This window comes from Pseudomonas sp. Irchel s3f7 (genome assembly GCF_900187615.1).
Taxonomy (GTDB): domain Bacteria; phylum Pseudomonadota; class Gammaproteobacteria; order Pseudomonadales; family Pseudomonadaceae; genus Aquipseudomonas.
On sequence record NZ_FYDO01000039.1, the window covers coordinates 1 to 54,268 of the forward strand.

The following is a 54,268-nucleotide window of genomic DNA, read 5'->3' on the forward strand; positions in this document are numbered from 1 at the left end:
GGGCTGGAGCACAATCTACGTCACAGGCATAAAGCCTAAGGAGCTGCACGGCTTCCAGAACCCTCCCTCGATGATCAGTCGAGAACTATCGCTCCTGATGGAGCGATAGTCGAGATACAAGGAGCTGCCGAAGGCTGCGATCTTTTGATTTTTTTTTAAAAGCGAAGATCAAAAGATCGCAGCCTTCGGCAGCTCCTACGCTGGCGCCAACCCAAAAAACGCCTGAATCAAACGCAAATCCCGGCGCCGCTCCATGCACCCCATCATGTGCCGGTTCACCAGCCCCTCGCCAATGATCGGCACCGCGGTCACCCGTGGATCGTGGCTGACCTCCACTGATGACACCACCCCTACCCCCAGTTCGGCGGCCACGGCCTCGGTCACCGCTTCGCGGCTGTCCAGTTCCAGCAACACCCGTGGATTGACCTTGGCCTGGGCGCACGCCTCATCGAAGGTGCGCCGGGTAATCGAACTCGGTTCACGCAACACCATGATCACCTGATCCAGTTCCTTGAGCTGCACGCCTTTGGGCTTCTGCGCCCAAGGATGCGTGTGCGGCACCAGCGCGCAAATCCGCGATTCGCTCAGCGCTTGCAAGTGCAAGCCCTTGCGCGGCTCGACTTCGGTCAGCACCGCCACGTCGGCATGCTCGGACAACAACGCTGCCAGGGTTTCCTGGGCATTGCCCAAGCGCAGGTTCACGGTGATCCCCGGATAACGTGCCCGCAGGCTTGCGAGCATTGGCATGACCATGTGCGGACCGTCCGCCGCCACTTCCAGGCGTCCGGTCAGTAATTGTCGGTTGGCCTCCAGCATCACTTGAGCTTCTTCAGCCAGGCCAAACATCGCCCGGGTGATCGCCGCGAGCTTGGTGCCCTCCTCCGTCAGCTCCACCCGTCGGGCGGTGCGGCGCAACAAGGTGATTTGGTAGTGCTCTTCCAAAGCCTTGATGTGCCCGGTGACTGCCGGCTGACTGATGAACAACCGTGCGGCCGCCCGGGTAAAGCTGCCTTCCCGGGCCACGGCATCAAAGGCGCGGAGCTGGAACAGGTTCATGGATAACCCTCACTGATGGCTGGCATAACAATAAACAATTTGATTGATAAGTCGGCAAATTGCAATTTAAGCCCCGTAGCTTCATCCCATCGAATGCGAGGACACGAGAATGAGTATTGCCGCCCCCATCCTGCTCACCCCCGGCCCGTTGACCACGTCGGCCCGCACCCGTCAGGCAATGATGGTTGACTGGGGTTCATGGGATGACCGTTTCAATCAACTGACCGCCAGCCTGTGCGAGCAACTGCTGGCGATCATCAACGGCGCCGCCACCCACCACTGCGTGCCTTTGCAAGGCAGCGGCACTTTCGCGGTCGAAGCGGCAATCGGCACGCTGGTGCCTCGCGACGGCAAGGTGTTGGTGCTGATCAACGGCGCCTACGGCAAACGCCTGGCAAAAATCTGCGAAGTGCTCGGCCGCACTTTCAGCACCTTTGAAACCGCTGAAGACGAACCGACCACCGCCGCCGACGTCGACCGTCTGCTGCGCGCCGATGCCGACATCACTCACGTGGCGCTGATTCACTGCGAAACCAGCACCGGCATCCTCAATCCGCTGCCGGAAATCGCCGAGGTCATTGCACAACACGGCAAACGCCTGATCATCGACGCGATGAGTTCCTTCGGCGCCCTGCCGGTGGACGCGCAACACATCCCGTTCGACGCGCTGATCGCTGCATCAGGCAAATGCCTGGAAGGCGTGCCGGGCATGGGCTTCGTCTTCGCCCGCAAAGAATCCCTGGCCAGCGCCGCCGGTAACTCGCATTCACTGGCGATGGACCTTTACGACCAGCACACCTACATGGCCAAGACCGGCCAATGGCGCTTCACTCCGCCGACCCACGTGGTCGCCGCGCTGCACGAAGCCCTGCTGCAATACAACGAAGAAGGCGGCTTGCCGGCCCGGCATAAGCGCTACGTTGCCAACTGCCAGGCATTGATGGAAGAGATGGGCAAACTGGGCCTGCGCAGTTTCCTGCCGGCCGCTATCCAGGCGCCGATCATCGCCACCTTCCACGCCCCGAAAGATCCGCGCTACGCGTTCAAGGATTTCTACGAACGGGTCAAGGCCAAGGGTTACATCCTCTACCCCGGCAAACTGACCCAGGTCGAAACCTTCCGCGTCGGCTGCATCGGCTACGTCCAACCGGCCGAGATGCGCGAAGCCGTGGCCGCGATTGCTGAAGTGTTGCGCGAGATGGAAGTGTTAGAGATCTAACCCACACCACATTCCCCCTGTAGGAGCGAGCCTGCTCACGATAGCGGACTGTCAGCCAACACATCCGTTGAATGTCAGGCACTCATCGCCAGCAGGCTGGCTCCCACAGTAAAAGCAGCCCCCATTAGTCAGTTGCCAAAGGATTTCCAGACATGAACTACACCAACCCAACCAAGCTGCAAGCCGCCATCCTCGACTGGGCCGGTACCGTCGTCGACTTCGGTTCCTTCGCGCCAACCCAGATTTTCGTCGAAGCCTTCGCCGAGTTCGACGTCCAGGTGTCCATCGAAGAAGCGCGTGGCCCGATGGGCATGGGCAAGTGGGATCACATCCGCACCCTCTGCGATCAGCCCGAAGTTGCCGAGCGTTATCGCAAGGTGTTCGGCCGCACGCCGACCGACGATGACGTCACCGCCATCTACCAGCGTTTCATGCCGCTGCAGATTGAAAAAATCGCCGAGCACTCGGCGCTGATCCCAGGGGCATTGGACACCATCGCCAACTTGCGCCAACAAGGGATCAAGATCGGCTCCTGCTCCGGCTACCCGAAGCAGGTCATGGACAAAGTGGTCGAACTGGCCGCCACCAACGGCTACGTTGCCGACCACGTGGTCGCCACCGACGAAGTGCCGAACGGCCGTCCATGGCCGGCCCAGGCGCTGGCCAACGTCATCGCCCTGGGTATCGACGATGTCGCCGCTTGCGTGAAGATCGACGACACCGTGCCAGGCATTCTTGAAGGCCGTCGTGCCGGCATGTGGACCGTGGCACTGATCTGCTCGGGCAACGCGTTGGGTCTGGACTACGAAGGTTATCGCGCCTTGGCCAGTGACAAACTGGACAGCGAACGCAAGCGCATCCACGCCATGTTCGAAGGCTCGCGCCCGCACTACATGATCGACACCATCACCGATTTGCCGGAAGTGATCGCTGACATCAACAAGCGTCTGGCCAATGGCGAGGTGCCGCAGTCGAGTTGATCACAACAAAACACCGCTCCTACAGGGGGCGGTGCGTTTTTCCTGTCTATTAGCTGAATCAGAGCATCCCGCGACCAATAGCCTCAGGCAAACCCAGTGAAACGGGCTTAGAGTTAAAGCACACCGTCGAACAAGAACGGTGGCTTTAAACCGGACCTCTGAGGAACACTGTATGCCATGGAAAAACTCCGCCTCGCGCTACAGCACCGTATCGATTGCGCTGCATTGGTTGATGCTGGTCCTGTTGGTGCTGGTTTACGCCTGTATCGAGCTTCGAGGGATTTTTCCCAAGGGCAGTGGCGGCCGCACGCTGATCGTCGAATCACACTTCATGCTCGGCCTGACCGTATTCGTTCTGGTCTGGCTGCGATTGTTCGCGCGCAGCCTCGGCCCGGCCCCGCAAATCTTTCCGGCCTCACCGCGCTGGCAAACGGTGCTGGCCAGGCTGATGCATTGGGCGCTGTATGTTTTCATGATCGCCATGCCGATTCTCGGATGGCTGATCACCAGCGCCAAAGGCAATCAGGTGATGTTCTACGGTTTCGACCTGCCGTTGCTGGTGGCCGAAGACAAGGCGTTCGCCAAACAACTGGAAGGCTGGCATGTGCTCGGTGGCACCATTGGCTACTGGCTGATCGGCCTGCATGCTGTTGCCGGGCTGTATCACCATTATGTGGTGGGCGATAACACGTTGTTGCGGATGATGCCAAAACGGGTGAACCGCGATACCTGAGACCACCTGTAAAACTGTAGGAGCGAGCCTGCTCGCGATGGCGCCCTATCATTCAACAGATGTATTGAATGACCTGACCTCATCGCGAGCAGGCTCGCTCCCACACTGGTTGGCGATGCCCTTCAGATCGGTGAATCAAACCCGCGACGCCCCTGCAAGCCGCCCGTGTGGATAAAGACAAGTCGTGTGCCCCTGGCAAACTGTCCTGCTTCGACTTGCTGCTCCAGCGCCAGCAAAGCCTTGCCGGTATACAAAGGCTCCAGTGGAATGCCGCTGACCTGCTCGGTCTGTTCGATGAAGTCGAGCAGCATTGGATCGACCTTCGCAAAGCCGCCGCGACTGGCATCGAACAGTTCATACACGGGGTCCACCGCCCCCGCTTGCTCCATGATCAATTCGACCTGCTGCGCCACGCCATGGTCATCAGGCACCGCCAACGCGCCGTAAACCGGATGTTCCCCCGCCTCAGCCAGCACCAGACCGGCCAGTGTGGTGCCAGTGCCGCAGGCCAGCCACCAGCCGTCGTAGTCGCTCCAGCCCAAACCCTCCAGTTGCGCGCAAACCGTTTCCTTCAACTGCATGCAACCCCGAGCACCGGGCAAACCACCGCCCCCTTCAGGCACCGCATGCAACGTCGGATATCGGGTTTGCCACGGCTGCCAGAAACCCGGTTCATTCCGGGCGCGATATCCGCCATAACCCAACCAGTGCAACTGCATGCCAAATGCCTGCAAATCCCCCACCGTAGGGGTTTGCTGTGGATGGCCGCGCAACAGCCCGACGGTGGAAAAACCGAATCGTTTGCCCGCCGCCGCCAGCGCATGAAGGTGATTGGAATGGGCGCCACCGAGGCTGATGATGCCCTCGGCGCCCGCGACTTCTGCCGCCCTGAGGTGTTCGATCAGCTTGAACCACTTGTTGCCACTGATCAGCGGATCGATTTGATCCAGGCGCAGGATCGCGACTTCGATGCCGGCGCGGGCCAGCCAGTCGAGGTGAAGGGGTTCGAGGGGAGCGTGAGGAAGCCAGTTGTCTGGAGAAGAAAGCATGATGCCGGATCTTTGGAAAGATCCGGCATCTTAGCAGCACCTTGGTGGGTGGTCTGAATGTGTGTTACAGCTCGGCCGCCAACCGCGAACCCTGATTGATCGCCCGCTTCGCATCCAGCTCCGCCGCGACATCCGCGCCGCCGATCAGGTGCACGTTCTGCCCCGCCGCCACCAGCCCGTCATGCAGCTCGCGCAATGGATCCTGCCCGGCACAGATCACGATGTTGTCCACTGGCAGCACTTGCGGCTCGCCGGTTTCACCAATGCGGATGTGCAGGCCCTCGTCGTCGATCTTCAAGTACTCAACGCTGTTGAGCATTTGTACCTGCTTGTTCTTCAGACCGGTGCGGTGAATCCAGCCAGTGGTCTTGCCCAGACCATCGCCAACCTTGGATTTCTTGCGTTGCAGCAGGAACACTTCGCGGGCCGGCGCGTGAGGCGCAGCCTTGATACCGGCAACCCCACCGCGAGCTTCCAGGTGCGTATCGATGCCCCATTCTTTCCAGAACGCAGCACGATCCTGACTGGTCGCTACGCCTTCATGGACGAGGAATTCCGAGACGTCAAAACCGATACCACCGGCGCCAATCACCGCGACACGTTTGCCGACCGGTTTGCGCGCAAGGATCACGTCCAGGTAACTCAGCACCTTGGCGTTGTCCACGCCCGGAATCGCCGGCAAGCGCGGCGCGATGCCGGTGGCCAGGATGATCTCGTCGTAACCGCCTTCGACCAGTACAGCGACGTCGACACGGGTGTTCAGGCACACCTCGACGTTGGTGGTCTGCAACTTGCGGTTGAAGTAGCGAATGGTTTCGTAAAACTCTTCCTTGCCTGGCACGCGCTTGGCGATATTGAACTGACCACCGATTTCGCTGGCCGAGTCGAACAGCGTCACCTGGTGACCACGTTCTGCGGCCACGGTCGCGGCGGACAAACCGGCAGGGCCGGCACCGACCACGGCAATTTTCTTCAACTGCTGCACCGGCAGATAGTTGAGTTCGGTTTCATGGCAGGCACGCGGGTTGACCAGGCAACTGGTCAGCTTGCCGCCAAAGGTGTGATCGAGGCAGGCCTGATTGCAACCGATGCAGGTGTTGATTTCATCGGCGCGCCCTTCGGCGGCCTTGTTGACGAAATCCGGATCGGCCAGGAACGGCCGCGCCATGGACACCATGTCGGCATCGCCTTCCGCCAGGATCTGCTCGGCCACTTCCGGGGTGTTGATACGGTTGGTGGTAATCAGCGGAATATTGACCGAACCACGCAGCTTGGCCGTGACCTTGCTGAAGGCCGCGCGCGGAACTTTGGTGGCGATGGTTGGAATCCGCGCTTCGTGCCAGCCGATACCGGTGTTGATGATGGTCGCGCCAGCCTGTTCGATGGCCTTGGCCAACAGCACGATTTCTTCCCAGGAGCTGCCGCCCTCGACCAGATCGAGCATCGACAGGCGGAAAATGATGATGAAGTTCGGGCCTACCGCTTCACGCACACGACGCACGATTTCCACCGGCAGGCGCATACGATTTTCGTAGCTGCCGCCCCAGCGGTCGGTGCGGTGGTTGGTGTGAGCGGCGAGGAACTGGTTAATGAAATAACCTTCGGAGCCCATGATTTCCACGCCGTCGTACTCGGCGGTTTGCGCCAGTACCGAGCAGGTGACGAAATCGCTGATCTGCTTCTCGATGCCTTCCTCGTCCAGCTCTTTGGGCTTGAACGGGTTGATCGGTGCCTGGATCGCACTGGGCGCCACCTGTTTCGGGCTGTAGGCATAACGACCGGCATGGAGGATCTGCATGCAGATCTTGCCGCCCGCATCATGGACGGCACGGGTGACGATGCGGTGCTTGAGCGCTTCCTCTTCGGTAGTCAGCTTGGCTGCACCGGAGTACACGCCCCCCTCTTCGTTCGGGCCGATTCCGCCAGTCACCATCAGGCCGACGCCGCCAAGGGCCCGCTCGGCGAAGTACGCGGCCATGCGCTCGAAGCCACCCGGTTTCTCTTCAAGGCCGGTGTGCATTGAACCCATCAAGGTGCGGTTGCGCAAGGTGGTAAAACCCAGGTCCAGCGGAGCCAGCAGGTGCGGGTAATGAGCGGCGGTCATCGGTAACTCCACTTCGAGCGATCACGGAAATATGCAGGAGCTCTACGGCCCCCATCTGACATGTCCGACAGACTAAGAGCCGCTTCGCTCTCACTCAATGACCTAAACTCACAAGTTAATGATCGAAATGCGCAGCAACACCCTCAGGCTCACCCTCCGGGTGTCAATCCTCATGCAGGATCACTCGGGCGATTCAATTGACGGCACAGAGCCAAAGGAATCTGGCAGCAATTCCAAAGCAGAACTGCGCGAGTTGTAGCACAGTACAAAAACACCCGTACCCGGCTTCTCCTCAGGATCTCCCCTATGTTCAACCCCACAGCGTTGCCAAAAAGATCCCCCCTTGCCCGGCTCGCCCTGGCCATCTCCCTGAGCGCACTCGGCCTGCCTTTTTGGGCGAGCAATGCCCAGGCCCATGGCGGCCATGCCGAAATGGTGCCACTGCAAGCAGGGCTTGAGGAGTTTGGCGCCACGGTGAAGTGGGACGACTATGCCAACCTGTTCACCATCGCCAAGGACGGGGTCTACCTCAAGGTCAAGCCGAACAGCAAAGTGGCCATGCTCAACGGCAAGCGCATGGAGCTGACGGTACCGGTGGTGTTCAAGGACAAGACGGCCTTCATGTCCAAGGACTTCATCAATCAGGTGTTCCAGTCCGGCCTGGACACGACCTTTGTCGTCGAGACCCGCCCCAACCCGCTCAATCCTCTGAGCGCAGCCGAAATCACGGCGGCGGTGGACATCGTCAAGCAATCGGAAAACTACAAACCCGGTTTCCGCTTCACCGAAATCTCGGTCAAGACGCCGCCGAAGGATCAGGTGTGGAATTTCGTCTACACCGGGCAAAACGTCACGCAGCCGCGCCAGGCCAATATTGTGGTGCTGGACGGCAAGCATGTGATCGAAGCGTTGGTGGATCTGGACAGCAAACAGCTCAAGTCCTGGAAGCCGATCGAAGGCGCCCACGGTATGGTGCTGCTCGACGATTTCGTCGCGGTGCAAACGGCCGTGGAAAACAGCCCCGAATACGCGCAGGCCCTGGCCAAGCGCGGCATCAACGACGTGAAGAAAGTCGTGGCCACACCGCTGACCGTCGGCTATTTCGATGGCAAGGACGGCCTGGCGCAGGACAAGCGATTACTGAAAATCGTCAGCTACCTCAATGTCGATGACGGCAACTACTGGGCGCACCCGATCGAAGGCCTGGTGGCGATTGTTGATCTGGAACAGAAGAAGCTGATCAAGATCGAAGACGATGCGCTCATTCCGGTGCCGATGAAACCGACGCCGTATGACGGCCGCGGACGCAAGGGCGTGACGGTCAAGCCGCTGGAAATCACCGAGCCCGAAGGCAAGAACTACACCATCACCGGCAACAGCATTCACTGGCAGAACTGGGATTTCCACGTCCGCCTCGATTCGCGGGTCGGCCCGATCCTGTCCACCGTCACTTATGACGACAAGGGCAAGAAGCGCAAAATCATGTACGAAGGCTCGCTGGGCGGCATGATCGTGCCTTACGGCGACCCGGATGTCGGCTGGTACTTCAAGGCGTACCTCGACTCCGGCGACTACGGCATGGGCACGCTGACCTCGCCGATTGCCCGTGGCAAAGACGCCCCGGAAAACGCCGTGCTGCTGGACGCCACCATCGCCGACTACACTGGCGCCCCAACCTCGATCCCGCGCGCCATGGCGGTGTTCGAGCGCTACGCCGGCCCGGAATACAAGCACCAGGAAATGGGCCAACCCAACCTCAGTACCGAACGCCGTGAACTGGTAGTGCGCTGGATCAGCACCGTCGGCAACTACGACTACATCTTCGACTGGGTCTTCCAGCAGAACGGCACCATCGGCATCGATGCCGGCGCCACCGGCATCGAAGCGGTCAAGGGCGTGAAGTCCAAGACCATGCACGAAGACACCGCCAAGGAAGACACGCGCTACGGCACCTTGCTGGACCACAACATCGTCGGCACCACGCACCAGCACATCTATAACTTCCGCCTCGATATGGACGTGGACGGCGAGCAGAACTCACTGGTGGAAGTGAACCCGGTGGTGCTGCCCAACGACCGTGGCGGCCCGCGCACCAGCACCATGCAGACCGACACCAAAGTGGTCACCACCGAACAGCAAGCGGCGCAGAAATTCGACCCGTCGACCGTGCGCCTGCTGAGCAACCCCGGCAAGGAAAACAAGGTCGGCAACACCGTTTCCTATCAACTGATTCCGTATGCCGGCGGTACGCATCCGGTGGCCAAGGGCGCCAACTTCGGCAAGGACGAGTGGCTCTACCATCGCCTGAATTTCATGGACAAGCAGTTGTGGGTGACGCAGTACAACCCGGAGGAAAAGTACCCGGAAGGCAAGTACCCGAACCGCTCGGACAAAGACTCGGGGCTGGGGCAGTTCACTCAGGATAACCAGTCCATCGAGAACACCGACGACGTGGTCTGGCTGACCACCGGCACCACCCACATCGCCCGGGCCGAGGAATGGCCGATCATGCCGACGGAGTGGGTGCATGTGCTGTTGAAGCCGTGGAACTTCTTCGATGAAACGCCGACCTTGAACCTCAACGCACCGAAGTAGACACGCAGTAACCCCTGTAGGAGCTGGCTTGCCAGCGATGGCGTCCGAAAGTTCGACGTACGACTCAAGACCGCCATCGCCGGCAAGCCGGCTCCTACAGGATCAGGTGGTGTTCATGCACAACAATCACGCGTGCTGCTTGCGATACTCCCCCGGCGCAATGCCGAAGCGCGTTTTGAACGCCGTCGAAAAATAGCTCGAATCAGAAAAACCCCACGAATAACCCAGCACCGACAACTTCTGCTCCTTGCCCGAACGCCGCAGGGATTCGGCGCACAAATCCAGGCGACGGTTCTTGATGTAACGCGCCACCACCAACCCCTTCTTGGCAAACATCCGGTACAGGCCACGGGTCGACATGCCGACTTCCCGTGCCAGCCATTCCGGGCACAGTTCTTCGGAGCGAATGTTCGCGTCGATAAAGCTCAAGGTCTTGCGGAAAATGCGCTCATGCGGATCGGTGCAGTCGTCGCTCTGGCTGATCGCCGGGCGCAACAGACTGACAATCGCCTCCAGCGTCGCTTCACTTTCCTCCCGGGTCAGGTGTTGTTGACGGCTGGCATCCAGGATCAACCGGTGTGACAACATCGCGATGGGGGATGACGCGGCGATCCGGTGACCGCATTTGATCTGATTGAAGCGCAGGGTTTGCTCGACCACTTGATGCGGCAGGATCAACGACAGCTGCCGGGAATTTTCGCCGTAGGTGAAATCGCTGGGCCGTGCGGCATCGATCAGCGTGATGTCGCCGGGTGACAGCAACACCTTGTCGTCGCCCTGGGCCATGCCCGCCGAACCTTCGAGCTGGAACACCGCGAAGTACTTGCCGCCCTCACCCGCCGCGACCTCTTGGGGCGTTCGAAACAGGCGGGCCTGGCATACGTCGACAAAACTGAGCTTGAGCGCATCGCTCTGGTATTCACGGATACGACCGGCAAACTCGTTGCCCAGGGGTTGTGCGTTGAAGGCGCCACAGATCTGGTTGATCTGATGGATCCACAGGTCGAACCCATCATGGCGCTGTGCAGTTGTAGAAATCATGTCAGGCCTCACGCAGGCTTATTTTTATTGTCTACGTCAATCCACACGACATCGGGATGCTTCAAGTCTCCTGAACCGCACCACTCCCGGAACAATGACGTGTTACTTCAGTCCGCCGAAACGTCGATAGAAGCTTTCACCGACATCCGGCAACGGGCCGTCGGCCGTTTCCAGTGCGCTGTTGAGCCACTCTTCGGCCTTGGCGTAAATCAAACGATAAATGTTGCGGCACAACTGTCGGGCGGCGCGGCCTTCCCAATCGCCGGGCAACAACTCGTCCGGCAGTTGCGGGTCGCGCAGCAGCAGCTTGCGGTATTCGTGAATCAGCAGGATCCGCGCCAGGAAGCAATCGGCCGGTTGCAGGTTTTCCTGCTCGCGAAGTGCTTGCCACAGTGGGCGGAACAGCTGGATGAACTCGCTGTAATGGGTCGCCAGCTCTTCGATGTTCCAGCTCTCGCGCACTTGCAGGCGTAGCGCCTTGGAGGCCAACACGTCCTGGGCGGTGGTTTCGAAAACGATGGTGTCTTCCTGGGCGCCGAGGTCGAGCAGCGTCGCGTTGACGTCGGAACGGTCGCTACGCGGACAGGCCAGCACCATCGGCGAAATCGCGCCGAAGCCTTGCCATTCCAATTCTTCGCGCACTTGCTTGCGCTTGTCCTGGGTCAGTTGCGACAACATCACCAGACACCACGAGCCATCCCATGCCGGCATCGTGGTGCTGTAGACCCGCTTGAAGGCCTTGTCGAAACGGCGGCGTCCGGCACCGGTCAGGCTGTAGTAGCTACGACGACCGACTTTTTCGGCGGTCAGCCAGCCTTCCTTGGTCAGGCGGAAAATCGAAGTGCGGATCAGCCGTTCGTTGATGCCGATCGGTTCGAGCAACTGAATCAGACTGCCCAGCCAGACAGTGCCGCCATGGGGTTCGATGGCATCCCCGTACAACGTGATGATCAAGGAGCTGGCGCGGATCGGCGTCTGCTCCTGGAAGCGGGTAATCAGATGGTTCAAGGGCGTCAGGGACGACATGGGCGTTCCGTGCAAAAAAAGAAAAGGAATATACCGAAAGCTATGGGGTTAAGCCCAATCCCTTGTGGGAGCCAGCCTGCTGGCGATGGTGTGTCAGTCGACACCAAGGTAGCTGACACCGCTTCGCCAGCAAGCCGGCTCCTACAGGGGGTCGGTGTTCATGCGTTGCTGCCTTTTGGGCGTAACCCGCTGTCACTAATACGCGGGCGATCCGGCTCCGGTTCGCTCAGCGGTTCGCAGACCTGCATCTGCGTCAGGCAACGCTGGGCCAGTTGCTGATACTCCCGGGTGCCGGCCATCTTCCAGGCCACTTCCTGATCGCTGAGGGTGCGCTTGACGCTGGCCGGGGCGCCCATGACCAGCGACTGCTCCGGGCATTCGAACCCGGCCTTGACGAACGCTGCCGCCGAAACGAATGAACGCGGCCCGATGCGGGCGTTGTCCATCACCACCGCATTCATGCCCACCAGCGCGTCGGCACCGATCCGGCAACCGTGCAACACCGCGCCGTGGCCGATGTGGCCGTTGCGTTCGACCACCGTGTCGCTGTCGGGGAAACCGTGCATCACGCAGGTGTCCTGCAAGTTGGCGCCCTCTTCCAGCACGATTCGCCCGAAGTCCCCGCGCAGGCTGGCCAGCGGACCGACATAGCAATGCGGGCCGATGATCACGTCACCGATCAATACGGCGGACGGGTGCACATAAGCGCTCGGATCAACCACCGGAGTCAGGCCATCAAGGCTGTAGCAGGTCATGGAGACTTCCTTCACAAAGCGATGCGAATAATGACTCATTTTGTATCACATCACTTTTAACAGCACAAAGACTAAAAACCGTATCACTTGAAATACACCTTTCCGACGAATGCCATGACGTCTCTAAAATCGCCACAAAACCCAATGTTTTCTGGAATATTCCTGCTGCCAGCATCCCTTTACAAGGAAGATGAAAAACCAAAAACCACACCATTAGGACACATTAAATCTATTTTCGTATTGCATTTACGTATCACGTTATAGCTATACTTGGGCAAAACCGGCCCCCGCGGCCGATCCAATAACAAGCCGGCACCACGCCGAGCGTGCACCGCGAGAGCATCCGCCATGCCTCTGACCCTTGCCGTCGAATTGATCGAGCCTGGCGTCCGCCTGATTACCCTGCAGCGCCCGCAAGCCCTGAACGCCTTGACCACCGAGTTGCTGGGCGAACTGGCCGCTGAACTGAATATCGCGCAAGCCGACCCCGACACCCGCGCTGTGGTCCTCACCGGCAGTCGCAAGGCCTTCGCCGCCGGCGCCGACATCAAGGAAATGGCCGAACGCAACCTGGTCGGCATCCTCGACGACCCGCGCCAGGTTTCGTGGCAAACCATTACCTGCTTTAGCAAACCGCTGATCGCCGCCGTCAACGGCTTCGCCCTCGGCGGTGGCTGCGAACTGGCGATGCACGCCGACATCATCATTGCCGGTGAAGACGCCCGCTTCGGCCAGCCGGAAATCAATCTCGGGATCATGCCCGGCGCCGGTGGCACGCAACGCCTGCTGCGCGCCGTTGGCAAATCCATGGCCATGCAAATGGTGCTGACCGGCGAGGCGATCGACGCCCGCCAGGCCCAGCGCGCCGGCCTGGTCAGCGAAGTCACCCAGCCGGAATTCACCGTCGAACGCGCCCTGCACATCGCCCGCAACATTGCGGCCAAGGCACCGCTGGCCGTGCGCCTGGCCAAGGAAGCGCTGCTCAAGGCCATGGACACCGACCTGGCCAGCGGCCTGCGTTTCGAACGCCATGCCTTCACCGTGCTGGCGGGCACCCGTGACCGCGACGAAGGCATCGCTGCCTTTCAGGAAAAGCGCACGCCGACCTTCACCGGCCAGTAATCCCAGAACTCGAACGACCGCCAAGAGAGCGCCAAGACCATGAATTTCGAACACATCCTGTTTTCCATCGACGCCGGCGTCGCGCTGCTCAGCCTCAATCGGCCGGACCAGCTCAACAGCTTCAACACCCAGATGCATGGCGAAGTGAAGGAAGCACTCAAGCAAGTTCGGCAAAACCCGGACGTGCGCGTGCTGCTGCTGACAGGCGAAGGCCGCGGTTTCTGCGCCGGGCAGGACCTGAGCGACCGCAATGTCGCGCCAGGCAGCGCTGTGCCGGACCTGGGCGAGTCCATCGAAAAGTTCTACAACCCGCTAATCCGCCAGTTGCGCGACCTGCCTATGCCGGTGATTTGCGCGGTCAACGGCGTCGCCGCTGGCGCCGGCGCCAACATTCCGCTGGCTTGCGACCTGGTGCTGGCGGCGCGTTCGGCGAGTTTCATTCAGGCATTTTGCAAGATCGGCCTGATCCCTGACTCCGGTGGCACCTGGACCCTGCCGCGCCTTGTCGGCATGGCCCGCGCCAAGGCTTTGACCCTGCTGGGTAATCGCCTGAGCGCCGAACAAGCCGAGCAATGGGGCTTGATCTACCAGTGCGTGGACGACGCCGATTTACGCGACGAAGCGCTGAAACTGGCCCGCCATCTGGCGACCCAACCGACCTACGGCCTGGCACTGATCAAACGCAGCCTCAACGCCAGCATGAGCAACAGTTTCGACGAACAGCTGGAACTGGAAAAAGACCTGCAACGCCTGGCCGGGCGCAGCGAGGACTACCGCGAAGGCGTCGGCGCATTCATGGAAAAACGCACCCCAAGCTTCAAGGGACGCTGAGTCATGACCGCACTGAACACCAACGCACGCATCGCCGTGATCGGCGCCGGGGCCATGGGTGCCGGTATCGCCCAGGTCGCGGCCCAGGCCGGCCATCCGGTATTACTGCTGGACAATCGTCCCGGCGCTGCCGCTCAAGCGATTGAAGGTATCGATCGGCAACTGGGCAAGCGAGTCGAGAACGGCAAGCTGTCCGCCGAGTCGCGTAGCGCGACGATTGCCCGCCTGCAAGCGGCAGAAACCATCGAAACCCTGGCTGACTGCGATCTGATCATCGAAGCCATCGTCGAGAACCTTGAGGTCAAACGCGCCCTGTTCCGTCAACTCGAAGGTATTTGCGGCGAGCACTGCATCCTCGCGAGCAACACTTCGTCGCTGTCGATCACCAGCATCGCCGCGCAACTCGAACATCCAAATCGCCTGCTCGGCCTGCACTTTTTCAACCCGGCACCGGTCATGGCGCTGGTGGAAATCGTCTCCGGCCTGGCCAGCGATCCGAAACTCGCCGAATGCCTGTACGACACCGCCAAGGCCTGGGGCAAAAAACCGGTGCACACCCGCTCGACGCCGGGGTTTATCGTCAATCGCGTGGCCCGGCCGTTCTATGCCGAAAGCCTGCGCCTGTTGCAGGAAGGCGCCGCCGATTGCCCGACACTGGATGCCCTGATGCGCGAAGCCGGCGGCTTTGCCATGGGCGCGTTCGAGCTGACCGATCTGATCGGCCACGACGTCAACTACGCCGTGACCTGTTCGGTGTTCGACGCCTATTACCAGGACACCCGCTTCCTGCCGTCGCTGATCCAGAAAGAACTGGTGGACGGCGGACGCCTGGGACGCAAGAGCGGTCAGGGTTTCTACAGTTATGCCGAGGGTGCGGTGCGCCCACAGCCTGCCGAAATAAGCAGTGACGCGGCAATCCAGACCTGCGTGATCGAAGGTCATCTGGGCATCGCCCGGGGCCTGATTCCACGCATGCAGGAACACGGCATCGAAATCATCCAGCGCGACGGCCAAGGATTGCTGCGCGTCGGCGATGCCGTACTGGCCCTGAGCGACGGGCGCATGGCCTGTCAGCGCGCCCAGGAAGATGGATTGCGCAATCTGATTCTGCTGGATCTGGCGTCAGATTATGGACAAGCCAAACGCATCGCTATCAGCTACTCGGCCGGGATCGATCCGGTCGCGCTCGAACAAGGCGTTGCCCTGCTGCAACGGGCCGGCCTCAAGGTCAGCCTGCTCAGCGACAGCCCGGCACTCGCCGTCTTGCGCACCGTGGCGATGCTCGCCAACGAAGCGGCCGACGCCCTGCTGCAAGGCGTGGCCTCGGCCGCCGACATCGATCTGGCCATGCGCGCCGGGGTCAATTATCCGCAAGGGCCGCTGGCCTGGGCCGATGCCATTGGCCTGTCGCACATTCTTCAAACGCTGGAAAACCTGCAAGCCAGTTATGGCGAAGAACGCTACCGGCCGTCGCTGCTGCTGCGCCGTCGCGTCGCCGAAGGGAGAAACCTCCATGACTAATCATGAAGCCATGACGTTGGCCAGCGAATGCGCCCAGGCTTTGCTCCAGCGTGACGCCGCCAGCCTGGGAATGGGCATGCGCCTGCTCTCGGCCGGCCCCGGTTGCTCCCGGGTCGGCATGACCGTGCGGGCCGACATGGTCCAGGGCCACGGCACGTGCCACGGCGGCTATCTGTTCGCGCTCGCCGACTCGGCGTTCGCCTTTGCCTGCAACAGCTACAACGAAGCCACCGTGGCCATCGGTTGCAGCATCGACTACATCGCCCCGGCGCGCCTGGGCGACACGCTGAACGCCGACTGCATCGAGCAGAGCCGTTCCGGTCGCACCGGCAACTATGACGTGCGCATCGAAAACCAGCAGGGTCAGTTGATCGCCCTGTTCCACGGCAAATCCTACAAAGTGCGCGGCCCGGTGCTGGCGCAGGAGACTCCCAATGAATGACGCCCTGATCATCGACGCAGTCCGCACCCCGATTGGCCGTTACGCCGGCGTCCTCAGCGGTGTGCGCGCCGACGACCTCGGCGCCGTACCCTTGCGCGAACTGCTGCGCCGTCACCCGCAAGTCGACTGGACCTCGGTCGACGACGTGATCTACGGCTGCGCCAACCAGGCTGGCGAAGACAACCGCAACGTCGCACGCATGTCGGCGCTGCTGGCCGGGTTGCCGGTCAGCGTGCCGGGCACCACCCTCAATCGCCTGTGCGGTTCCGGGCTGGATGCCATCGGCACCGCCGCCCGCGCCATTCGCAGCGGCGAAACCGGCTTGATGCTGGTGGGCGGCGTGGAATCCATGTCCCGCGCACCGCTGGTGATGGGCAAGGCCGAGCAGGCGTTTTCCCGGTCAGCCGAGATCTTCGACACCACCATCGGCTGGCGCTTCGTCAATCCGCTGATGAAAAAGGCCTACGGCATCGACTCCATGCCAGAAACGGCAGAGAACGTCGCCGAACAGTTCAACATCTCCCGCGCCGATCAGGACGCCTTCGCCCTGCGCAGCCAGCAACGCGCCGCTGCCGCACAGGCCAACGGGCGTCTGGCCAAGGAAATCGTCGCGGTGGAAATTCCGCAGCGTAAAGGTCCGGCCAAAGTGGTCGAGCACGACGAACACCCCCGTGGCGACACCACGCTTGAGCAGCTGGCGAAACTCGGTACGCCGTTCCGCGAAGGCGGCAGCATTACCGCTGGCAATGCCTCCGGGGTTAACGACGGCGCTTGCGCATTGCTGCTGGCCAGCCCGGAAGTCGCCAAGCGTCACGGCCTGACCGCACGGGGCCGCGTTGTCGCGATGGCCACCGCCGGCGTTGAACCACGGATCATGGGCATCGGTCCTGTCCCGGCCACGCGCAAAGTGCTGGAAGTGGCCAACCTGAGCCTGGCCGACATGGACGTGATCGAGCTCAACGAAGCCTTCGCCGCACAAGGTCTGGCGGTGCTGCGTGAACTGGGCCTGAGCGACACCGATCCACGGGTCAACCCCAACGGCGGCGCCATCGCCCTGGGTCATCCGTTAGGCATGAGCGGCGCACGCTTGGTCACCACCGCCCTGCACGAACTGGAAGAACGCAATGGCCGTTACGCCCTGTGCACCATGTGCATCGGTGTCGGCCAGGGGATTGCGCTGATCATTGAGCGTCTATCCCACTAAAGAATCGCGATTCCCAAGGAGCCGAGAGGTATCCTTGGGGCATGCACTCAAAGCCCTTGCGCAAAAGGGCTGGAACACAAAAACAATTCGAGTGAACACATGAACATGCCAATAGCCCAAGCCGTGCTGAATCCTGTGCTGGACCCGCTGGAAACCGCCAGCATCGACGAGCTGCGCCAGCATCAGCTGGAGCGTCTGCGCTGGAGCCTGAACCACGCCTACAACAACGTGCCGCTGTACCGTCAGCGTTTCGATGCGCTGGGCGTGCACCCCGATGACATCAAGTCCCTCGACGACCTGGCGAAATTCCCTTTCACCACCAAGGCCGACCTGCGCGACAACTATCCCTACGGCATGTTTGCCGTGCCAATGAACGACATCGTGCGCCTGCACGCATCCAGCGGCACCACCGGCAAACCGACCGTGGTCGGCTACACCCAGAACGACATCGACACCTGGGCCAACGTGGTGGCGCGTTCGATCCGCGCCGCCGGTGGCCACCGTGGCGACAAGGTGCACATTTCCTACGGCTACGGCCTGTTCACCGGCGGCCTCGGCGCGCACTACGGCGCTGAACGCCTGGGTTGCACGGTGATTCCGATGTCCGGCGGCCAGACCGAAAAACAAGTACAGCTGATCAAGGATTTCCAGCCGGACATCATCATGGTCACGCCGTCCTACATGCTCAACATCGCCGATGAAATCGAGCGCCAGGGCATCGACCCGCACAAACTGGCCCTGCGCCTGGGTATCTTCGGCGCCGAGCCGTGGACCGCCGAACTGCGCAGCGCCATCGAGAACCGCCTGGGCATTACGGCGCTGGATATTTACGGCCTCTCGGAAATCATGGGGCCGGGTGTCGCCATGGAATGCGCCGAAACCAAGGACGGCCCGACCATCTGGGAAGACCACTTCTACCCGGAAATCATTGACCCGGTCACCGGCGAAGTGCTGCCGGACGGACAGATGGGCGAACTGGTGTTCACCTCATTGAGCAAAGAAGCCCTGCCGATGATCCGCTACCGCACCCGCGACCTGACGCGCCTGCTGCCGGGCACCGCACGGCCGATGCGGCGCATCGACAAGATCACCGGGCGCAGCGATGACATGCTGATCATTCGTGGCGTTAACGTGTTTCCGACGCAGATCGAGGAACAGGTTCTCAAAGTTAAACAACTTGCCGAATGCTATGAGATCCATCTGTATCGCAATGGCAACCTGGACAGCGTGGATGTGCATGTCGAGCTCAAGGCTGAGCACCAGCATCTGACCGAGGAACAGCAGAAGGCTGTTTGCGGGGAGCTGAGCAAGCACATCAAGACGTACATCGGGATCAGCTCGCGGATTGTTTTGCAGCCGTTTCATTCGATCAAACGGTCGGAGGGCAAGGCTTGCCACGTGTTGGATAAACGTCCTAAAGCATGACTGCTGCACCCTTTATGGCCCCGCTTATTGCGGGGTTTTTTTTGGGTTTCGTGTGTATATCCGTTTCTTCGGTAACGGCCGCCAATGGTTCCGCTCTTACAGCGGGTCACTTGGAAAAGCCCCAAGTAACCAAGGGCTCTTGCCCCTGACATTCGGTGCCTCGCCGTGGCTCGGCATGCCCTCGCTCCGGTCCTGCTCCGTGGGCCCGCCGCCATCGGCCATCCATGGCCGGGGGCGGCTAACCCGGCATCCATGCCGGGTTACCCACTGCGCAGAACCTCCACTCGGCCTCACGAGGGGGCGTACACCGCAAAAGCGCCCGAGGCGGCCTACCGGCCGGCCTGGTTCTGATGCGTACGCGCCCCCCTGTAGGAGCTGTCGAGTGCAACGAGGCTGCGATCTTTTGACTCTGTTTTTTTACAGGCAGGATCAAAAGATCGCAGCCTTCGGCAGCTCCTACGGAGTGATACATCCGCGAGTTCAGGTCGGCTGTTGGGCCGCCATCGCTGGCAAGCCAGCTCCTACAGTTGATCGGCGTACCTCCACACTCCTCACCACTCATCAGGCCGAGCGTTAGCTCGCCTGCAGCTTTTGATCTCGGGAAAGTGATACATCCGCGAATTCAGGCCGGCTGTAAGGCCGCCATCGCTGGCAAGCCAGCTCCTACAGTTGATCGGCGTACACCCACGCTCTTCACCACTCACCAGGCCGAGCGTTAGCTCGCCTTCCGCTTTTGATCTCGGGAAAGTGATACATCCGCGAATTCAGGTCGGCTGTTGGGCCGCCATCGCTGGCAAGCCAGCTCCTACAGTTGATTGGCGTACACCACGCTTCTCACCACTCATCAGGCCGAGCGTTAGCTCGCCTTTCGCTTTTGATCCACCCGCCCCCTCGGGAGGCTGAGTGGAGGTGTTCATCCGGGGATTGGCGCGCAGCGCCGTTCGACGCAGTCGAACTCATTGCATGTAGGTCGTAGCGAAGCAGACCGGAGGGCAATGCCCCCGGATGAATGCCGGAGCGAAGGAAAGCCGAGCCTCAGCGAGGGGCCGTACGTAAGGGGCGAGACCTTTTGGTTACTTTTGGCTGGGCCGGCACTCCGGGCGTTTGCCAAAAGTGACCCGCTGTAAGAGCGGAACCATAAGTCGCCATTACCGCAGCAACGGATATGTACACCCCCCCAAAAAAGCGACCCCCCATCCAAAGCGATACAAAAAACAAATACGACACGTCATTTTGTGTTTGATATTAATTTCCGTATCGCTTATAAAGTTCTCCATGCCTCAGAACAGATTCAAGGCGGGAGAACAAAAATGTACGCACAGCTCGTAGAAACAGGCGTCAAGCGCATCAAGGACCTCTCGGAAATGTCCGAAGAGGAACGCGCCTTCCAGGAAAAAATCGATTCAGAAATCAAGATCGAAGCCAAGAACTGGATGCCAGATGCTTACCGCCAGACTTTGATCCGGCAGATTTCCCAGCACGCCCACTCCGAAATCGTCGGCATGCTGCCCGAAGGCAACTGGGTCACCCGCGCGCCAAGCCTCAAACGCAAACTGCAACTGATGGCCAAGATCCAGGACGAAGCCGGCCACGGCCTGTACCTGTACAGCGCCATGGAAACCCTCGGTGCCGACCGCGATGAAGAGATCGCCAAGCTGCACAGCGGCAAGGCCAAGTATTCGAGCATCTTCAATTACCCGACGCTGAACTGGGCCGACATGGGCGCGGTGGGCTGGCTGGTGGATGGCGCGGCGATCGTCAACCAGGTGGTGCTGCAGCGTACGTCCTACGGCCCCTACTCCCGGGCCATGGTGCGCATCTGCAAGGAAGAGAGCTTCCACCAGCGCCAGGGCTACGAAATCCTCCTGACCATGATGCGCCACGGTACCCAGGCGCAAAAAGACATGGTCCAGGACGCGATCAACCGCCTGTGGTGGCCGTCTCTGATGATGTTCGGCCCAAGCGACGAACACTCGCCGAACAGCGCGCAATCCATGGCCTGGAAGATCAAGCGCCAGAGCAACGACGAACTGCGCCAGCGCTTCATCGACCAGACCATTCCGCAGCTGGAGTTGCTGGGCTGCACCTGCCCAGACCCGGACCTTAAGTGGAACGCCGAAACCGGCCACTACGACTTCGGCGACATCCAGTGGAGCGAGTTCTACGAAGTGCTCAAGGGCAACGGCCCGTGCAACCAGGAACGCGTCACCACCCGCCGCAAGGCGATTGAAGACGGTGCCTGGGTTCGCGAAGCCGCCGTCGCCCACGCCCGCAAAAAACAAAACAAGAACGCCGCCTGAGTCGGCCACCTGATGTGGAGTAACTGAAATGTCCGAGTGGACCCTCTTCGAAGTTTTCGTGCGCAGCAAGCACGGCCTCAACCACAAGCACGTCGGTAGCGTGCATGCCGCCGACACCACCATGGCCATCGAGAACGCGCGCGAGCTGTACACCCGTCGCAGCGAAGGCGTGAGCCTGTGGGTGGTGCCTTCGGCGCTGATCACCGCCTCGTCGCCGGATGAAAAAGACCCGCTGTTCGATCCGTCGGACGACAAGGTTTACCGCCATGCCAGCTTTTACGAGCTGCCGGCCGAAGTCGGGCACATGTGAGGTCGACCATGGACAACAAGACTGATCTGATCGAATACCTGTTGCGCCTCGGCGACAGCGCCCTGATCCAGGGCCAGCGCCTGTGCCAATGGTGCGGCAAGGCCCCGGCACTGGAAGAAGAGCTGGCGCTGATGAACGTCGGCCTCGACCTGGTGGGCCAGGCGCGCAACTGGCTGGAATACGCCGCTGAACTGCTGGACGACGGCCGTAATGCCGATGACCTCGCATTCCGCCGCGACGAACGCGCTTATCGCAACCTGCTGCTGGTGGAACAACCCAACGGCGACTTCGCGGTGACCATGCTCAAGCAGTTCCTCTACGACGCCTGGCACTTGCCGGTGGTGCAAGGTCTGAGCCAGTCCAGCGACGAACGCATCGCCGGGATCGCCGCCAAAGCCGTCAAGGAAGTGACCTATCACCTGCGCCGCTCCGGCGAATGGATCGAGCGCATGGGTGACGGCACCGAGGAAAGCCACAAGCGCATGCTCGCGGCAATCCCCGAAGTCTGGCGCTTCACCATCGAACTCATCGCCGCCGATGACAGTGAACAACGCTTGAACGCAGCCGGCATTACCCCGGACATCGCCAGCGTGGCTGCCCAATGGCAAGCCAAGGTCGAGCAGATTTTCACCAGCGCCACCCTGCCCGTGCCTGCCGCGCCGAGCTATTTCTACCTGAATGCTCGTACCGGCCTGCACACCGAACACCTGGGCATTCTGCTGGCTGAAATGCAGTTCCTGCCACGAGCGTATCCCGATGCAACCTGGTGATTTGATCGCCAGCGACCTCGGCGCCCGGCCGGCTCAACCGACCGACCTGGCGGCTGCGTGGGCGATTCTGTCTGAGATCATGGACCCGGAAGTGCCGGTGGTCAGCGTGGTTGACCTGGGCATCGTCCGCGACCTCGACTGGCAGGCCGGTCACCTTCACGTGGTGGTCACGCCGACCTACTCCGGTTGCCCGGCCACCGAAGTGATCGAGAGCGACATCCGCGAAGCGCTGGAACTCGCCGGATTCAAGGCGCCGCAACTGGAACGCAAATTGACCCCGGCCTGGACCACCGACTGGATCAGCGACAGCGGTCGCGAACGTCTGCGCGCCTACGGCATCGCACCGCCCGAGGGCAGCACCAGCAAGCGCAGCCTGCTCGGTGAAAGCCCGCAGGTTGTGTGCCCGCAGTGCGGCAGCGCCCACACCGAGGTGCTCAGCGAGTTTGGTTCCACCGCGTGCAAGGCGTTGTATCGCTGCGTCGATTGCCGGGAACCGTTCGACTATTTCAAGTGCATCTGAGCGGCGAATCGGCCGTCCCAGCTGGAGAATAACAATGAGCAAATTTCACAGCCTGACCATCAAGGACGTGCGCGCCGAGACCCGTGACGCGGTGTCCATCGCCTTCGAGATTCCGCAGGAATTGCAAGACAGCTTTCACTACACCCAAGGCCAGCACCTGGTGATGCGCACCCAACTGGACGGCGAAGAAGTTCGTCGATCCTATTCGATCTGCACCGGGGTCAACGACGGTGAGTTGCGTGTCGCCATCAAGCGTGTGGCGGGTGGGCGCTTCTCGGCGTTTGCCAACGAACAACTGAAAGCCGGACACACCCTGGAAGTGATGCCACCGGCCGGGCACTTCTGCGTTGAACTCGACCCGGCGCGCCATGGCAATTACCTGGCCGTGGCGGCAGGTAGCGGGATCACGCCGATCCTGTCGATCATCAAGACCACCCTGGAAACCGAGCCCCACAGCCGCGTCACGCTGCTATACGGCAACCGCTCCAGCTCCGGCGCGTTGTTTCGCGAGCAACTGGAAGATCTGAAAAACCGTTACCTGCAACGCCTGAACCTGATCTTCGTGTTCAGCCGCGAGCAGCAGGACGTCGACCTGTACAACGGCCGGATCAACGCCGACAAGTGCGAGCAACTGTTCAGCCGCTGGCTCGACGTCAAGGCCCTCGACGCCGCGTTCATCTGCGGCCCGCAGGAAATGACCGAGACCGTGCGCGACAGCCTCAAGGCCAAGGGCATGCAACCCGAGCGCATCCACTTCGAACTGTTCGCCGCCGCCGGCAGCGAGCAAAAACGCGAAGCCCGTGAGGCGGCGCGCCAAGTGGATTCAGCGGTGAGCCAGATCACCGTGATCAGCGACGGCCGCGCCCTGGCCTTCGACCTCCCGCGCAACAGCATGAGCATCCTCGACGCGGGTAACGAGCAAGGTGCGGAACTGCCCTACTCGTGCAAGGCCGGCGTGTGCTCGACCTGCAAGTGCAAGGTCATCGAAGGCGAAGTGGAAATGGACAGCAACCACGCCCTGGAAGACTACGAAGTGGCCGCCGGCTATGTGCTGTCGTGCCAGGCCTTCCCGATCAGCGACAAAGTGGTACTGGATTTCGATCAGCTCTGAAAAGCAACACCTCCCTGTAGGAGCCGGCTTGCTGGCGATAAGGCCAATGATTTCACCGGTGATTTCACCGGCCTTATCGCCAGCAAGCCGGCTCCTACAGGGGGAAAACCGTGGTCACCCCAAAAAAAACAAAAAAAGGACGCTACCCATGAGCCCGCAAGAAGTAGAACTCATCCGCCAGCACCCGGATTTCATCCAGCTGGTTCGCCGTAAACAGAAGCTGTACTGGTCGCTGAGCCTGGCCATGCTGGTGATTTACTACGGCTTCGTGCTGCTGGTGGCTTTCTCCCCTTCTACCCTCGGCCAATCCCTGAACGGCGGCGTGACCACCGTGGGCATGCTGGTGGGTGTCGTCATTGTCGGGCTGGCCTTTGCGCTGACCGGGTTCTATGTCTATCGCGCCAACAACGTGATCGATCCGCTGAATGAAAAACTCAAGCAGGAGTGCGCCCGATGAGCCGCCTTATCGCGTTGTTCCTGCTGCCGCTGGCGGCTGTCACGGATGTTGCGCTGGCCGCCGACGGCGCCGCCCGCCCACTGAACTGGAACGCCATCGGCATGTTCCTGGTGTTCGTGCTGTTCACCCTTGGCGTGACACGCTGGGCGGCACTTCGCACCCGCTCCACCAGCGATTTTTATACCGCTGGCGGCGGCATGACCGGTTTCCAGAACGGTCTGGCGATTGCCGGCGACATGATCTCGGCGGCCTCGTTCCTCGGCATCTCCGCGATGATGTTCCTCAATGGCTACGACGGCTTGCTCTACGCACTGGGCGTTTTGGCTGGCTGGCCGATCATCCTGTTCCTGATTGCCGAGCGCCTGCGCAACCTGGGCAAGTACACCTTTGCCGACGTGGTTTCCTATCGACTGGAACAGACCCCGGTGCGCCTGACCTCTGCCTTCGGCACCCTGACCGTGGCCCTGATGTACCTGGTGGCGCAGATGGTCGGCGCCGGCAAGCTGATCGAATTGCTGTTCGGCATCGACTACCTCTACGCCGTGATGCTGGTCGGCGTATTGATGGTGTTCTACGTGACCTTCGGCGGCATGCTCGCCACCACCTGGGTGCAGATCATCAAGGCGGTGATGCTGCTGTTCGGCACCACCTTCATGGCATTCATGGTGCTCAAGCACTTCGGCTTCAGCACTGAAGCGATGTTTGCCGGCGCAACCGCCGTGCACGCCAAGGGCAACGCGATCATGGCCCCCGGCGGCTTGCTGTCCAATCCGATCGATGCGATTTCTTTGGGCTTGGGAATGATGTTCGGCACCGCCGGCCTGCCGCACATCCTGATGCGTTTCTTCACCGTCAGCGATGCCAAGGAAGCGCGTAAAAGCGTGTTCTACGCCACCGGTTTTATCGGCTACTTCTACTTGCTGCTGATCATCGTCGGCTTCGGCGCCATCGTCATGGTCGGCACCGATCCGGCGTTCCGTGACGCCAACGGCGCGATCATCGGCGGCGGCAACATGATCGCCGTGCACCTGGCCCAGGCGGTAGGCGGCAACCTGTTCCTTGGTTTCATCTCGGCGGTCGCTTTCGCCACCATTCTGGCGGTGGTGGCCGGGCTGGCACTGTCCGGCGCCTCGGCGGTGTCCCACGACCTGTATGCCTGCGTGATGCGTAAAGGAAAGGCCACCGAGCAACAGGAAATCCGCGTTTCGCGCATCGCCACCCTGTGCATCGGTGTGCTGGCGATCATCCTTGGCCTGCTGTTCGAATCGCAGAACATTGCCTTCCTCTCGGGCCTGGTGCTGGCCATCGCCGCGTCGGTGAATTTCCCGGTGCTGTTCCTTTCGATGTACTGGAAAGGCCTGACCACCCGTGGCGCCGTCACCGGCAGCCTGGCGGGCCTGGTGTCGGCGATTGTGTTGCTGGTGCTGAGCCCGGCGGTGTGGGTCAACGTGCTGCATCACGACAAGGCGCTGTTCCCTTACTCCAACCCAGCGCTGTTTTCCATGAGCCTGGCGTTCTTCAGTGCATGGCTGTTTTCCGTCACCGATACCTCGCCCCGTGCAGCCCTTGAGCGCGGTCGTTATCTGGCGCAGTTCATCCGTTCGATGACTGGCATTGGTGCCTCTGGCGCCAGCAAACACTGAATAACGACCGATGAGTTGGTAGGGAATAAAAATAATGAAACCCGCACGTACTGCACCTTTTGAATCACTGTTTTCGCTGGCCGCCGCATTGAGCCTGCCCATGATCGCGCCCTGCGCCATGGCCGACTTCATCGGCGACAGCAAGGCCCGCATTGATATGCGCAATCACTACATCAATCGCGATTTCCGTCAGGACAACGCGCCGCAATCCAAGGCCGAAGAATGGGCCCAGGGATTCACTGCGCGCATCGAGTCCGGGTTCACCGACGGTACTTTCGGTGTCGGTCTCGACGCACTGGGCGAACTGGGGCTCAAGCTCGACTCCAGTCCTGATCGCCGTGGCACCGGGCTGCTGCCGTTCGGCCCGCAGAGCCATGAGCCCGACGACGAGTACAGCGAACTGGGGCTGACCGGCAAACTGCGCGTATCCAAAAGCGTATTGAAACTCGGCACCCTGCAACCCTTGCTGCCGGTCGCGACCTATAACGACACACGCCTTTTGAGCTCGACCTTCGAGGGCGGCTTGTTGACGAGTCAGGACATCAATGGCCTGACCCTGAACGCCGGACGTCTGACCAAGGCCAACCTGCGGGATTCTTCCAGCAACGATGACATCGGCTACGGCGCCGCCAGCAGTGATCACTTCGATTTCGGCGGAGGCAGCTACGCATTCAGCCCGCAACTGAACGTGAGCTACTACTACGGCAAGCTTGAACAGATCTATCGCCAGCAATTCGTCGGGCTGGTGCATATGCAACCTTTGGGCAGCGGCTTCAACCTGCGCAGCGACATACGCTACTTCGACAGTCGCGGCGATGGCGCCGAAAAGGCCGGACGCATCGACAACCGCAACTTCAACAGCATGTTCACCGTGTCCCACGGCGCCCACAAGGTCAGCGCGACCTACCAGCAATTGTCCGGCGACAGCGCCTTCCCGTTTCTCAACGGTGGCGATCCGTACGTGGTCAACCTGGTGACCTACAACACCTACACCCGCGCCGAAGAGGACTCCTGGCAACTGCGTTACGACTATGACTTCGCGGCGCAAGGCATTCCCGGCCTGACCTTCATGACCCGCTACACCGACGGCAGCCATGTCAAGGCGGGCAGGGTCGACAACGGCAGCGAATGGGAGCGCGACACCGACATCAGTTATGTCATCCAGAGCGGCCCGTTCAAGGACGTCAGCTTGCGCTGGCGCAACGTGACCTTCCGTTCCGGTAATGGCTTGACGACCGACATCGATGAGAACCGCTTGATCGTCGGTTACACCCTGGCGCTTTGGTAATTCCGAAACAGTGCGGCTGCGGCCGCACTTACACTTTTCACAATCAGGAGCAATCGTGATGTCTCACGCCCCTACCCCGCATGCCCCTACCCTGCAGAGTTTCATCGCTGGTCGCTGGATCGGCCAACAGGGCGCGCAAGTGCTGCGCAGTGCCATCGACGGCCATGAAATCGCCCGTACCCACGAAGAGCGCCCGGATTTCGCCGAAGCCATCGAGCATGGCCGCCGCCAAGGCATCAGCGGCTTGATGGCGCTGGACTTCCAGCAGCGCGCCCAGCGTCTCAAGGCCCTGGCCCTGTACCTGAGCGAGCGCAAGGAACAGCTCTACGCGATTTCCCACCACAGCGGCGCAACCCGGGCCGACAGCTGGATCGACATCGAAGGCGGTAACAGCACGTTGTTCACCTACGCCAGCCTCGGTTCCCGTGAACTGCCGTCGGGCAACGTCGTCCACGAAGGCCCGGCGATGCAGTTGAGCAAACTGGGCACCTTCGCCGGTACGCACATTCTGGTGCCACGCGGCGGCCTGGCCGTGCACATCAACGCGTTCAACTTCCCGATCTGGGGCATGCTGGAAAAATTCGCCCCGAGCTTCCTTGCCGGCATGCCGTGCATCGTCAAACCGGCCAGCGCCACCAGTTACCTGACTGAAGCCGTGGTCCGCCTGATGGACGAATCCGGCCTGTTGCCGGCGGGCAGCCTGCAATTGATCATCGGTGGCACCGGCGACCTGCTCGACCGTCTGCAAGGCCAGGACGTGGTGACTTTCACCGGTTCCGCCGACACCGCGGCCAAGCTGCGGGTCAACCCGAACCTGATCCGCAATTCGGTACCGTTCAACGCCGAAGCCGACTCGCTGAACTGCGCAATCCTCGCTCCGGACGTGACCCCGGATGACGAAGAGTTCGAGCTGTTCATCAAGGAAGTCGCCCGGGAAATGACCACCAAGGCCGGGCAGAAATGCACCGCCATCCGCCGCGCCATCGTCCCGGCCAAGCACATCGACGCCGTGGCTACCCGCCTGCGCGCTCGTCTGGCCAAAGTCGTGGTCGGCGACCCGTCGGTGGAAGGCGTGCGCATGGGCGCACTGGCTTCCCACGATCAGCAGAAAGACGTGAGCGAACGTCTGGAAGCGCTGTTGCAGAGCAGCGACATGCTGTTCGGTGCCCGCGACGGTTTCGAACCGCGCGGTGAAAATGTCGACAAAGGCGCGTTCTTCGCCCCGACCCTGTTGCAGGCCCGTGACCCACACGCCGAAGGCGGCGCCCACGATATCGAAGCGTTCGGCCCGGTTAGCACCCTGATGGCCTACGACGATCTGGACGAAGCACTGGCCCTGGCCGCACGCGGCAGAGGCAGCCTGGTGGCGAGTTTGATCACCAAAGACCCGAAAATCGCCGCCAAAGCCATCCCGGTAGCGGCCGCATTGCATGGTCGTCTGTTGGTGCTGGATCGCGAGTCCGCTGGCGAATCCACCGGCCACGGCTCGCCGCTGCCACAACTCAAGCATGGCGGCCCGGGACGTGCTGGCGGTGGTGAAGAACTCGGCGGCCTGCGAGCAGTGAAGCACTACCTGCAACGTGCAGCGGTGCAAGGCTCGCCAACCATGCTGGCAGCAGTCACCGGCGAATTCGTCCGTGGCGCGAAAGTCATCGAGACTGAAGTCCATCCGTTCCGCCGCCACTTCCAGGACCTGCAGATCGGCGAGTCGCTGCTGACCCACCGTCGCACCGTCACCGAAGCGGACCTGGTGAACTTCGGCTGCCTGTCGGGCGACCACTTCTATATGCACTTCGACGATATCGCGGCCAAGGAATCGCAATTCGGCAAGCGCATCGCCCACGGTTACTTCGTGCTCTCGGCGGCAGCCGGTCTGTTCGTCTCCCCTGGCGTCGGCCCGGTACTGGCCAACTACGGCCTGGACACTTTGCGCTTCATCAACCCGGTGGGCATCGGCGACACCATCCAGGCGCGCCTGACCTGCAAGCGCAAGATCGACCAGGGCAAGACTAGCCCGCAAGGCATCCCGCAAGGGGTGGTGGCGTGGGACGTGGAAGTCACCAACCAGTTGGGAGAGCTGGTGGCCAGCTATGACATCCTGACGCTGGTGGTGAAGCGCGAGGACTAAACCCGCCTCAGAGATCGTTCCCACGCCGTGGGAACGATCCTTCAACGTTGAACGGCGATCAAACGCGTAAAACAAGCAACGCCGGATGATCGCGGCACGCGCTGAGCACCATGTAATCTGGCGCCAGGCACCCAATCCTGATGAAAAACCATTTGAACACGAACCCGCACATTGCCCGGTGGTCATAACAGGTGATGGCATCGCGATGGATCAGCGGCCCTGGGCCTCATTCAAGCGCGAAGCTGCATTTCACACACTGTAGGGTGCGCCGGATAACGTTCAGCGAACTCGGTCCCTGTCTGAGGCAGGTGCTGATCGCTGCCTTGCATCCAATGCTCCCTCTTCGGAGTACGGAAATGACTCAATCAATGCGGTACTTTCTGTCGTTCTTCCTCGCGGTTGCAACACTGGCATCGGCAAGTCTGCTGAACACTGCAGCAGCGGCCAGTGCCGAGGACCTGAATGCCGACGCTCGCCAAGCGTTGCAACTGCTCTACAAGAGCAATCCAACTGCCGAAACCCTCTCACGCCAGGCCAAAGCCATACTGGTCTTCCCGAAAATCATCAAAGCAGGACTCGTGTTCGGTGGCAGCTATGGCGAAGGCGTGCTGATGAAGGGCACTAAAGTAGAGAACTATTACAACTCGGTCAGCGGGTCGTGGGGGCTGCAGGCCGGCGCCCAGTCGTATGGCTATGCGGTGTTTCTGATGACCGACAAGGCATTGAAATACATCACCGAAACCAAAGGCTGGGAAATCGGTGTAGGCCCCACCGTTGTCGTGGTGGATGAAGGGGTTGCGAAAAACCTGTCCAGCTCGACGATCAAAGACGACGCTTATGCCTTCATCTTCGACCAACAAGGGTTGATGGCCGGGATCAGTATCGAGGGTACGAAGATTTCCCTTATCAAGCGCTGACTTCTTTGAGATCGATTCCTGTCAGAGGGTATTGGCAGGAATCGACCTCTTCTGCGCACATTTCGCCCTCCCGTTGCCTCCCGTAAACACCCGTGAATCTTTGCGCCAACCGCTCAAATCAGTGCGGCAATGCATCATTGGCAAAAATTGTTTGTTTACGCCCTTCAAAAAACCGCATTGAAGCTAAGCTCAAGGGCTCGCAGGGTTGGTTTTTGCCTGCCTGACATTGATCCACTCACTTCAAGCCTGCCTGACCACATAGGGGGTGCAATGCGCATTCCAGTCCTTTACACGTTGTCAGCTGTACTGTTTTTGAGCGGATCCACCTGCCTGGCGCAGTCAACGACCGCACCCGCCAACGTCGTCAGCCCGGCACCCGCCGCGGCGTTGGCCAAAACCCCGGTGTTTACCCAGGAACAGTTGGATCAGATGCTGGCACCCATTGCGCTTTACCCGGACCCGTTGCTGGCCCAGGTACTGATGGCAACCACCTACCCCGGCGAGATCACGGAGGCGGTAGCCTGGTCGAAGGCTCATCCGGACGCCAAGGGCGACGATGCGGTCAAACAAGTGGCGAGCCAGCCCTGGGATCCGAGCGTGCAGGCCCTGGTCGCTTTCCCTCAGGTTCTGGCAACGCTGGGGCAAGATCCCGTCTGGGTACAACGCCTGGGGGATGCCTTCCTGGCACAGCCCGACGATGTCATGCAGGGCGTGCAACGCTTGCGTCATCAGGCGCAGGCGGCAGGCAACCTGCAGAGCAATCAATATCAGAACGTGACCATCCAGAATAGTCCCGCACCGGCGCCGGCCCCCGCACAGGAAGCCCCTGCTCCAGCCCCCGCCAGCAGCTCTACCATCATCATTCAGCCCGCCGATCCGCAGGTGGTGTACGTGCCCACCTATAACCCGACAACCACGTACGGCACCTGGGCTTACCCGGCGTCACCTCCCGCGTACTATCCACCGCCACCTGCGTATTACCCAGGTCAGGCTTTGATGGCCGGGCTGGCATTCGGGACCGGTGTGGCTATCGTTGGGGCGTTGTGGGGCGAATGTGACTGGGACGATAACGACGTCGACATCGACGTCGACCGTTACAACAACATCAATGCCAACAATCGAATCAACAACGGTAACTGGGAACACAACCCGGTTCACCGCAACGGCGTGCCTTATCGCGACGGCAAGAGCCGGGAACAGTACGGTCGCCAACTCAACGGTGCGAATCAGCGTGAAGCCTACCGAGGCGACAACGCCCAACGTGCCCAGGCTCGTGAAAACGCCCGCAGTTCCATGGACCGGGCCGGTATCGAAAGACCGCCCACCAGCAACCTCGAAGCCCGTGACCAAGCACGCAGAGCCCAAGCCGGAACCTCGGACAGAAATCGGGCACAAGCAGGAGCAGACCGGCCTAGAACGGCTGACAGAAGCCAGGGCACGGCCAGAAATACTCGGGATAATCAGCAACAGAGAAATCAGTCCTCTCAGTTGAATCAGCGTAGAGACGGTCAAGCGCAAACGCGGCAAGCCAGCCAAAAGCGGCCCAAAGCCAGTACCGGTAGTGCCCGCAACAATGCGTTCGCCGGCGCCCGCTCACCGTCGAGGACTCAAGCTCAGGCCAACCGTGGCCGGGCCAGCCAGGCCTCTGCCCAACGTCCCCAAGCCTCGCGATCGGCCGGTCAGCAGGTCAGTCGGCCGTCCAATCCACCATCGCGTCAAAGGGGGGGCCGCCGTTGAAAAATCATCCTCAAGTGAAACGACTCATGGGCTCGCTCCCTCAGGTGCTTGCGCTGACGGCCGGCTTGCTGTGGTCGTGTATCGCATCGGCACAGCAGGTATTTCCAACGCCAGAAAAGGCTGTCGAAGCGTTCGTCGAAGCATTGGGCACGGAGCACGCCGACCAGGCACGCCTGACAGAGTTGCTGGGCAGCGAATGGCACAGCTTCATCCCGCGCGAAGGCGTACAGCGCAAAGACGTGGATGCATTTTTGCAGCATTACCGCGAGCAACACCGGATTGAAAAAACCGGTGATCGAAAGGCTGTTCTGGACGTCGGTGCAGACCACTGGACAATGCCTATTCCGTTGGTCGAAGACGCCAATGGCTGGCGCTTCGACACGAAGGCCGGCAGTGCCGAAATCCGTGCACGTCGAATTGGCCGCAACGAGCTTAACGCGGTGCAATCGGTGCTGGCCTATCACGATGCCCAGATGGACTACGCGGCAGTGGACCGTGACGGTGACGGCGCCCTCGAATACGCACAGAAAATCTTCAGCACCGAAGGCAAGCACGACGGACTCTACTGGGCAGACGACGGCAGCGGCCAGATCAGCCCGCTCGGGCCTTCGTTCGGCAGAGCCATTGCCGACGAAGAATGGCGCGGCTACCGCTTTCGCATCCTTAAAGGCCAGGGCCCTTCGGCGCCCGGTGGCGCCTATAACTATCTCATCGGCGACAAGATGAGCCGAGGTTTTGCGCTGATCGCCTGGCCAGCGAAATACAACGACACCGGAGTGATGAGCTTCATGATCAGTCATGAAGGTCAGGTGTTCGAGAAGGACCTGGGGCCCGATGGAGAAAAAATCGGGCAAGCGATGAAGCGCTTCGATCCGGATGCCAGTTGGAAGGAAGTGGATGTAGACAAGGATCAATAACCGTTACCTAACGGAGATTAAGCCAGTTCGGGACACTCGAACTCATCGCGACACAGCTCGCATAACGCTTGCAGGCCAGGACGCTGGGGGATTCCGGCGGTACCGAAACCTGCACGGTCACCACCAGGGAAAACAGGACAAACAAGGGGACGACATAGGCAAGAAGACTTTTTATTTTCATTGTCAGTGCTCTCATGACCTTTGAATCCGACCTGCTCCACTGCCATGCCTTGCAGGGTGGCAGTGCCGCCGCGCGCGGCGCCTTCGAGGACAAATGCTTATCGCGGGAAGGCGCCTTGTTGCTCTGTCAACGCTCGTCGACCGTAATGAACTCGCGACGCTCGGCCATGAATGCCGGCACGTCGTCCTCATTGGTGAAGAACTGCTCGTACCACTCGCGCAGCTGGTAAACCGGGCCGTCGGTTTCTGCCAGCACCGGCTTGTCGATACGGATCTTGTGCTTCCAGATCACCACGTCCTGATAGAACGAGTCGCGGTTGCCCTGGACATAGGCCTTGGCCACTTCCTGGTTTTGTTCTTCAGTCCAGCCTGGTACGCGCTTGACCATGCAACCAAAGCGCAGGTCGAAGCTGTTCGGCGTCACCGGTACGTGGCTGTTAAGCAAAATCGCGTGGATGCGCACGTCGCCGAACATCGAGCTGATGTGCGTGAAGTGCGTGGCCGGGCCGTAGTAAGCCGATGGCGCGATCAGGTCACCGCCCAGGCGTTCGGAATCGCCATGGAAAATCTGATGGCCGATATGCCCTTCGAACACATTGGCGAAATACTTCGTCGGCGTCCCGTGCACCGGCCCGAAGTGCTGGGCATCTACCAGGTTATCAACCAACTCCCGTGGGTTGGTTTCGATGTGCATGGTGTCGATGTTCCAGTCATGAACCCAATCCGGATCATCCATCTCAGGCATATGTGGAATGATCACGCCCTCTTTTGGCGGGCGGCCTTCGGGGTTGTTCCAGACGAACAGCAGGTTGTTTTCCTCGCAGGTCAACCAGCTGCGGGTCTTGGCCTTGGGTGGAATGCGTTTGCAGTAAGGAATCTCTACGCACTTACCGCCAGTGTCGTACTTCCAATGGTGGAACGGGCAGACCAGCTTGTCGTTTTCGATGGTGCCCTGGGACAGGTCCGCGCCCATGTGCGGGCAATAGGCATCCAGAATACTGATCGTGCCCTGGCTGTCGGCAAAGGCCACCAGGCGGGTGCCGAAGACTTCCAGGGTATGGGGTTTGCCATCGCGGTAATCGCTGGCATTGCCCAGACAGTGCCAGCCGCGCGCGTAACGGTGGGTACGCTGGGCGTTCTCGATGTTGATTTCAGCGAGTTTCGTCATTGTTATTGTTCCTCGAGTGCAGACTTCGGGGCAGGCAATGCCCCCAAGAAATACAGGGTGATCCCATGGCGAACATCATTGAGGAGTCGCGCAAGCAGATCATCCTTCAGTTGGACTAGATCAAATGCGAGCCACTCTCAATCGGCGCCCATGGCCCGACGGGCGCCGTGCTTGAGGGTTATTGGCCGAAGCGCCGAGCGGCTTCCGGACCAAAGTCGCGGGGACTGAAACCGGGTTTGTTCAACAGGTAACCGTTGCGCTGCTCGTTGATCAGGTTGAACGCCAGGTAGCTGCCGGCATTGAGGTCGTAATACAGGCCGACGCCTGCTTGCTGGCGCTGGCTTTCGTAGGCGTAGAAGTAGTTGACCATTGAGGTACGCCACAGCTCGCCACGGTTGTCGTAATTGTCGGCGAGCATCGGGAACCAGGTGTCTTCGTCGACATACAACTTGCGTTTGCCATACAAGTGGCGATACCCGGGTTTGAGAGTGCCTTCCAGCTCCCAAACACGATGACGCTCATAGCGCATGACGTCGGGATTGATGTGGCCGGGGGTCAGCAGGTCGGCGTACTTAAGATTGCCCGCGTGCAGGCGATAGGTGTTGTAGGGAATGTACATCTCGCGCTTGCCGACGATCTTCCAGTCGTAGCGCTGGCCCGAACCGTTGAACAGGCGCACTTCGTCCACCGTGATCGAGCCACCACTGCCAGGGAACGACATGTCGAAACCATAACCCGGCGATTGACGCACACGGCGGGTGCCGGGATCGTAACGCCAGGCCTGGCGCGGTTCGGTCTTATCGTTCCAGAACTCGGTGCCGGTATTGATCTCGCCCTTGTCCCGTTGCGGCAGCAAGGTCTCGTTGAGATAGAACGACGAGTTGCCGGAGGTTTCGCCAATCTTGCCCGGCTCCAGCGACGGCGCCAGGTTGCGCGAATGCACGCGACCCCAGTTGATGTTGCCGTCCTTGAGCACGTAGGCGTTATCCGAGACATATTCCTCGGTCCAGGCGCGCAAGGTAAACGTCGAGGCGTTTTTCAATAGTTCCAGGCCGCTGCGCGGTACTGGGAACGGTGTGCCGCCGGTCTTGCCGACCACGCCTTCGCCGTCATCCACCAAACGCGCGACACTGGCGTTTTCACGCGTGGCCTGGCAGACCGCGTCGTTGTAACGAAAATCCCGATGCGAGGGATAGACCGGCATTTTGTAAGTGCCCGGGTACAGCTTGAACAGCGCTTTCTGGCCGTCGGACAGGTAGTCGCTGTATTGCGCAATGTTCTGCGCGGTGATCACGAACAGCGGCTTTTCGTCCGGGTACGGATCCACCGGATGGTTGCCCGTGCCCTTGAAATCGACGTGGGGCGGTGCACCCAGCCACTTGCCGCTGAACGCTGGAATGCTACCGTCGGCATTGCCGGCCTTTTCCGCGCCCAGGCACGTCAAGTCGTTGCCCAAGCGCGGGATGTCTTCCGGTGCGGCGTGCACCGTGCCGATGGCACTGCACCCCAATAACAACACCAAGGCCCAGCCAGGGGACTGATTACTGCCGGTCATTTTTATTCTCCTTAGGTTCGACAACGGTTGCCCAGTATCGACAGCCCAGGAACCCGGCAGCATCGTCCGCACGGACTAACGCATTTTTACGCAGCCGCACCTCACAACCGGGCCCCGGCCGGCTGTGGCGCACCCAGCGCCACCACGCTGTTGAGCATGATCCGCACCAGCTCGGTCTGGCGCCGCACACCGGTCTTGGAGAAAATCGAACGCAAGTGCGCACGCGCGGTGTTACGGCGAATATTGAGCAGTTCCGAGGCTTCCTCCAACGACAGACCGTTGGCCAGTTCCAGGGCCAGTGCAGTTTCCGCCGGGGTCAAGTTGTACAGTTGCGACGTCAACACCGTACTCACCAGCGACTTGCTCACCGCATCGCGCACATACACCACCACCGTCGGCTTGCCGTTGCCTTCGAGCAGATCCCGGGAGGGGATCAACTCCACCACAACCCCCAGGCTGACCTGTCCGGAAGGACGGGAAATCGACGTCGCCTCGGCCACCTGCACACCCTTGCCGACACCCTGCCTGGCTCGCTGAAAAGCATTTCGCACCAGGCGAGTCAATTCACGATTGTCACTGGGATACGTGGCCTCCAGCCGACCGCCCACCACCTTGAGGCCGTCCTGACTGTCGAGAATGTCCCGGGCCACGGGATTGAGTTGCACCACGCTGCCGTTTTCATCGAGCACGATGGTCGCCACCGCGAGGCGGCTGATCGTCTGCGAATACAGACTGCCGAGGGACTCACTGCGGTCGAGCTGCGAATACAGGTGCAAGGTCCGGCGCAGGTGCGGTAACAACATGGCGCACATGGCCCGCTCGGTCTCACTGAAAGCCGGCTGACCCTGCGGCCGATTGATCCGAAAGCGCACCGTGCCGCCATCCGGCATGCGGATATCGGCACCGAGCATGTGGTAGCAATCGTAGGGTTGGCAGTACAGCAGGTAAAACGCCGAACTGGCCCACTCGGCATCGCTCATCAGTTCATCGATGGTGAACACGGTGTCGGTGGGCAAGCCTTCGAACAGGGTGGATTTGGCGTAGTAGGCATAATGGTTAATCCCGCCCTGCCCCAGTTCGATATCACCGGCAACCACCATCGGTGACAACAGCGGCTCGTCCTGGACCCGCAGGATCAGGGTAACGAAATTGGCCTTGAACAATGCGCGGATCTCGCGCAACGAGTCGCTCAGGCAGCGAGTATTCATCGCCGCTTCGTAGATGTTGCCGATAATCCGTTCGTACTCGGCCAGCTCCAGGCCCATTTGCGCCAGGACCTGTGCATTGGGCATGTGACTTTGCATAACCATTCCCCAGCAGCGGGCCCGACCAGCGGGCCCCCATGGATTGAATCGCGACGGCGCGGCGCTCCGCTCGCCTCACGGCAGTTCGAACAGGCCTGCGGCGCCCATGCCGCCACCGATGCACATGGCAATGACCACATAGCGCACACCGCGCCGCCGTCCTTCGAGCAAGGCGTGGCCGACCATCCGCGCGCCGGACATACCGAAAGGATGCCCGATGGCAATCGCCCCACCATTCACGTTCAGGCGATCAGCCGGGATCTGCAGCGCATCGCGACAATGCAACACTTGGCTGGCAAAGGCCTCGTTGATCTCCCACAGACCGATGTCCGCGACCCCCAAGCCAAATCGCTTGAGCAGCTTGGGAATGGCGATCACCGGGCCGATGCCCATTTCTTCTGGCGCGCAGCCGCCCACGGCAATACCGCGGTAGATGCCCAGCGGCGTCAGTCCCCGACGCTTGGCCTCGGCGCGGCTCATCAGCAGGCTGGCCGCGGCACCGTCGGAGAATTGCGAGGCGTTGCCAGCGGTGACGAACTCGCCCTGCTCGATCCATTTGCCGTCCTTCCACACCGGCTTCAATCCGGCCAGATCTTCCAGGCGCGTATTGGGCCGGTTGCACTCGTCGCGCAGGACCTCCACGCGTTCATGGTCATTGGGCTGGCCATCGGCGGCGAACAGCAGCTTGTCGACGCTCAGGCCGACAATTTCCTCGTCGAACAGGCCATCACGCTGGGCGGCAGCGGTGCGTAGCTGGCTTTGCAGCGAGTATTCATCCTGGGCGGCGCGGCTAATGCCATAGCGGCGCGAGACAATCTCGGCGGTTTCGATCATCGGAATGTAGGCGCTGGGCATCACCTGCAGCACGGCTTCAGACTGCGCGCGAAAGCTGTTCTTGTGTTTGGTCTGGGTCAGCGACAGGGATTCCACGCCGCCGCCGATGGCGATGTTCATCTCGCCGGTCATGATGCCCTTCGCTGCCACACCGATACTCATCAGGCCGGAAGCGCACATCCGGTCCAGAGCCATACCCGGCACGCTGTCCGGCAATCCACCGGTGTAGGCACAGAGCCGACCGATGTTGTAGGCCTGGGTGCCCTGCTGGACCGCCGCGCCCATGATCACATCCTCGACGTCAGCCGGCTCGATGCCGGCGCGCTCGACCACCGCGCGCACGACATGGCCGCCCAGCACCGGGGCCTCGGTATCGTTGAAGGATCCGCGAAACGACTTGGCCAGCGCGGTACGGGCGGTGGCGACGATGACAACTTCATTCAGGTCCATGGGCAACTCACTCGGAAATTGGGTTGAAGGTGTAGCGGCTTATGGTGTCGATCACGCAGCCCGGGCGCGTCTGGCCCTCGACTTCCATGGTCATGCGCACCACCAGTTGCACGGCGTCGCCTAGGGTTTCGGCGCGGATGATCTGGCCGCTGCCGCGCACTCGCGAGTCGACCTTGACCGGTGCAGGGAAGCGCACCCGGTCGCTGCCGTAGTTGACGCCCATGGCCATGTTTTCGATGGTCATCAGCTGCGGCATGAACAGATTGGCCAGGGACTGAGTCAGGTAGCCGTGGGCAATGCAGGCACCGAAAGGACCGCTGGCGGCACGCACCGGGTCGACATGAATCCACTGGTGATCACTGGTGGCTTCGGCGAACAGGTCGATGCGTTGCTGGTCGATGGTCAGCCATTCGGTGTGGCCCAGGTCCAGGCCTTCGGCCGCAAGCAACGCCTGGGCACTGCTGAAAACGTGACTCATGATTGAGTCCTCAAGCCTGTTGCGAACTGACGGACAGCACTTCGCCGACCATGTAGGAGGCATAGTCGCTGGCTAGGAACATCATCACGTTGGCCACTTCCCAGACTTCGGCGGCGCGACCGAACGCCTCACGCCCGGCGAGACTGGCTAGCAACTCTTCACTGGAGGCTTTCTTGAGGAAGTCGTGCAGGGCAATCGATGGCGATACCGCATTGATGCGCACACCAAACTCGGCGGCTTCAAGCGCACTGCAGCGGGTCAGCGCCATCACCCCGGCCTTGGCGGCGGCGTAATGGGCTTGTTCCTTCTGTGCCCGCCAACCGAGCACCGAGGCGTTGTTGACGATGGCGCCCGAACCACGGCGCTGCATGTGCGGCAACATCGCCCGCGTCATGCGGAAGGTACCGGTCAAGGTCACATCCAGCACCCGCAACCATTCTTCGTCACTCATCTCGACCACGCGCTTTTGACCACCCAAGCCCGCGTTGTTGATCAGCACATCGACCCCGCCCAACGCCTCTTCGGCGGCAGCCACCAGGGCCTGGACTTCGTCTTCGACAGTGACATTGCACAGCTGGCCATAAATCGCCTGCAGACCAGTCTCGGCCTTGAGGCGCTCCACTGCGTCTTCCAGGCGCCGCGAATGCACATCGGAAATCATCAGCGCTCGACAGCCTTCCTCAGCACTGCGGCGGGCCGCCGAATAACCGATGCCAGCGCCGGCGGCAGCGGTAATCAGCACCGTTTTTCCAGCCAGCAGTTGATGACCAGGCACATAAGGGGGGGCTTGTTTCACAGCGTCTACCTCCGAAGAAATCAATACGCTGCAGTTGTACGGAGGGAGCGATGCGGGCGCATCGTCAAAATGGGGTATGAAGGTGGAGAAGGATGACGTGGTGCAACGGATACACTGCGGTGCTAGCAAGATCAAAAGATCGCAGCCTTCGGCAGCTCCTACAGGGGGACGCGTTCACCAGAGATCAGGTCGGCCCGTAGGCCGCCTCGCTTTGGCTTTGGTTTTTGATCTTCTTGCCCCATCGAGAGGCCGAGCGCAGGTTCTGCGCAGTGGGCAACCCGGCATGGATGCCGGGTTAGCCGCGCACGGCCATGGATAGCCGATCGCGGCGGGCCCACGGAGCAGGACCGGAGCGAGGGTATGCCGAGCCACAGCGAGGCACCGAACGAAAGGGGCAAGAGCCCTTGGTTACTTGGGGCTTTTCCAAGTAACCCGCTGTAAGAGCGGAACCGTAAGTGGCCGTTACCGCAGGAATGGATATTTACTCGGTCAAAATCCAGGTCGGCTGTCAGGCCGCTATCGCTGGCAGCCAGCTCCTACAGTAGATCGGGTACAGCTGCCAGAGATGGGTCGGCTGTCAGGCCACCATCGCTGGCAAGCCAGCTCCTACAGGGGGACGCGTTCACCAGAGATCAGGTCGGCCCGTAGGCCGCCTCGCTTTGGCTTTGGTTTTTGATCTTCTTGCCCCATCGAGAGGCCGAGCGCAGGTTCTGCGCAGTGGGCAACCCGGCATGGATGCCGGGTTAGCCGCGCACGGCCATGGATAGCCGATCGCGGCGGGCCCACGGAGCAGGACCGGAGCGAGGGTATGCCGAGCCACAGCGAGGCACCGAACGAAAGGGGCAAGAGCCCTTGGTTACTTGGGGCTTTTCCAAGTAACCCGCTGTAAGAGCGGAACCGTAAGTGGCCGTTACCGCAGGAATGGATATTTACTCGGTCAAAATCCAGGTCGGCTGTCAGGCCGCTATCGCTGGCAAGCCAGCTCCTACAGGGGGATGCGTTCACCAGAGATCAGGCCGGCCCGTAGGCTGCCTCGCTTTGGCTTTGGCTTTGGCTTTTGATCTTCTTGCCCCATCGAGAGGCCGAGCGCAGGTTCTGCGCAGTGGGCAACCCGGCATGGATGCCGGGTTAGCCGCGCACGGCCATGGATGGCCGATCGCGGCGGGCCCACGGAGCAGGACCGGAGCGAGGGTATGCCGAGCCACAGCGAGGCACCGAACGAAAGGGGCAAGAGCCCTTGGTTACTTGGGGCTTTTCCAAGTGACCCGCTGTAAGAGCGGAACCGTAAGTAGCCGTTACCGCAGGAATGGATATTTACTCGGTCAAAATCCAGGTCGGCTGTCAGGCCGCTATCGCTGGCAAGCCAGCTCCTACAGTAGATCGGGTACAGCTGCCAGAGATGGGTCGGTTGTGAGGTCGCCATCGCTGGCAAGCCAGCTCCTACAGTTGATCGAGTGAGTCCGCGAGTGAGGCGGGGCTTCAAGTGCCCCAGACTTTCTGCGCCTTCGGCGCTTCGGCGAGGATCGCATCCACTGCCGCGCCGATTTCTTCTGCCTGCCACAACGCACCTTTGTCGCGAGTGACGCCGGTGCGCCAGCCGTCACCGAGGGAAATTCGCCCGCCCTGACTTTCGAAGATCTGACCGCTGACGTGAGCCGACGCAGGGCTTCCCAGCCACACCACCAGCGGCGCAACGTTTTCCGCGGCCCAAGCATCAAAGCTGCCGTCCTCGGGTTTTTTCACCACGTCGGGCATGGCGCCCTCGGTCATCGAGGTGCGTGCGGCCGGTGCCAGCGCGTTGGCGGTGACGCCGTAGCGAGCCAGTTCCGCCGCTTGCACCAGGGTCAGTGAAGCAATGCCGCCCTTGGCCGCCGAATAATTGGACTGTCCCACCGAGCCTTGCAGGCCGGCGCCGGAGCTGGTGTTGATGATCCGCGCGTCGACCGGTGTACCGGCCTTGGTCAGGTCGCGCCAGCGTCGGCCCAGGATGTTGGCCAGGCAGTAATGCCCCTTGAGATGGACGCGCATAACCATGTCCCAGTCTTCTTCACTGAGGCTGATGAACATGCGGTCGCGCAACACCCCGGCATTGTTGATCAGCACATGCACTTCACCGAACGCCGCCAATGCTGCATCGACGATGCGCTGCGCGGTGGCCAGGGTCGTAATGTCGTCGCTGTTGGCAATCGCCTGACCACCGTTGGCGCGAATCTCACCTGCCACATCTTCTGCAGCCTCGGCGCGAATATCGTTGACCACCACGTTGGCCCCTTGCGCAGCGAACGCCAGGGCGTAGGCGCGACCGAGTCCGCCGCCGGCCCCGGTGATGATCACGGTGCGGTCTGCACACATAGCCATGTTTGACTCCTTAAAAAATGGATGGCCGCACGCCCGAAGCGGCGGCCGGCAAAAAAATCACAAGCGTTCGATAATGGTCACGTTGGCCTGGCCGCCGCCTTCACACATGGTTTGCAAGCCATAGCGGCCACCGCTGCATTCCAGTTCGTTGAGCAGCGTGGTCATCAGTCGTGCGCCGGTCGCGCCCAACGGATGGCCGAGGGCAATCGCACCGCCATTGACGTTGGTGCGCGCAGGGTCGTAATCCAGCTCCTTGGCCCAGGCCATGACCACCGAGGCAAAGGCTTCGTTGATCTCCACGCGGTCGATGTCGGCCATGCTCAGGCCGCTTTTGGCCAAGGCCCGGCGGGTAGCCGCAATCGGGGCAGTGAGGTGCCAGATCGGATCGTCACCGAGCACCGTCAACTGATGAATCCGTGCCCGTGGCGTCAGGTCGTAGCGCTTGAGCGCCGCCTCGGACACCACCAGCAACGCCGCCGAGGCGTCGCAGGTCTGGCTGGAAACGGCCGCGGTGATCGAGGGAAATTGCGGGTCCACCGGTTGCAATTCGGCCATCTTCGCCAGGCTGCTGTGGCGCGGGGTTTCATCCACCGCCAGGCCCTGGCAGCTGACGATTTCCCGGGCAAAGCGGCCACTGGCGATGGCCGCCAAAGCGCGCTCGTGGCTTTGCAAAGCAAACGCTTCCATTTGCTCGCGGCTGATCTGCCAGTGATCGGCAATCCGTTGTGCCGCGTAGAACTGGTTCACTGGCTGCTGGCCAAACCGCGCGCGCCAGCCGACGCTGCCCGAGAACGGATCAGCAAAACCCAGCGGCTGGCCGGCGAGCATCGCCGAGGAAATCGGGATCTGGGTCATGGTCTGTACCCCGCCCACCGCAACCACATCCTGGGTGCCGCTCATCACCGCCTGCGCGGCGAAGTGCAGCGCCTGTTGCGACGACCCGCACTGGCGATCGACTGTGGTGCCGGGCACCGTCAGGGGTAAACCGGCGGCTAGCCAACTGGTGCGCGCGATATCGCCGGCCTGGGAACCGATGGTGTCGACGCAACCGAATATCACGTCGTCATAATCTTCCGCAGGGATCGCATTGCGCTCCACCAGCGCCTTGAGCACATGGGCGCCTAGGTCAATCGCGTGGATCTCGCTCAGCCCTCCCTTGCGTTTGCCGGTAGGGCTGCGCAGTGCATCAACAATGTAGGCCTGTGCCATGACTCATTCCTCGAAAGTATGCCCCGGCCCCAGGCCGGTGGCGTCGGCGAACAGGTAGTCGCTGACACGGGTTTTGTGGAAGCCGCGGTCCCCCCAGGACGCATCGAGGGCCCAGGCTCGCTTCATGAACATTTGCAGATCCACTTCCCAGGTGTACCCCATCGCACCGTGCACCTGGATGCCTTTGCGCGCGGCAATCCAGCTCGCCTCATTCGCCGCCAGACGCGCTTGGGAAACCCAGACGCCAGCGTTGTCTTCGCCTCGAGCCAAGGCATGGGCGGCGCGGTACAGCACCGGCTTGGCCTGTTCGATGTAACGGGCCACGTCGGCCAGGTGATGTTTGACCGCCTGGAAACTGCCGATCGGTTTGCCGAACTGTTTGCGTTGGGCCACGTAGTCCACCGACAGGTCGAGCATGCGCTGCGCCAGCCCTAACAGTTGCCCGGCCACCGACAGCGCGCCACGGTCCAACAGGCGTTCCTGCAAAGCCCGACCCTGCTCGCCGCTGGCCACGCAGGTCGCCGCGGACGGAGTCCAGCTCACCCGGCCCAGACGTCGCGAAGCATCGATGCTCGGGTGGTTTTCCACGTCCACTTCGGTTCGCGGCACCACGTGGATGTCGTCGCCGTCGGTGAGTATCAACACTTCGGCCAGTTGCGCGTCGCTGACCAGGGCATTGACTGGATGACTGATTGCCATGCGCAAACTGCCATCGGCGATCCGTGGCAACAGATCGGCGCGGGCGGGATGCCCCGCGGGCAGAGCGGCGAGCAAGCCACTGGCGACATAGGCGGTGTCGGCCAAGGAATCAGGAATGGCGTAGTAACCCAGATCCTGGGTCATCAGCGCCCAGGTCACATCGTCCATGCCAAGGCCACCTTCAGCCTCGGGCACCGACAAGGCGGTCAGGCCCTGATCAGCGATCTTGTTGCGCAAGTCCCGAGAACGCCCGGCATCGGTCTCCCAGATTTCCCTGAGCATTTCCGGTGCAGCTTCGGTCATCAGGAAACGACTGATGGCTTCGCGGAACGCCAACTGGTCATCGTTAAAAGTGAAGTCCATGGGCGGCTCCTTATTTCGGCAAGCCGAGCATCCGCTCGGCAATGATGTTGCGCTGGATTTCGTTGGTGCCGGCGTAGATCGGGCCGGATTGGGCGAACAGGAAGCCCTCCAGCCAACCCGCCGCATCACCTGCCTGCGCGCCCTTGTCCAGCAATTCTCCACGCGTGCCGAGAATGCGCATGGCGGTCTCGTGCATCTTCAGGTCCAGCTCCGACCAGATGATTTTGTTGATGCTCGACTCGGCGCCGACCTGCTCGCCTCGGCTCAAACGCCCGACGGTGTAATAGGCCGACAGCGCGTAGGCCTCGGCGCCCATCCAGGTCTCCAACACCGCCTCGCGCAGACCCGGGTCGCGGTCGGCACTGGCGCGGTTCGCCTTATACAGTTCGACCAGCTTGCGGGCCGTGGCCTGGAAACGCGCCGGGGAACGCAACAGCAGCCCGCGCTCGAAACCGGCGGTGGCCATTGCCACGTGCCAGCCTTGTCCTTGGTCACCGATGCGGTTGGCCACCGGCACTCGCACATCGTCGAAAAACACTTCGGCAAAAGCATCTTTGCCATTGAGCGCCTTGATCGGGCGAATGCTCACCCCCGGCGTGTCCAGCGGCACCATGATGAACGACAGGCCGTGGTGACGAGCCGATCCTGGCTCGCTGCGGAACAGGCCGAACAGCCAGTCGGCGTAGATCGCCCGGGTCGACCAGGTTTTCTGCCCATTGATCACGTAATGATCGCCGTCGAGCAGCGCCTTGCTGGTGATCGCCGCCATGTCGGAACCGGCGTTGGGCTCCGACCAACCTTGCGCCCACATGTCCAGGCTGGCGGCCATGCGTGGCAGGAAACGCTTTTTCTGCTCCGGGGTGCCAAATTCCATCAGCGTTGGTCCCAGCAGCAACTGGCCGTTCTGGTTGACTCGCATCGGTGCGCCGGCACCGTAATACTCTTCCTCGAAGATCAGCCACTCGATCAAGTCGCTACCGCGACCGCCGAGTTCGGCCGGCCACATCACCATCGACCAGCGGCTCTCGAACAGCTTGGCCTCCCAGGCGCGGTGCTGTTCAAAGCCTTCGCGGGTGTCATAGCTCGCCAGGGGCTCGCGTGGCAGGTTGGCGGCCAGCCAGGCACGGACTTCGGCGCGGAAGGCGTTTTGCTTGGGGGTATAAGTCAGGTCCATGGCGTTATCTCAGAACTTGGCGTCGCGTTTTTCGACGAAGGCCCGGCGCGTTTCCGCGGAGTCCGGGCTGCTGTAGGCCTGCATGGTGAAGCCCTGTTCCCAGCGGTATTTATCTTCCAGATTGCCGTCTTCGATGCCGTTCAAGGCTTCCTTGGCGATGCGAATCATCCCCGGGCTTTTTTCGGCAATTTTTGCCGCGATGCCCAAGGCGGTTTCACGCAACTGGTCCTTGCTGACGATCCGTTCGATAAAGCCGTACTGAAGGGCTTCGGGTGCGCCGATGCTGTCGCCGGTAAAGAACAGGTAGCGAACTTTCTGCACCGGGAACAGACGTTGCAGATGTGCACCGCCCCCCATGGCCCCACGGTCGACTTCCGGCAAGGCGAAGGTCGCGCATTCAGAAGCGACAACGATGTCCGCCGCCCCGGTGATACCAATGCCGCCACCGAGGACAAAACCATGCACTGCGACAATCACCGGCACCGGGTTGCGGTGCACGGCCTTGAAGGTCGCGTAATTACCGGCATTGACCTCGACGATGCGCTCCGGGTACTTGTCCAGTTCCTTGATGTCGACACCCGCGCAAAATCCGCGGCCCTCGGCGCGGATAACGATCACCCGCACCTCGGGGTTGGCACCAAGGGTTTCGATCTGTTGCGCCAAGGCTTGCCACTCCTGGCTGTCCAGGGCGTTGACCGGTGGTTTGGCGATCACCAGCTCAGCGATCCCCTGATTGAGTTGCGTGGTAAATGCCGGGGTCATAGGGGTTCTCCAATGCTGGCAGGATGGTGAGAGGGGCGTGCCTGGCTACGTGCCAGGAGCGCATCCAGGCATTGCTGGGCCTCGCTGGCGATGCCTTCGATGACTTCACGACAACTGAGCAACTCGCCGATGGCGGCGGCAACCTGGCCACTGGGCAAGATGCCTTCGTCCGGTGCGCCATCGACCATCGAGCGCTGCAACAGCACCGGCTGGTTGGCGGCCATCACCACTTGCGACAACGCGGAAGGGTCTTCACGCAACGCGCGAACAAACACTGCGGCCATGTGTCCCAGGCTCATGCCAGTCTGCTGCTTCCACTGCCAGGCGCTGCCCAGAGCAATGCGCAGGCGACCGAAGGAACCCGCCTGTTCCAAGTGATTGATGAAGCGGTTTTCGATCATGCGGTGGCGCATGCCATCGACCGCCGTGGTCACGCGCACTTGCTGCGGATCGTTTACCTTCAGATAGTGTTCGAGCGTTGCGGCCGGGGTCGGCGATTCACGGGTCATGAGAAAACGCGTGCCCATGGCGATGCCTGCGCCGCCAGCAGCCAACACCGAGGCCAGGCCACGTCCGGTGGAAAACCCACCGGCCGCGATCACCGGCACCTTGACCGCCGCCAGTACCTGGGGCAGCAGGATCGAACTGGGTACGCCACCGGTGTGGCCACCGCCCTCACCGCCCTGAATGGTAATGAGATCGGCGCCCAGTTCCACCGCCTTCAGCGCATGCTTCAATGCACCAACAGTGGGAATGCACAACACCTTGGCTGCCTTGAAGCGCGCGATGGTCTGTTTGTCCGGGCCGCGTCCGTAACTCACGGCGCGCAAGCGGTACTTGATCGCCAGGTCGACGCACTGCGTGGCGTTGTCCTGGAACATATGGAAATTGAGTCCGAAGTTGCTGCCGCCAGTGGCGTCGATCACCTTGAGAATTTCGCCTTCCAGTTCATCCGCCGCGATGGTCGCCCCTGCCAGAAAACCAAAACCTCCCGCTTGGGTCGTGGCGATCACCAGATTGGCGTCGGCGACCCAGCCCATCGCGGTTTGCACAATCGGATAACGGCAACCGAGGGCCTCGGTCAGCGGCGTATCGAGCCAGCTGTTCATTGGCTTTTGTCCTCGTCCTGCTTGTTGGCCCGAGCCATGCCTTTGGCATCGAAACCGCCGAGTTTGTCACCGGACAACAGCTCGTTATGGGCATGGGCAAAGTGGTGCCAGGCGAACACGGCATCCATTGCCGTGCGCTTGCCTTGCAGGTCTTCAACGTGGTTGATCGCCTGCTTGGTCAGCGCCAGGCCCATGCGCGGCTGGCGGGCGATGCCGGCGGCCAGGGCATAGGTGGCCGACTCCAGTTCTTCACGTGACACCAGGCGGTTGACCATGCCCACTTGCCAGGCGCGGTTGGCGCTCATGCGGTCACCGGTGAAGAGAAATTCCTTGGCAATACGCGGGTTCATTTCGTAGGGATGGGCAAAGTACTCCACCCCCGGAATGCCCATGCGCACCACCGGATCCTGGAAGAACGCGTCGTCGCTGGCGACGATCAGATCGCAGACCCAGGCCAGCATCAGCCCACCCGCGATACACGCGCCATGGACCATCGCGATGGTCGGCTTGGGCAGTTCACGCCAGCGTCGGCACATGCCCAGGTACACCTCCTGCTCGCGGGCATACAGCTGCTCGCCACCAGGCTTGTTGGTGTGATCCCACCACAGGTGCGCGCGCTCAAACGGCTTGTCGATATCGCGCCCCGGAGTGCCTATATCGTGGCCCGCCGAGAAGTGCTTGCCGTTGCCCCGCAGGACGATGACCTTGACGCTGTCGTCGTTCACCGCCTGGCGAAAGCACGCATCCAGGGCGTAGGTCATCTGCGAGTTTTGCGCGTTGTTGAAGGTTGGCCGGTTCAGCGTCAGCGTGGCGATACCCTCGGCCACGCTGTACAGCACCGGGGTGTCCGTCTCGTAGATGGCTTTGTCCTCGCGGACGATAAATTCACTGTCGCTGCTGTGCATGCTCGCCTCCTTGTCTCAGGCCGTACGGATGCCGGGCGGGTTGCCCTTGATCGTGGTGGCGCGGTAATCGTGGGGGTCGAGGCGGCGGATCAGGGCCAACTGCTCAGGGGTGGGGTGCACGGTTTCGTGCAACTGCGCGGACTTGAGCAACGGGAAACCGGTGTTCTCCTGAACCTGCTCGAAACTCACGCCGGGGTGCAACGAACGCACCTGCACCGCACGCTCCGGGCCATTGAAATCCAGGACGCACAGATCGCTGACCACGCAATGGATGTCCATCAAGTCGCGGCGCGCACCTTCGGGCCAGCGCTCGGCCTTGAAGCCGACACCGGAGACCATGTCCACTTCGCCGCTGACAAACACCCGCGTGTTATGGCTGGGCACGAAGAACGAGTTGAGGTGGTTGATGCTGTTGCCGGGCAAGCCCCGCACACCCAGGATCGCGGTCTTGGGCTTTTGATAGTCGCCGACGCAGGACAGATTGGTCTGGCCCCAACGGTCGATCTGGGTCGGGCCGATCATCGCGTGACGGCGACCACCCCAGACGCATTCGAAGACCCGCTCGAACGACATGTACCCCGAGTAACGCGGCACATAGTCACCACGCGGGCCGAGCGGGATCGGTTCTTCGACCAGGAACGCCTCGCTGTCGGTCATCAGCAGTTCCGGGCTGTGGGTCAGCTTGGCCAGGCTAGCGCCCAGACGCGGGATCACGCCCAGGCCCGAGGCAATCACCTCGCCATTGCCACGCCAGGCCTCGGAGGCGGCGACGATCATCAGTTCAGCGAGGGTGAAATCACAGGTTGCAGACATAGTCGCTAATCCTCAGAACACGGGAAGGGGCAAGGCGCCCATGGAGTCGGCACCACCGTTCTGTGCCTGATAGGCCTGCTCGCCACCGGCGATGTAGGTCTGCACATAGTCCTGCCAGCCGTTGTCCGCCTGGCTGCTGGCGACATAGTTTTTCAGGTGTTTGAGGTCCCAGCCGTAGTCGGGGGCGCAGAGCGTCGGGTGCGCACCGAGGGGCGCATGCACCACGCCGGTCACCAAGTAACGCTCGAAGGTGTTGAAGCGGGCCTGATCGGCGCTCAGCTCCAGGCGTTCTTCCAGGCGTTCGCAGGAGACAAAGCATTGCTTGGCAGCGCGGGCGAACAGGTGGTCAAAATATGGGTCGGGACCGGTCACCAGGCAGTTGCCCAAGCGATCGGCGACGTTGGCATGCAAGAACGCCACGTCGAGGTTGAGTGCCGGCATGGCCAGCAGCACCTCGCCATCGGCATAAGGCGACTGGATGGTCTTGAGCTCCGGATTCAGGCGCGTCACATCGGTTGCCAGGCCACAACGGGTCGGCAGGAACGGCAAGCGCAGGCCGGCGGCGCGCAGGCCCCACTGGAACATGCCTTCGTCCAGCTCCATCAGCTCCAGCTCGCCGGCTTCGCGGGCCTTGCGGTAGTAGGGTTCCAGCGGAATGGCATCAAGGGTGGCGAAGCCGAACACCAGCTTCTTGACCTTGCCGGCAGCGCACAGCATGCCCACTTCGGGGCCACCGTAGGCGACCACGGTCAGGTCCTTGACCGGCGAACGCAGGATCTCGCGCACGATGGCCATCGGCTTGCGCCGCGGGCCCCAGCCGCCGAAACCGATGGTCATGCCATCGCGCAATTGAGCGACCGCATCGGCCGCTGTCAGTTGTTTGTTCATGTTGATCATTCCTTACTGTTGGCCGACCGAAAAGTCGTGCCCCCAAATGCTCACGCGAGTGAATTCGAATGCCGAATGCTCGGCCCAGTCGACCTGCAACCCACCAAACCCGTACTCCAGATCGAACCCGGACGGCGTCTTCATGTAGAAACTGGTCATGCGGTCGTTCAGGTGCTGGCCGAGGGTGGCCGAGAGGCTCACGTCGTGGGCATGCAGGCGGTCATGGGCACGGCCGACTTCGGTCATCGAATCGACCTCGACCATCACGTGCACGCAGCCAGACGGCACCGGGTACTCGGCCAGTGCCAAGCTGTGGTGACGGGCGTTCTGGCAATGCAGGAAGTGAATACGGATCGGCGGTGCCGACGGGCCAGGACGAAAGTTGAAAATGTCCGACAGCTCGAAACCGAGCACATCCTTGGCGAACGCCAGGGTGGCGTCGAAGTTCGGCGCCGGCAGCACCGTGTGGCCCAGGCCCATGTCGCCAGTGATGAAGCGCGGCACACCTTGGGGCGACACGAACGGCAGGCAATCGGAGCGATGGCCCCAGCTCAGTTCATGGCAGTTGCCGGAGGGGTCGGTGACTTTGACCAGCGCCTGTACACCGCGCTGATCGATCTCGGCGGCAGAGCCCGGCTGCCATTCGATGCAGGCCGCGCTCAGGTGCTCAAGTGCGGCCTGGAATGCCGGCTCATTGGCCAGCTCCCAACCGGAAGCCAGATAACGCGCCTCGCTGCCTTCGACGATCAGCATGCGAAACGGACGCTCGTCCATTTTCACGTACAAGCCACCGCCCGGCGCTGGCTGTACCTGCATGCCCAGCACGTCTTCGGCGTAACGCTGCCAATGGCTGAGGTTTTCGATCTGCGAGACGAAATAGCTCAAACCGCGAATGTCGATCATGCCTGGGTCCTCGTTGGCTGAATGGCTTACGTGGCTGGCATTGTGCGAAGCGCCGCCTTGCACTTCATCGTCCGTTGAGACTAAGCATCTGTGGGAGAGCGGCTTACCGGCGAAGGCGATTTCACGGACGCCTTCGCCGGCAAGCCGGGCTCCTACAGGGCGAAGCACGATGACGCAGTGTCCCTAGTCCGTTTTAGTGATTCGAACACCGCTCCCACCCGCTCAGACTTTGCGCATCCATCCGCCTTGCAGAGACCGCCCCCATGGAGTTCGCTTTTACCGAAGAGCACCTGATGATTCGCGACAGCGCCGAGCGTTTTCTCGCCCAGGCCAGCGACTCGCATGCCGTGCGTGCCGCGATGAACCGCCCGGATGCGCATGATCCCGAGGTCTGGCGGCGGATTGGTCAGGAGCTTTACTGGCCAGCGTTGATGGTGCCCGAGCGCTTTGGCGGCATGGGCCTGGGTTTTGTCGAACTCGCGATCCTGCTGGAACAAAGCGGTCGCTATCTGCTCGGCTCACCGCTATTCGCGACGGCATGCCTGGCCACCCCCGCCCTGTTGCTGGGGCACAATGAAGCCCTTCAGGAGTACTGGCTGGGGGCGATTGCCGCCGGCGAAACCCGCGCCACCCTGGCCTTCGCCAGTGTTCCGGGGCTGGAGGCTCGCAGCGTGCAAGTCGTGGCCGCACCGCGCCTCGGCGGCTGGACCCTTGACGGCCAGTACGCACAAGTTATCGATGGCGCCTCGGCCGACCTGCTGATTGTCGCCGCTCGTGCCCCCGACACTCAGGGCGAACAGGGCATTAGCCTGTTTGTCTTGCCGGGCGATACGCCGGGCGTGGTCCGCACTCCCCTGGCCACTCTGGACCAGACCCGCCGCCTGGCATGCATTGAATTGCATCAGGTGAAGGTCAGCGAGGCGCAGCTACTTTGCGGCCCCGAACAAGGCTGGACAGTGCTGCGCGACACCTTGTTGATCGCCGCCATCGGGCTTGCCGCCGAGCAGACCGGCGGTGCGCAACAGGCCCTGGACCTGACCCTGGCGTACATCGCCGAACGCCAGCAATTCAAACGCACCATTGCCAGTTTCCAGGCAATCAAGCACCGCTGCGCCGACATGATGCTGCAAGTCGAATGCGCCCGGTCGGCGGCCTATTACGCTGCCTGCGTGGCCCAGGAACGCCTGGACCCGAAAGGCGATGCCACTGTGGCCAAAGAGCTTGAGCAAGCCGCCGCCACTGCGAAAATCCACGCCAGCGAGGCGTTTTTCCATTGCGCTGCCGAGTCGATCCAACTGCATGGCGGCGTCGGTTTTACCTGGGAATACGATCCGCACCTGTACTTCAAACGTGCCCGCGCCGGCGAACACCTATTGGGCAGTCCGGCGTTGCACCGCGAGCGCCTGGCGGCTCATCTCTTGGGAGAACAAGCATGAAAATCGGTTTCAGTCGTGCAGACGAAGTGTTCCGCGAAGAAGTCGCCCAGTGGCTGGCCGAACACCTGAGCGGCGAGTTTTCGCCCTTGCGCTTTCGCGGTGGACCGGGGGATGAGCACAGCTTTCCCGAAGAACGCAAAGCCTGGGAACGCGAACTGGCTGCCGGTGGCTGGATCGGCGTGGGCTGGTCGAAAGATCACGGCGGACGCGGACTGAGCATCAGCCAGCAGGTGATCTTCCATGAGGAGTACGCCCGTGCCGGTGGCCCCGGGCGCATGGGTCATATCGGCGAAGGCCTGGTCGGCCCGACACTCGCCGCCTTCGGTACCCCGGCCCAGCAGCAGCGCCTGTTGCCCGGCATCCTCGACGGCAGCCAGTTCTGGTGCCAGGGCTATTCGGAACCGGGTGCCGGCTCGGACCTGGCCAACGTGCAGACCCGGGCGAAACTCGATGCCACGGGCGAGCACTGGCTGATCAGTGGGCAGAAGGTCTGGACCTCCCTGGCGCACGAGGCCGACTGGTGTTTCGTGCTGGCGCGCACCGAGCCTGGTAGCCAGGGGCATCACGGTTTGTCGTTCCTGCTGGTGCCGATGGCCCAGGACAGCATCCGCGTGCAACCGATCCAGCAACTGACCGGCACCAGTGAGTTCAATGAAGTATTTTTCGACCACACCGCCACCAGTGCCGACAACCTGATCGGCCAACCGGGCGATGGCTGGAAGATCGCCATGGCATTGCTGGGCTTCGAGCGTGGCGTATCGACGCTGGGCCAGCAGATGCAGTTCCACAACGAACTCGACGAGATCATCCGCATCGCCCGCGCCAACGGTGCCGCCCGCGACCCGCTGCTACGCCAGCGCATCGCCCAGGCCTGGGCCGGTCTCAAGGTGCTGCGCTACAACTCACTGCGTATGCTTTCAGGTGCGCAAGACGGCAACCTCGGACGCGAATCGATGATCTACAAACTGGCCTGGTCCACCTGGCACAGCGATCTGGGCAAACTTGCCATGGACGTGCTGGGCGACGCCGGGGAAATCCTCGACGCCGCGCCCTACCAGCTCAGCCGCTTGCAGTCGCTGTTCCTGTTCACCCGCTCCGACACCATTTACGGTGGCAGTAACGAGATTCAGCGCAATGTGATTGCCGAGCGGGCCCTGGGCATGCCGCGCGAACCGCGGGTGAACGCATGACCTGAACACCATCAAAAACCTGCTCGCGATGGCATTGTGTCTTTTATGGTGTACATATCCATTGCTGCGGTAACGACCACCTATGGTTCCGCTCTTACAGCGGGTCACTTGGAAGAGCCCCAAGTAACCAAGGGCTCTTGCCCCTTTCGTTCGGTGCCTCGCTAATGCTCGGCATGCCCTCGCTCCGGTCCTGCTCCGTGGGCCGCCGCCATCGGCCATCCATGGCCGGGGGCGGCTAACCCGGCATCCATGCCGGGTTGCCCACTGCGCAGAACCTCCACTCAGCCTCTCGAGGGGGCAAAAGAATCAAAAGCACTCGAGGCGGCCGACCGGCCGGCCTGGTCGGCAGCTCGTGCACATTTCCCTGTAGATACCGTCTTGCTTCTCATCGAGCAAGCGCAAGTTTCGGGTCAAAGGGTTGGCCCGACTTGAGCACTCCGTAAACGAAATGCAGCAGTTTGCGCATCGCCGCACAGATGATCTGCTTGGGGGC

46 protein-coding genes and 1 pseudogene are annotated in these 54,268 nt (G+C 61.4%); 24 read left to right on the forward strand and 23 right to left on the reverse strand.

Annotated features, from left to right (window positions below):
• Positions 1 to 195 precede the first annotated feature (195 nt).
• Positions 196 to 1,056 carry a LysR substrate-binding domain-containing protein gene (locus tag CKW19_RS25735; protein WP_095060990.1) on the reverse strand — a complete coding sequence of 287 codons (861 nt, stop codon included), beginning with the start codon at positions 1,054 to 1,056 and terminating at the stop codon, positions 196 to 198.
• A 109-nt stretch (positions 1,057 to 1,165) separates the two neighbouring features.
• Here CKW19_RS25735 and CKW19_RS25740 point away from each other — a divergent pair, with 109 nt between their 5' ends.
• From CKW19_RS25740 to CKW19_RS25750, 3 genes are all read left to right on the forward strand, one after another.
• On the forward strand, positions 1,166 to 2,275 hold the full coding sequence (locus CKW19_RS25740) for a 2-aminoethylphosphonate--pyruvate transaminase (protein WP_095060991.1): 1,110 nt from the start codon (positions 1,166 to 1,168) through the stop codon (positions 2,273 to 2,275).
• 152 nt (positions 2,276 to 2,427) lie between these two features.
• Positions 2,428 to 3,255, forward strand: coding sequence for a phosphonoacetaldehyde hydrolase (gene phnX, locus CKW19_RS25745; protein WP_095060992.1), 828 nt, complete (start codon positions 2,428 to 2,430; stop codon positions 3,253 to 3,255).
• A gap of 172 nt (positions 3,256 to 3,427) precedes the next feature.
• Positions 3,428 to 3,988 (forward strand): cytochrome b, encoded by a 561-nt coding sequence (locus CKW19_RS25750; RefSeq protein ID WP_095060994.1) that lies wholly within the window; start codon positions 3,428 to 3,430, stop codon positions 3,986 to 3,988.
• A 122-nt stretch (positions 3,989 to 4,110) separates the two neighbouring features.
• On the opposite strand, the gene CKW19_RS25755 is transcribed toward CKW19_RS25750, so the two are convergent.
• Both CKW19_RS25755 and CKW19_RS25760 read right to left on the reverse strand, forming a co-directional pair.
• Complete coding sequence (locus CKW19_RS25755; RefSeq protein WP_095060996.1) at positions 4,111 to 5,037, reverse strand: 1-aminocyclopropane-1-carboxylate deaminase/D-cysteine desulfhydrase; 927 nt, start codon at positions 5,035 to 5,037, stop codon at positions 4,111 to 4,113.
• A gap of 64 nt (positions 5,038 to 5,101) precedes the next feature.
• The gene (locus tag CKW19_RS25760; protein WP_095060998.1) at positions 5,102 to 7,141 is read right to left on the reverse strand and encodes an NADPH-dependent 2,4-dienoyl-CoA reductase; all 2,040 of its coding nucleotides are present in this window, start codon (positions 7,139 to 7,141) and stop codon (positions 5,102 to 5,104) included.
• A gap of 306 nt (positions 7,142 to 7,447) precedes the next feature.
• Here CKW19_RS25760 and tynA point away from each other — a divergent pair, with 306 nt between their 5' ends.
• Positions 7,448 to 9,736 carry a primary-amine oxidase gene (gene tynA, locus CKW19_RS25765; RefSeq protein WP_095061000.1) on the forward strand — a complete coding sequence of 763 codons (2,289 nt, stop codon included), beginning with the start codon at positions 7,448 to 7,450 and terminating at the stop codon, positions 9,734 to 9,736.
• A 126-nt stretch (positions 9,737 to 9,862) separates the two neighbouring features.
• Here tynA and feaR read toward each other — a convergent pair whose 3' ends face one another.
• The 3 genes from feaR to paaY form a co-directional block, all read right to left on the reverse strand.
• Positions 9,863 to 10,777 carry a transcriptional regulator FeaR gene (gene feaR, locus CKW19_RS25770; RefSeq protein ID WP_095061002.1) on the reverse strand — a complete coding sequence of 305 codons (915 nt, stop codon included), beginning with the start codon at positions 10,775 to 10,777 and terminating at the stop codon, positions 9,863 to 9,865.
• A gap of 102 nt (positions 10,778 to 10,879) precedes the next feature.
• On the reverse strand, positions 10,880 to 11,803 hold the full coding sequence (gene paaX / locus CKW19_RS25775; RefSeq protein WP_095061004.1) for a phenylacetic acid degradation operon negative regulatory protein PaaX: 924 nt from the start codon (positions 11,801 to 11,803) through the stop codon (positions 10,880 to 10,882).
• A 158-nt stretch (positions 11,804 to 11,961) separates the two neighbouring features.
• Complete coding sequence (paaY, locus tag CKW19_RS25780; protein WP_095061006.1) at positions 11,962 to 12,558, reverse strand: phenylacetic acid degradation protein PaaY; 597 nt, start codon at positions 12,556 to 12,558, stop codon at positions 11,962 to 11,964.
• 348 nt (positions 12,559 to 12,906) lie between these two features.
• Between paaY and paaF the strand changes: the two genes are divergently transcribed.
• The 18 genes from paaF to CKW19_RS25875 all read left to right on the forward strand — a co-directional run bounded on the left by paaF (position 12,907) and on the right by CKW19_RS25875 (position 33,201).
• Entirely contained in the window at positions 12,907 to 13,680 is a 774-nt protein-coding gene (gene paaF / locus CKW19_RS25785; protein WP_095061007.1) for a 2,3-dehydroadipyl-CoA hydratase PaaF, read from the forward strand.
• Between the two features lie 39 nt (positions 13,681 to 13,719).
• Positions 13,720 to 14,511 carry a 2-(1,2-epoxy-1,2-dihydrophenyl)acetyl-CoA isomerase PaaG gene (gene paaG, locus CKW19_RS25790; RefSeq protein ID WP_095061009.1) on the forward strand — a complete coding sequence of 264 codons (792 nt, stop codon included), beginning with the start codon at positions 13,720 to 13,722 and terminating at the stop codon, positions 14,509 to 14,511.
• Positions 14,512 to 14,514: 3 nt separating this feature from the next.
• Positions 14,515 to 16,032 (forward strand): 3-hydroxyacyl-CoA dehydrogenase PaaH, encoded by a 1,518-nt coding sequence (gene paaH / locus CKW19_RS25795; protein ID WP_095061011.1) that lies wholly within the window; start codon positions 14,515 to 14,517, stop codon positions 16,030 to 16,032.
• A complete protein-coding gene (gene paaI, locus CKW19_RS25800) occupies positions 16,025 to 16,474 on the forward strand; it encodes a hydroxyphenylacetyl-CoA thioesterase PaaI (RefSeq protein WP_095061013.1) in 450 nt (149 codons plus the stop codon). The genes paaH and paaI overlap by 8 nt, the downstream gene beginning before the upstream one ends.
• The gene (pcaF, locus tag CKW19_RS25805) at positions 16,467 to 17,678 is read left to right on the forward strand and encodes a 3-oxoadipyl-CoA thiolase (protein WP_095061014.1); all 1,212 of its coding nucleotides are present in this window, start codon (positions 16,467 to 16,469) and stop codon (positions 17,676 to 17,678) included. The genes paaI and pcaF overlap by 8 nt, the downstream gene beginning before the upstream one ends.
• 99 nt (positions 17,679 to 17,777) lie before the next feature.
• On the forward strand, positions 17,778 to 19,103 hold the full coding sequence (gene paaK, locus CKW19_RS25810; RefSeq protein ID WP_095061016.1) for a phenylacetate--CoA ligase PaaK: 1,326 nt from the start codon (positions 17,778 to 17,780) through the stop codon (positions 19,101 to 19,103).
• A gap of 1,310 nt (positions 19,104 to 20,413) precedes the next feature.
• Positions 20,414 to 21,403, forward strand: a complete 990-nt coding sequence (gene paaA / locus CKW19_RS25820; RefSeq protein ID WP_095061018.1) for a 1,2-phenylacetyl-CoA epoxidase subunit PaaA — start codon at positions 20,414 to 20,416, stop codon at positions 21,401 to 21,403.
• 28 nt (positions 21,404 to 21,431) lie between these two features.
• Entirely contained in the window at positions 21,432 to 21,713 is a 282-nt protein-coding gene (gene paaB, locus CKW19_RS25825) for a 1,2-phenylacetyl-CoA epoxidase subunit PaaB (RefSeq protein ID WP_007943393.1), read from the forward strand.
• Positions 21,714 to 21,721: 8 nt separating this feature from the next.
• The gene (gene paaC, locus CKW19_RS25830; protein WP_095061020.1) at positions 21,722 to 22,483 is read left to right on the forward strand and encodes a 1,2-phenylacetyl-CoA epoxidase subunit PaaC; all 762 of its coding nucleotides are present in this window, start codon (positions 21,722 to 21,724) and stop codon (positions 22,481 to 22,483) included.
• Positions 22,470 to 23,003 carry a 1,2-phenylacetyl-CoA epoxidase subunit PaaD gene (gene paaD / locus CKW19_RS25835; protein ID WP_095061022.1) on the forward strand — a complete coding sequence of 178 codons (534 nt, stop codon included), beginning with the start codon at positions 22,470 to 22,472 and terminating at the stop codon, positions 23,001 to 23,003. Before paaC ends, paaD begins: the two co-directional genes overlap by 14 nt.
• A gap of 34 nt (positions 23,004 to 23,037) precedes the next feature.
• On the forward strand, positions 23,038 to 24,114 hold the full coding sequence (gene paaE / locus CKW19_RS25840) for a 1,2-phenylacetyl-CoA epoxidase subunit PaaE (RefSeq protein WP_095061024.1): 1,077 nt from the start codon (positions 23,038 to 23,040) through the stop codon (positions 24,112 to 24,114).
• A 148-nt stretch (positions 24,115 to 24,262) separates the two neighbouring features.
• Positions 24,263 to 24,571, forward strand: a complete 309-nt coding sequence (locus CKW19_RS25845; RefSeq protein ID WP_095061026.1) for a DUF485 domain-containing protein — start codon at positions 24,263 to 24,265, stop codon at positions 24,569 to 24,571.
• Complete coding sequence (locus CKW19_RS25850) at positions 24,568 to 26,214, forward strand: cation acetate symporter (protein WP_095061028.1); 1,647 nt, start codon at positions 24,568 to 24,570, stop codon at positions 26,212 to 26,214. The genes CKW19_RS25845 and CKW19_RS25850 overlap by 4 nt, the downstream gene beginning before the upstream one ends.
• Positions 26,215 to 26,248: 34 nt before the next feature.
• Positions 26,249 to 27,502, forward strand: a complete 1,254-nt coding sequence (locus tag CKW19_RS25855) for an OprD family porin (RefSeq protein ID WP_095061030.1) — start codon at positions 26,249 to 26,251, stop codon at positions 27,500 to 27,502.
• A gap of 58 nt (positions 27,503 to 27,560) precedes the next feature.
• A complete protein-coding gene (paaZ, locus tag CKW19_RS25860; RefSeq protein ID WP_095061032.1) occupies positions 27,561 to 29,630 on the forward strand; it encodes a phenylacetic acid degradation bifunctional protein PaaZ in 2,070 nt (689 codons plus the stop codon).
• Positions 29,631 to 29,986: 356 nt separating this feature from the next.
• Positions 29,987 to 30,547, forward strand: a complete 561-nt coding sequence (locus tag CKW19_RS25865) for a YSC84-related protein (RefSeq protein WP_095061034.1) — start codon at positions 29,987 to 29,989, stop codon at positions 30,545 to 30,547.
• Positions 30,548 to 30,817: 270 nt separating this feature from the next.
• The gene (locus tag CKW19_RS25870) at positions 30,818 to 32,284 is read left to right on the forward strand and encodes a DUF3300 domain-containing protein (RefSeq protein ID WP_095061036.1); all 1,467 of its coding nucleotides are present in this window, start codon (positions 30,818 to 30,820) and stop codon (positions 32,282 to 32,284) included.
• A gap of 26 nt (positions 32,285 to 32,310) precedes the next feature.
• Positions 32,311 to 33,201, forward strand: coding sequence for a DUF2950 domain-containing protein (locus CKW19_RS25875; protein WP_095061038.1), 891 nt, complete (start codon positions 32,311 to 32,313; stop codon positions 33,199 to 33,201).
• A gap of 307 nt (positions 33,202 to 33,508) precedes the next feature.
• On the opposite strand, the gene CKW19_RS25880 is transcribed toward CKW19_RS25875, so the two are convergent.
• The 16 genes from CKW19_RS25880 to CKW19_RS25955 all read right to left on the reverse strand — a co-directional run bounded on the left by CKW19_RS25880 (position 33,509) and on the right by CKW19_RS25955 (position 51,149).
• Complete coding sequence (locus CKW19_RS25880; RefSeq protein ID WP_095061040.1) at positions 33,509 to 34,549, reverse strand: Rieske 2Fe-2S domain-containing protein; 1,041 nt, start codon at positions 34,547 to 34,549, stop codon at positions 33,509 to 33,511.
• A 178-nt stretch (positions 34,550 to 34,727) separates the two neighbouring features.
• Positions 34,728 to 36,104 (reverse strand): DUF1329 domain-containing protein, encoded by a 1,377-nt coding sequence (locus CKW19_RS25885; protein WP_095061042.1) that lies wholly within the window; start codon positions 36,102 to 36,104, stop codon positions 34,728 to 34,730.
• A 101-nt stretch (positions 36,105 to 36,205) separates the two neighbouring features.
• Positions 36,206 to 37,408: a helix-turn-helix transcriptional regulator gene (locus tag CKW19_RS25890; RefSeq protein ID WP_095061044.1), complete on the reverse strand. Its 1,203-nt coding sequence runs from the start codon at positions 37,406 to 37,408 to the stop codon at positions 36,206 to 36,208.
• Between the two features lie 75 nt (positions 37,409 to 37,483).
• Positions 37,484 to 38,692: an acetyl-CoA C-acyltransferase gene (locus tag CKW19_RS25895; RefSeq protein ID WP_095061046.1), complete on the reverse strand. Its 1,209-nt coding sequence runs from the start codon at positions 38,690 to 38,692 to the stop codon at positions 37,484 to 37,486.
• Positions 38,693 to 38,699: 7 nt separating this feature from the next.
• Entirely contained in the window at positions 38,700 to 39,170 is a 471-nt protein-coding gene (locus CKW19_RS25900) for a MaoC family dehydratase (RefSeq protein WP_095061048.1), read from the reverse strand.
• 10 nt (positions 39,171 to 39,180) lie between these two features.
• Positions 39,181 to 39,966: an SDR family oxidoreductase gene (locus CKW19_RS25905; protein ID WP_095061050.1), complete on the reverse strand. Its 786-nt coding sequence runs from the start codon at positions 39,964 to 39,966 to the stop codon at positions 39,181 to 39,183.
• 1,479 nt (positions 39,967 to 41,445) lie between these two features.
• Complete coding sequence (locus CKW19_RS25910; protein ID WP_095061052.1) at positions 41,446 to 42,324, reverse strand: SDR family oxidoreductase; 879 nt, start codon at positions 42,322 to 42,324, stop codon at positions 41,446 to 41,448.
• A gap of 57 nt (positions 42,325 to 42,381) precedes the next feature.
• Complete coding sequence (locus CKW19_RS25915; RefSeq protein ID WP_060543482.1) at positions 42,382 to 43,533, reverse strand: acetyl-CoA C-acetyltransferase; 1,152 nt, start codon at positions 43,531 to 43,533, stop codon at positions 42,382 to 42,384.
• 3 nt (positions 43,534 to 43,536) lie between these two features.
• Complete coding sequence (locus tag CKW19_RS25920) at positions 43,537 to 44,595, reverse strand: acyl-CoA dehydrogenase family protein (protein WP_095061054.1); 1,059 nt, start codon at positions 44,593 to 44,595, stop codon at positions 43,537 to 43,539.
• Positions 44,596 to 44,605: 10 nt separating this feature from the next.
• Positions 44,606 to 45,769 (reverse strand): acyl-CoA dehydrogenase family protein, encoded by a 1,164-nt coding sequence (locus tag CKW19_RS25925; RefSeq protein ID WP_060543480.1) that lies wholly within the window; start codon positions 45,767 to 45,769, stop codon positions 44,606 to 44,608.
• A 9-nt stretch (positions 45,770 to 45,778) separates the two neighbouring features.
• Positions 45,779 to 46,531 (reverse strand): enoyl-CoA hydratase family protein, encoded by a 753-nt coding sequence (locus tag CKW19_RS25930; protein ID WP_095061056.1) that lies wholly within the window; start codon positions 46,529 to 46,531, stop codon positions 45,779 to 45,781.
• On the reverse strand, positions 46,528 to 47,640 hold the full coding sequence (locus tag CKW19_RS25935) for a nitronate monooxygenase family protein (RefSeq protein ID WP_095061058.1): 1,113 nt from the start codon (positions 47,638 to 47,640) through the stop codon (positions 46,528 to 46,530). The genes CKW19_RS25930 and CKW19_RS25935 overlap by 4 nt, the downstream gene beginning before the upstream one ends.
• On the reverse strand, positions 47,637 to 48,545 hold the full coding sequence (locus CKW19_RS25940; RefSeq protein ID WP_095061060.1) for an enoyl-CoA hydratase: 909 nt from the start codon (positions 48,543 to 48,545) through the stop codon (positions 47,637 to 47,639). The genes CKW19_RS25935 and CKW19_RS25940 overlap by 4 nt, the downstream gene beginning before the upstream one ends.
• A gap of 15 nt (positions 48,546 to 48,560) precedes the next feature.
• Entirely contained in the window at positions 48,561 to 49,358 is a 798-nt protein-coding gene (locus tag CKW19_RS25945; protein WP_095061062.1) for a CoA-transferase subunit beta, read from the reverse strand.
• Between the two features lie 12 nt (positions 49,359 to 49,370).
• On the reverse strand, positions 49,371 to 50,246 hold the full coding sequence (locus CKW19_RS25950; protein ID WP_095061064.1) for a CoA transferase subunit A: 876 nt from the start codon (positions 50,244 to 50,246) through the stop codon (positions 49,371 to 49,373).
• A gap of 12 nt (positions 50,247 to 50,258) precedes the next feature.
• A complete protein-coding gene (locus tag CKW19_RS25955; RefSeq protein ID WP_095061066.1) occupies positions 50,259 to 51,149 on the reverse strand; it encodes a VOC family protein in 891 nt (296 codons plus the stop codon).
• Positions 51,150 to 51,412: 263 nt separating this feature from the next.
• Between CKW19_RS25955 and CKW19_RS25960 the strand changes: the two genes are divergently transcribed.
• Together CKW19_RS25960 and CKW19_RS25965 are read left to right on the forward strand one after the other, a co-directional pair.
• On the forward strand, positions 51,413 to 52,585 hold the full coding sequence (locus tag CKW19_RS25960; RefSeq protein WP_095061068.1) for an acyl-CoA dehydrogenase family protein: 1,173 nt from the start codon (positions 51,413 to 51,415) through the stop codon (positions 52,583 to 52,585).
• On the forward strand, positions 52,582 to 53,775 hold the full coding sequence (locus CKW19_RS25965) for an acyl-CoA dehydrogenase family protein (protein ID WP_095061070.1): 1,194 nt from the start codon (positions 52,582 to 52,584) through the stop codon (positions 53,773 to 53,775). Before CKW19_RS25960 ends, CKW19_RS25965 begins: the two co-directional genes overlap by 4 nt.
• A gap of 385 nt (positions 53,776 to 54,160) precedes the next feature.
• On the opposite strand, the pseudogene CKW19_RS29270 reads toward CKW19_RS25965, so the two are convergent.
• Positions 54,161 to 54,268 (reverse strand): annotated as a pseudogene (locus CKW19_RS29270) (IS110 family transposase); the annotation flags it as partial.

Coding starts and splice junctions, on each gene's coding strand:
- CKW19_RS25845 (WP_095061026.1), top strand. CDS start 24,263: ATGAGCCCGCAAGAAGTAGAACTCATCCGCCAGCACCCGGATTTCATC.
- CKW19_RS25865 (WP_095061034.1), top strand. CDS start 29,987: ATGACTCAATCAATGCGGTACTTTCTGTCGTTCTTCCTCGCGGTTGCA.
- CKW19_RS25940 (WP_095061060.1), bottom strand. CDS start 48,545: ATGCACAGCAGCGACAGTGAATTTATCGTCCGCGAGGACAAAGCCATC.
- CKW19_RS25735 (WP_095060990.1), bottom strand. CDS start 1,056: ATGAACCTGTTCCAGCTCCGCGCCTTTGATGCCGTGGCCCGGGAAGGC.
- CKW19_RS25930 (WP_095061056.1), bottom strand. CDS start 46,531: ATGACCCCGGCATTTACCACGCAACTCAATCAGGGGATCGCTGAGCTG.
- CKW19_RS25955 (WP_095061066.1), bottom strand. CDS start 51,149: ATGATCGACATTCGCGGTTTGAGCTATTTCGTCTCGCAGATCGAAAAC.
- CKW19_RS25850 (WP_095061028.1), top strand. CDS start 24,568: ATGAGCCGCCTTATCGCGTTGTTCCTGCTGCCGCTGGCGGCTGTCACG.
- pcaF (WP_095061014.1), top strand. CDS start 16,467: ATGAATGACGCCCTGATCATCGACGCAGTCCGCACCCCGATTGGCCGT.
- CKW19_RS25740 (WP_095060991.1), top strand. CDS start 1,166: ATGAGTATTGCCGCCCCCATCCTGCTCACCCCCGGCCCGTTGACCACG.
- CKW19_RS25875 (WP_095061038.1), top strand. CDS start 32,311: ATGGGCTCGCTCCCTCAGGTGCTTGCGCTGACGGCCGGCTTGCTGTGG.
- tynA (WP_095061000.1), top strand. CDS start 7,448: ATGTTCAACCCCACAGCGTTGCCAAAAAGATCCCCCCTTGCCCGGCTC.
- CKW19_RS25900 (WP_095061048.1), bottom strand. CDS start 39,170: ATGAGTCACGTTTTCAGCAGTGCCCAGGCGTTGCTTGCGGCCGAAGGC.
- paaB (WP_007943393.1), top strand. CDS start 21,432: ATGTCCGAGTGGACCCTCTTCGAAGTTTTCGTGCGCAGCAAGCACGGC.
- CKW19_RS25950 (WP_095061064.1), bottom strand. CDS start 50,246: ATGAACAAACAACTGACAGCGGCCGATGCGGTCGCTCAATTGCGCGAT.
- CKW19_RS25935 (WP_095061058.1), bottom strand. CDS start 47,640: ATGAACAGCTGGCTCGATACGCCGCTGACCGAGGCCCTCGGTTGCCGT.
- CKW19_RS25750 (WP_095060994.1), top strand. CDS start 3,428: ATGCCATGGAAAAACTCCGCCTCGCGCTACAGCACCGTATCGATTGCG.
- paaI (WP_095061013.1), top strand. CDS start 16,025: ATGACTAATCATGAAGCCATGACGTTGGCCAGCGAATGCGCCCAGGCT.
- paaF (WP_095061007.1), top strand. CDS start 12,907: ATGCCTCTGACCCTTGCCGTCGAATTGATCGAGCCTGGCGTCCGCCTG.
- CKW19_RS25915 (WP_060543482.1), bottom strand. CDS start 43,533: ATGGCACAGGCCTACATTGTTGATGCACTGCGCAGCCCTACCGGCAAA.
- CKW19_RS25920 (WP_095061054.1), bottom strand. CDS start 44,595: ATGGACTTCACTTTTAACGATGACCAGTTGGCGTTCCGCGAAGCCATC.
- paaG (WP_095061009.1), top strand. CDS start 13,720: ATGAATTTCGAACACATCCTGTTTTCCATCGACGCCGGCGTCGCGCTG.
- CKW19_RS25870 (WP_095061036.1), top strand. CDS start 30,818: ATGCGCATTCCAGTCCTTTACACGTTGTCAGCTGTACTGTTTTTGAGC.
- CKW19_RS25960 (WP_095061068.1), top strand. CDS start 51,413: ATGGAGTTCGCTTTTACCGAAGAGCACCTGATGATTCGCGACAGCGCC.
- paaX (WP_095061004.1), bottom strand. CDS start 11,803: ATGTCGTCCCTGACGCCCTTGAACCATCTGATTACCCGCTTCCAGGAG.
- CKW19_RS25880 (WP_095061040.1), bottom strand. CDS start 34,549: ATGACGAAACTCGCTGAAATCAACATCGAGAACGCCCAGCGTACCCAC.
- CKW19_RS25760 (WP_095060998.1), bottom strand. CDS start 7,141: ATGACCGCCGCTCATTACCCGCACCTGCTGGCTCCGCTGGACCTGGGT.
- feaR (WP_095061002.1), bottom strand. CDS start 10,777: ATGATTTCTACAACTGCACAGCGCCATGATGGGTTCGACCTGTGGATC.
- phnX (WP_095060992.1), top strand. CDS start 2,428: ATGAACTACACCAACCCAACCAAGCTGCAAGCCGCCATCCTCGACTGG.
- paaZ (WP_095061032.1), top strand. CDS start 27,561: ATGTCTCACGCCCCTACCCCGCATGCCCCTACCCTGCAGAGTTTCATC.
- CKW19_RS25910 (WP_095061052.1), bottom strand. CDS start 42,324: ATGGCTATGTGTGCAGACCGCACCGTGATCATCACCGGGGCCGGCGGC.
- CKW19_RS25885 (WP_095061042.1), bottom strand. CDS start 36,104: ATGACCGGCAGTAATCAGTCCCCTGGCTGGGCCTTGGTGTTGTTATTG.
- paaY (WP_095061006.1), bottom strand. CDS start 12,558: ATGACCTGCTACAGCCTTGATGGCCTGACTCCGGTGGTTGATCCGAGC.
- paaD (WP_095061022.1), top strand. CDS start 22,470: ATGCAACCTGGTGATTTGATCGCCAGCGACCTCGGCGCCCGGCCGGCT.
- CKW19_RS25965 (WP_095061070.1), top strand. CDS start 52,582: ATGAAAATCGGTTTCAGTCGTGCAGACGAAGTGTTCCGCGAAGAAGTC.
- CKW19_RS25755 (WP_095060996.1), bottom strand. CDS start 5,037: ATGCTTTCTTCTCCAGACAACTGGCTTCCTCACGCTCCCCTCGAACCC.
- paaH (WP_095061011.1), top strand. CDS start 14,515: ATGACCGCACTGAACACCAACGCACGCATCGCCGTGATCGGCGCCGGG.
- paaC (WP_095061020.1), top strand. CDS start 21,722: ATGGACAACAAGACTGATCTGATCGAATACCTGTTGCGCCTCGGCGAC.
- CKW19_RS25945 (WP_095061062.1), bottom strand. CDS start 49,358: ATGTCTGCAACCTGTGATTTCACCCTCGCTGAACTGATGATCGTCGCC.
- CKW19_RS25890 (WP_095061044.1), bottom strand. CDS start 37,408: ATGCAAAGTCACATGCCCAATGCACAGGTCCTGGCGCAAATGGGCCTG.
- CKW19_RS25925 (WP_060543480.1), bottom strand. CDS start 45,769: ATGGACCTGACTTATACCCCCAAGCAAAACGCCTTCCGCGCCGAAGTC.
- paaA (WP_095061018.1), top strand. CDS start 20,414: ATGTACGCACAGCTCGTAGAAACAGGCGTCAAGCGCATCAAGGACCTC.
- paaK (WP_095061016.1), top strand. CDS start 17,778: ATGAACATGCCAATAGCCCAAGCCGTGCTGAATCCTGTGCTGGACCCG.
- CKW19_RS25855 (WP_095061030.1), top strand. CDS start 26,249: ATGAAACCCGCACGTACTGCACCTTTTGAATCACTGTTTTCGCTGGCC.
- paaE (WP_095061024.1), top strand. CDS start 23,038: ATGAGCAAATTTCACAGCCTGACCATCAAGGACGTGCGCGCCGAGACC.
- CKW19_RS25895 (WP_095061046.1), bottom strand. CDS start 38,692: ATGGACCTGAATGAAGTTGTCATCGTCGCCACCGCCCGTACCGCGCTG.